The organism is Pseudomonas sp. Z18(2022), assembly GCF_036346535.1.
Lineage (GTDB): Bacteria > Pseudomonadota > Gammaproteobacteria > Pseudomonadales > Pseudomonadaceae > Aquipseudomonas > Aquipseudomonas yamanorum_A.
Genome location: NZ_JAOTOA010000030.1, coordinates 1 through 57,671 on the forward strand (window position 1 = coordinate 1; position 57,671 = coordinate 57,671).

Annotated in this window: 49 protein-coding genes (1 of these 49 running past the window's edge); 29 read left to right on the forward strand and 20 right to left on the reverse strand. The window is 62.9% G+C overall.

The genetic code is table 11. The features are described 5' to 3' along the window. Positions 1-157 precede the first annotated feature (157 nt). The 4 genes from V3W39_RS30935 to V3W39_RS30950 all read right to left on the reverse strand — a co-directional run bounded on the left by V3W39_RS30935 (position 158) and on the right by V3W39_RS30950 (position 5,092). Positions 158-1,669, reverse strand: a complete 1,512-nt coding sequence (locus tag V3W39_RS30935; protein WP_330213990.1) for an MDR family MFS transporter — start codon at positions 1,667-1,669, stop codon at positions 158-160. Then, complete coding sequence (locus V3W39_RS30940; RefSeq protein ID WP_330213991.1) at positions 1,659-2,789, reverse strand: HlyD family secretion protein; 1,131 nt, start codon at positions 2,787-2,789, stop codon at positions 1,659-1,661. Before V3W39_RS30940 ends, V3W39_RS30935 begins: the two co-directional genes overlap by 11 nt. Further along, positions 2,786-4,234: a TolC family protein gene (locus tag V3W39_RS30945; RefSeq protein ID WP_330213992.1), complete on the reverse strand. Its 1,449-nt coding sequence runs from the start codon at positions 4,232-4,234 to the stop codon at positions 2,786-2,788. The genes V3W39_RS30940 and V3W39_RS30945 overlap by 4 nt, the downstream gene beginning before the upstream one ends. A 114-nt stretch (positions 4,235-4,348) precedes the next feature. Further along, a complete protein-coding gene (locus V3W39_RS30950; protein ID WP_177115630.1) occupies positions 4,349-5,092 on the reverse strand; it encodes an AraC family transcriptional regulator in 744 nt (247 codons plus the stop codon). 161 nt (positions 5,093-5,253) lie between these two features. Between V3W39_RS30950 and V3W39_RS30955 the strand changes: the two genes are divergently transcribed. The 4 genes from V3W39_RS30955 to V3W39_RS30970 all read left to right on the forward strand — a co-directional run bounded on the left by V3W39_RS30955 (position 5,254) and on the right by V3W39_RS30970 (position 9,671). Next, entirely contained in the window at positions 5,254-6,054 is an 801-nt protein-coding gene (locus V3W39_RS30955; protein ID WP_177078190.1) for an SDR family oxidoreductase, read from the forward strand. Beyond that, a complete protein-coding gene (locus V3W39_RS30960) occupies positions 6,047-7,873 on the forward strand; it encodes a glycoside hydrolase family 15 protein (RefSeq protein WP_330213993.1) in 1,827 nt (608 codons plus the stop codon). Before V3W39_RS30955 ends, V3W39_RS30960 begins: the two co-directional genes overlap by 8 nt. A 198-nt stretch (positions 7,874-8,071) precedes the next feature. Then, on the forward strand, positions 8,072-8,533 hold the full coding sequence (locus V3W39_RS30965; protein ID WP_330213994.1) for a cysteine hydrolase family protein: 462 nt from the start codon (positions 8,072-8,074) through the stop codon (positions 8,531-8,533). Positions 8,534-8,750: 217 nt separating this feature from the next. Then, a complete protein-coding gene (locus V3W39_RS30970) occupies positions 8,751-9,671 on the forward strand; it encodes an alpha/beta fold hydrolase (protein ID WP_330213995.1) in 921 nt (306 codons plus the stop codon). Here the strand turns inward: V3W39_RS30970 and V3W39_RS30975 are convergent. The 3 genes from V3W39_RS30975 to V3W39_RS30985 all read right to left on the reverse strand — a co-directional run bounded on the left by V3W39_RS30975 (position 9,649) and on the right by V3W39_RS30985 (position 13,526). Then, positions 9,649-11,844 (reverse strand): ATP-binding protein, encoded by a 2,196-nt coding sequence (locus tag V3W39_RS30975; RefSeq protein ID WP_177048725.1) that lies wholly within the window; start codon positions 11,842-11,844, stop codon positions 9,649-9,651. The two genes, V3W39_RS30970 and V3W39_RS30975, sit on opposite strands and share 23 nt — an antisense overlap. After that, positions 11,841-12,428 (reverse strand): biliverdin-producing heme oxygenase, encoded by a 588-nt coding sequence (locus tag V3W39_RS30980; protein WP_177048726.1) that lies wholly within the window; start codon positions 12,426-12,428, stop codon positions 11,841-11,843. The genes V3W39_RS30975 and V3W39_RS30980 overlap by 4 nt, the downstream gene beginning before the upstream one ends. A gap of 114 nt (positions 12,429-12,542) precedes the next feature. Further along, the gene (locus V3W39_RS30985; RefSeq protein ID WP_177078180.1) at positions 12,543-13,526 is read right to left on the reverse strand and encodes a GlxA family transcriptional regulator; all 984 of its coding nucleotides are present in this window, start codon (positions 13,524-13,526) and stop codon (positions 12,543-12,545) included. A 91-nt stretch (positions 13,527-13,617) separates the two neighbouring features. Here V3W39_RS30985 and inhA point away from each other — a divergent pair, with 91 nt between their 5' ends. Beyond that, positions 13,618-14,298: an isonitrile hydratase gene (gene inhA, locus V3W39_RS30990; RefSeq protein ID WP_177048730.1), complete on the forward strand. Its 681-nt coding sequence runs from the start codon at positions 13,618-13,620 to the stop codon at positions 14,296-14,298. Here the strand turns inward: inhA and V3W39_RS30995 are convergent. Together V3W39_RS30995 and V3W39_RS31000 are read right to left on the reverse strand one after the other, a co-directional pair. Next, positions 14,295-14,636 carry an antibiotic biosynthesis monooxygenase family protein gene (locus V3W39_RS30995; RefSeq protein ID WP_177048732.1) on the reverse strand — a complete coding sequence of 114 codons (342 nt, stop codon included), beginning with the start codon at positions 14,634-14,636 and terminating at the stop codon, positions 14,295-14,297. The two genes, inhA and V3W39_RS30995, sit on opposite strands and share 4 nt — an antisense overlap. A 27-nt stretch (positions 14,637-14,663) precedes the next feature. Then, entirely contained in the window at positions 14,664-15,293 is a 630-nt protein-coding gene (locus tag V3W39_RS31000; RefSeq protein WP_330213996.1) for a LysE family translocator, read from the reverse strand. Positions 15,294-15,387: 94 nt separating this feature from the next. Here V3W39_RS31000 and V3W39_RS31005 point away from each other — a divergent pair, with 94 nt between their 5' ends. The 16 genes from V3W39_RS31005 to V3W39_RS31080 all read left to right on the forward strand — a co-directional run bounded on the left by V3W39_RS31005 (position 15,388) and on the right by V3W39_RS31080 (position 35,478). Next, entirely contained in the window at positions 15,388-16,713 is a 1,326-nt protein-coding gene (locus V3W39_RS31005) for an aminotransferase-like domain-containing protein (RefSeq protein ID WP_330213997.1), read from the forward strand. Positions 16,714-17,017: 304 nt separating this feature from the next. Further along, the gene (locus V3W39_RS31010; RefSeq protein ID WP_330213998.1) at positions 17,018-17,320 is read left to right on the forward strand and encodes a DUF6124 family protein; all 303 of its coding nucleotides are present in this window, start codon (positions 17,018-17,020) and stop codon (positions 17,318-17,320) included. A gap of 204 nt (positions 17,321-17,524) precedes the next feature. After that, positions 17,525-18,967, forward strand: a complete 1,443-nt coding sequence (locus V3W39_RS31015; protein ID WP_330213999.1) for a PAAR domain-containing protein — start codon at positions 17,525-17,527, stop codon at positions 18,965-18,967. Beyond that, a complete protein-coding gene (locus V3W39_RS31020; protein ID WP_330214000.1) occupies positions 18,964-19,575 on the forward strand; it encodes a hypothetical protein in 612 nt (203 codons plus the stop codon). Before V3W39_RS31015 ends, V3W39_RS31020 begins: the two co-directional genes overlap by 4 nt. A 536-nt stretch (positions 19,576-20,111) precedes the next feature. Continuing rightward, on the forward strand, positions 20,112-21,551 hold the full coding sequence (locus V3W39_RS31025) for an undecaprenyl-phosphate glucose phosphotransferase (protein WP_177048747.1): 1,440 nt from the start codon (positions 20,112-20,114) through the stop codon (positions 21,549-21,551). Beyond that, positions 21,551-23,011, forward strand: coding sequence for a mannose-1-phosphate guanylyltransferase/mannose-6-phosphate isomerase (locus V3W39_RS31030; RefSeq protein ID WP_330214001.1), 1,461 nt, complete (start codon positions 21,551-21,553; stop codon positions 23,009-23,011). Before V3W39_RS31025 ends, V3W39_RS31030 begins: the two co-directional genes overlap by 1 nt. Then, positions 23,011-23,922: a glycosyltransferase family 2 protein gene (locus tag V3W39_RS31035; protein ID WP_177048751.1), complete on the forward strand. Its 912-nt coding sequence runs from the start codon at positions 23,011-23,013 to the stop codon at positions 23,920-23,922. The genes V3W39_RS31030 and V3W39_RS31035 overlap by 1 nt, the downstream gene beginning before the upstream one ends. A 29-nt stretch (positions 23,923-23,951) precedes the next feature. Beyond that, entirely contained in the window at positions 23,952-24,716 is a 765-nt protein-coding gene (locus V3W39_RS31040; RefSeq protein ID WP_177078168.1) for a polysaccharide biosynthesis/export family protein, read from the forward strand. Positions 24,717-24,730: 14 nt separating this feature from the next. Next, positions 24,731-26,722, forward strand: a complete 1,992-nt coding sequence (locus tag V3W39_RS31045) for a GumC family protein (protein WP_177048755.1) — start codon at positions 24,731-24,733, stop codon at positions 26,720-26,722. Beyond that, entirely contained in the window at positions 26,722-27,912 is a 1,191-nt protein-coding gene (locus tag V3W39_RS31050) for a glycosyltransferase (RefSeq protein ID WP_177048756.1), read from the forward strand. Before V3W39_RS31045 ends, V3W39_RS31050 begins: the two co-directional genes overlap by 1 nt. Further along, complete coding sequence (locus tag V3W39_RS31055; protein WP_330214002.1) at positions 27,902-29,230, forward strand: GH39 family glycosyl hydrolase; 1,329 nt, start codon at positions 27,902-27,904, stop codon at positions 29,228-29,230. Before V3W39_RS31050 ends, V3W39_RS31055 begins: the two co-directional genes overlap by 11 nt. Positions 29,231-29,238: 8 nt before the next feature. Then, positions 29,239-30,456, forward strand: coding sequence for a glycosyltransferase family 4 protein (locus tag V3W39_RS31060; RefSeq protein ID WP_177048758.1), 1,218 nt, complete (start codon positions 29,239-29,241; stop codon positions 30,454-30,456). Next, complete coding sequence (locus V3W39_RS31065) at positions 30,447-31,550, forward strand: glycosyltransferase family 4 protein (RefSeq protein WP_330214003.1); 1,104 nt, start codon at positions 30,447-30,449, stop codon at positions 31,548-31,550. Before V3W39_RS31060 ends, V3W39_RS31065 begins: the two co-directional genes overlap by 10 nt. Positions 31,551-31,552: 2 nt before the next feature. After that, positions 31,553-32,980: an O-antigen ligase family protein gene (locus V3W39_RS31070; protein WP_177048793.1), complete on the forward strand. Its 1,428-nt coding sequence runs from the start codon at positions 31,553-31,555 to the stop codon at positions 32,978-32,980. A gap of 2 nt (positions 32,981-32,982) precedes the next feature. After that, positions 32,983-34,398 (forward strand): lipid II flippase MurJ, encoded by a 1,416-nt coding sequence (locus V3W39_RS31075; RefSeq protein WP_177048760.1) that lies wholly within the window; start codon positions 32,983-32,985, stop codon positions 34,396-34,398. A gap of 15 nt (positions 34,399-34,413) precedes the next feature. Continuing rightward, complete coding sequence (locus V3W39_RS31080; protein ID WP_371317234.1) at positions 34,414-35,478, forward strand: acyltransferase family protein; 1,065 nt, start codon at positions 34,414-34,416, stop codon at positions 35,476-35,478. An 18-nt stretch (positions 35,479-35,496) separates the two neighbouring features. Here V3W39_RS31080 and V3W39_RS31085 read toward each other — a convergent pair whose 3' ends face one another. From V3W39_RS31085 to V3W39_RS31100, 4 genes are all read right to left on the reverse strand, one after another. Continuing rightward, on the reverse strand, positions 35,497-37,917 hold the full coding sequence (locus V3W39_RS31085) for a TonB-dependent siderophore receptor (protein ID WP_330214004.1): 2,421 nt from the start codon (positions 37,915-37,917) through the stop codon (positions 35,497-35,499). Positions 37,918-38,000: 83 nt separating this feature from the next. After that, on the reverse strand, positions 38,001-38,960 hold the full coding sequence (locus V3W39_RS31090; RefSeq protein WP_177078165.1) for a FecR domain-containing protein: 960 nt from the start codon (positions 38,958-38,960) through the stop codon (positions 38,001-38,003). Continuing rightward, positions 38,960-39,472, reverse strand: a complete 513-nt coding sequence (locus V3W39_RS31095) for a sigma-70 family RNA polymerase sigma factor (RefSeq protein WP_177048763.1) — start codon at positions 39,470-39,472, stop codon at positions 38,960-38,962. The genes V3W39_RS31090 and V3W39_RS31095 overlap by 1 nt, the downstream gene beginning before the upstream one ends. Positions 39,473-39,574: 102 nt before the next feature. Continuing rightward, positions 39,575-40,156 carry a DUF4174 domain-containing protein gene (locus V3W39_RS31100; RefSeq protein ID WP_177048765.1) on the reverse strand — a complete coding sequence of 194 codons (582 nt, stop codon included), beginning with the start codon at positions 40,154-40,156 and terminating at the stop codon, positions 39,575-39,577. Between the two features lie 244 nt (positions 40,157-40,400). On the opposite strand from V3W39_RS31100, the gene V3W39_RS31105 reads away from it, so the two are divergent. Continuing rightward, positions 40,401-40,616, forward strand: a complete 216-nt coding sequence (locus tag V3W39_RS31105) for an AbrB/MazE/SpoVT family DNA-binding domain-containing protein (RefSeq protein ID WP_003208231.1) — start codon at positions 40,401-40,403, stop codon at positions 40,614-40,616. On the opposite strand, the gene V3W39_RS31110 is transcribed toward V3W39_RS31105, so the two are convergent. Beyond that, positions 40,613-41,191, reverse strand: coding sequence for a GNAT family N-acetyltransferase (locus V3W39_RS31110; protein ID WP_330214005.1), 579 nt, complete (start codon positions 41,189-41,191; stop codon positions 40,613-40,615). The two genes, V3W39_RS31105 and V3W39_RS31110, sit on opposite strands and share 4 nt — an antisense overlap. Positions 41,192-41,263: 72 nt before the next feature. Beyond that, complete coding sequence (locus V3W39_RS31115) at positions 41,264-43,621, reverse strand: DNA polymerase II (protein ID WP_330214006.1); 2,358 nt, start codon at positions 43,619-43,621, stop codon at positions 41,264-41,266. A gap of 230 nt (positions 43,622-43,851) precedes the next feature. Here V3W39_RS31115 and V3W39_RS31120 point away from each other — a divergent pair, with 230 nt between their 5' ends. From V3W39_RS31120 to V3W39_RS31145, 6 genes are all read left to right on the forward strand, one after another. Further along, on the forward strand, positions 43,852-46,086 hold the full coding sequence (locus V3W39_RS31120) for a TonB-dependent receptor (RefSeq protein ID WP_330214007.1): 2,235 nt from the start codon (positions 43,852-43,854) through the stop codon (positions 46,084-46,086). A 195-nt stretch (positions 46,087-46,281) separates the two neighbouring features. Beyond that, positions 46,282-47,166, forward strand: coding sequence for a LysR family transcriptional regulator (locus V3W39_RS31125; protein WP_177078155.1), 885 nt, complete (start codon positions 46,282-46,284; stop codon positions 47,164-47,166). Positions 47,167-47,286: 120 nt separating this feature from the next. Beyond that, positions 47,287-48,393: a tartrate dehydrogenase gene (locus tag V3W39_RS31130; protein ID WP_330214008.1), complete on the forward strand. Its 1,107-nt coding sequence runs from the start codon at positions 47,287-47,289 to the stop codon at positions 48,391-48,393. Between the two features lie 2 nt (positions 48,394-48,395). Then, on the forward strand, positions 48,396-49,844 hold the full coding sequence (locus tag V3W39_RS31135; protein WP_330214009.1) for an aldehyde dehydrogenase family protein: 1,449 nt from the start codon (positions 48,396-48,398) through the stop codon (positions 49,842-49,844). Between the two features lie 32 nt (positions 49,845-49,876). Continuing rightward, complete coding sequence (locus V3W39_RS31140) at positions 49,877-50,635, forward strand: SDR family oxidoreductase (protein WP_177048778.1); 759 nt, start codon at positions 49,877-49,879, stop codon at positions 50,633-50,635. 27 nt (positions 50,636-50,662) lie between these two features. Continuing rightward, positions 50,663-51,634, forward strand: a complete 972-nt coding sequence (locus tag V3W39_RS31145; protein ID WP_330214010.1) for a cyclase family protein — start codon at positions 50,663-50,665, stop codon at positions 51,632-51,634. A gap of 1 nt (position 51,635) precedes the next feature. Here V3W39_RS31145 and V3W39_RS31150 read toward each other — a convergent pair whose 3' ends face one another. The 3 genes from V3W39_RS31150 to V3W39_RS31160 all read right to left on the reverse strand — a co-directional run bounded on the left by V3W39_RS31150 (position 51,636) and on the right by V3W39_RS31160 (position 55,643). Beyond that, the gene (locus V3W39_RS31150) at positions 51,636-54,065 is read right to left on the reverse strand and encodes a TonB-dependent siderophore receptor (protein ID WP_330214011.1); all 2,430 of its coding nucleotides are present in this window, start codon (positions 54,063-54,065) and stop codon (positions 51,636-51,638) included. Positions 54,066-54,159: 94 nt separating this feature from the next. Beyond that, positions 54,160-55,134 (reverse strand): FecR family protein, encoded by a 975-nt coding sequence (locus V3W39_RS31155; RefSeq protein ID WP_330214012.1) that lies wholly within the window; start codon positions 55,132-55,134, stop codon positions 54,160-54,162. Next, the gene (locus V3W39_RS31160; protein ID WP_259198957.1) at positions 55,131-55,643 is read right to left on the reverse strand and encodes a sigma-70 family RNA polymerase sigma factor; all 513 of its coding nucleotides are present in this window, start codon (positions 55,641-55,643) and stop codon (positions 55,131-55,133) included. The genes V3W39_RS31155 and V3W39_RS31160 overlap by 4 nt, the downstream gene beginning before the upstream one ends. Before the next feature lie 157 nt (positions 55,644-55,800). On the opposite strand from V3W39_RS31160, the gene V3W39_RS31165 reads away from it, so the two are divergent. Next, complete coding sequence (locus V3W39_RS31165) at positions 55,801-56,388, forward strand: hypothetical protein (RefSeq protein ID WP_177116220.1); 588 nt, start codon at positions 55,801-55,803, stop codon at positions 56,386-56,388. Positions 56,389-56,409: 21 nt separating this feature from the next. Here V3W39_RS31165 and V3W39_RS31170 read toward each other — a convergent pair whose 3' ends face one another. Both V3W39_RS31170 and mrdA read right to left on the reverse strand, forming a co-directional pair. Continuing rightward, positions 56,410-56,877 (reverse strand): SRPBCC family protein, encoded by a 468-nt coding sequence (locus V3W39_RS31170; protein ID WP_330214013.1) that lies wholly within the window; start codon positions 56,875-56,877, stop codon positions 56,410-56,412. A gap of 92 nt (positions 56,878-56,969) precedes the next feature. Beyond that, positions 56,970-57,671: the 3' portion of a penicillin-binding protein 2 gene (gene mrdA / locus V3W39_RS31175; RefSeq protein WP_177048786.1), read on the reverse strand. The gene runs 1,191 nt beyond the window's last position; 702 of the gene's 1,893 nt are visible here — the last part of the coding sequence; its start codon lies beyond the right edge, outside the window; its stop codon occupies positions 56,970-56,972.

Genomic DNA, 57,671 nt, shown 5'->3' on the forward strand with positions numbered 1-57,671 from the left:
CTAGCGAGGGGCCGAGTGGTGGGGCAAGAGCGTTTTGCTTACTTTTGCGCTTTTCAAAAGTGAGCCGCTGTAAGAGCGGAACCCATATCAGCAACAACCCAAATAACGGATATGTACTCAACCCCTCAGACACCCAAAGTCAACCACAGAATTGACCCTAGGTACGCCGCAACATCAACGCCGCCACCGCACACGCCGCCAACCCCACACACGCCAGAAAGAACGCATCACTGTAGGCCATCAAAAACGCCTGGTGCCGAACACTCTGGTCCAACAGGCTCAACACCACTTGGTGACCCGGCAACTGCTCCTGCAGCACCCCACCATCGGGCAAACGCGCTTGCAGGGCCGGGTCAAACAGCGTCACCGACTCGCCAATGCGCGCCGAATGCACCTTCTCACGCACCACCACCAATTGCGCCAGCAGCGCTGTACCCACCGCCCCCCCCAGGTTACGCAGCATCGAAAACACCGCCGACGCCGACCCGGCCTGCGCCTTGGCCAGCCCGTGCACCGCCAGCACCGACAACGCCACCATGATCAGCGGCTGCCCCATGCCCCGTACCACGATCGAAGGCACGATCACATTGCTCGCGCTGTCCGCCGACAGGTGCGCCCCCATCCAGCACCCCAGGGCCATGATCGCAAACCCCGAGGCCACCAGCATCTTGGCACTGACCCACTTCATCAGGCGCGGCAGAAACGGCGCCATGATCAGTTGCACCATCCCATACGCGATCAGGCTCACGCCGATTTCGCTGGCGTTGTAGTGCTGCAACTGCGACAGGTAATTGGGCACCAAAAACACCAGGCCATAGGTGCTGGCGCCGAAGATAAACATCGCCACGCTGGCCACGCCAAAGTTGTAGTGCCCCAACAGCCGCAGGTTGATAAAGCTGTGGGCGCCCCACAACTGGCGCGCCACAAAACCGATCAAGCCAACCACCGCCAGCAGCGTCATCCATACGATAAAGTTCGAGCCGAACCAGTCCTTGCGCCCGCCCTCCTCCAGCACGATCTGCAACGCACCCAGGCCCAGCACCATGCAGCCGATACCCAGCCAGTCGCCCTGGCGCAACAGGCCCAGTTGCATCGGCTGGCGGTCGATGGACCAGGCCACCGCCGCCAGCAACGCGATCCCCGGGAACAGTTGCAGGTAGAAGATCCAGCGCCAGGAATACGCGTCGGTCAGCCAGCCGCCAATCGACGGCCCGGCGGCCTGGGCAACGCTGTTGGCCAGGCTGAACAAGGCCATGCCCAAGGGGATCTTGCTGGCCGGCAGTTCGGTGATGATCAGCTGGAATGACAGCGGAATCAGCACCGCCCCGGCCGCGCCTTGCACCACCCGGATCAGGATCATCACTTGCAGGTTCGGCGACAGTGAGCACGCCACCGAGGCCACCAGGAATATCCCCGAGCCCCACAGCATCACCCGGCGCAGGGAGAACACCTGCACCAGCCACGCCGTGAGGGGAATCATGATGATTTCGGCCACCAGGTAGGCGGTGGAAATCCACGAGCCTTCCTCGAAGGTCGCCCCCAGTGCGCCTTCGATTTCCGGCAGTGCGGCGCTGGTGACGTGCACGTTCATCCCGGCCATGAAGCAGCCGAACAGCCCGCCGATCACCGCGACCCAGGCGCGAAACGACACACGCCCTTCAGCCTCCATGAACGTGCTCCTGGCGGGCGGCCGGGCGGGTGTCCACTGTGGCAATCACCGACATGCCCGGCAGCACCCGCGCCTCGCCGGGCTCCAGGCGGATCTTCACCGGGAACCGCTGGACGACCTTGGTGAAGTTGCCGGTGGCGTTGTCCGGCGGCAACAGCGCGAACACCGCGCCGGAACCGGGGGCGATGCTTTCCACCTGGCCGTGCCAGTGCGCGCCGGAAAAGCTGTCGACGGCGATCTCCACCGGCTGCCCGGGCGCCATGTGCTGCAACTGGGTTTCCTTGTAGTTGGCAATCACATACGCCTGCTCCACCGGCACCACCGCCAACAGCGGCAGGCCGGGCATCACGTATTGCTGGCGCCGCACCTTGCGCTGGCCCACCACACCGTCAAACGGCGCGCGGATCTCGGTGTCCTTCAGCGCATTACGGGCCAGGGCCAGGTTGGACTCGGCTTCGCCAACGCGCGCCTGATACTCAAGGATCTGCGCCTGGGCCTGTTGCCGACGCGCCTGCAAGACCTGCAACTGCGCCTGCTGGCGCGCTACCTGGGCGTTCGCTTGCGCCATCGCCGCCTGGGCCTTCGCCTGGCTGGCGCTGACGGTTTCCAGGTGCTGGGCGCTGGCCACCTGTTGCGCGACCAATTCACGATAACGCTGGTAATCGAGCCTCGCGCGCCGGGCTTCGGCCTCGCCACTGCTCAAGGCGGCCCGCGCCTGGGTGATGCGTTGCTGCTGCTCGCTCATTTGCGCGTCGAGGGTTTTCACCGAGGCCTGTTGTGCAGTAGCGGCTGCCTGCGCCTGTTGCAGTTGCGCCTGGGCGCTGTTGAGGCGCTCGGTGAAATCTCGGTCGTCGATACGCACCAACACATCTCCCGCCTTGACCGGCTGGTTGTCTTCCACCAGCACCTGGGCCACATACCCGGCGATCCGTGGGCTGATGGCGACCCAATCGGCACGCACATAGGCGTCGTCGGTTTCTTCGAGAAAGCGCCCCCACTGCCACCAATACCCGGCAAAGGCGGCGAGCCCTACCAGCGTAGCGAGAGAGGCAGTGGTCACCAGGGCGCGACGATGACGTTGCATAACGGTCAGGCGAATAGGTTCAACAGCCTGGTTCATGGTGTGGCTCCATTGACAGCGACAGATAAGGGGGCGGTTGGATCGTCACGCTGCCAGCCGCCACCGAGGGCCTGGAACAGGTCGATCTGGCGGTTGATCAAACGCAGGTCGGACTCGGCCACGCGGGCTTCAAGGCCCACCAGGCTGCGTTCGCTGTCCAGCAGTTGCAGGGCATCCAGCGCGCCGGCGTGGTAGCCGCGGGACGCCAGGTCAAAGGCGCGACGGTTGTTGTCCAGGGCAGCGGCCAGCGCCTGGCGACGCTGCTGCTCGCCCTGGTACAAGGCCATGGCCTGCTCCACCTGCTTCAGCGCGTTGAGCACCGTACCGTCAAACTGTGCCAGGGCCTGGCGCGCTTCGGCCTGGCTTTGCTTGACCCGCGCCTTGGCGATCTGCCGATTGGGAAAGCGCCAGGACACCAACGGGCCGACGGAATAAACGGTCGCGTAATGGTCACCCAGTTTGCCCAGGCTGCTGGCAGACGAACCGAGCATCGCACCGAAGGTAATCCGCGGATAAAGCTCGGCACGGGACAAGCCCACCGTCGATGTGGCTGAGCGCAACTGGCCCTCGGCGCGGCGGATATCCGGCCGCCGTTGCACCAGCGCCCAGCCCTCGCCCACCGGCAACGGCGCCTGCAGTTGCGGGCTTTGGGCGCAGCTGTGAGGCGTGACCTGCTCCGGCGGCAACCCGCTGAGCACGGCCAACTCATACAAGGCACTGCTGCGCCGGGCCGTGAACATCGGCAACGGCGCGCGGGTTTCTTGCAGCAGGCCTTGCAGGCGACTCAAGTCCAGCTCCGTCGCCGCGCCGGCTTTTTGCAGCTTTTGCGTGACCGCGACGCTTTGCTCCAGCAACTGCACCGAGTGCGACTGCACCTGTTCCTGCAAGCCGTAGACGCAGGCCTGGGCATAGGCACGTGCGATCTGCGCGGCCACCGTCACCCGCAATTCGTCTTCCAGCGCCCGCGCCACTTGGGCATCCGCCCGGGCCGCGGCAATGCGGTAACGCACCTCGCCCCACAGGTCGAGGGTGTAGCTCAGGGAAAATTCGGGGGTGTGGCTCCATTCCGCACCGGCATGGCCGTGGGTGGCCTGGGCCAGGGTCTGGTCATCCCGACTGCGACCGTAGGCCAGGCCATAGTCCAGCGACGTGGACGGCAGGCGCTCGCCGTCCACCTGTTCCAGCCGCGCCAGCAACGCGTCGACGTGGGCGGCCGCGGCTTCCAGGTCTTTGTTCTGGCGCAGGGCGCGCGCCACCAGAGCGTCCAACTGCGGGTCGCGGTACAGCTGCCACCAACGGGCGGGCAGCGGCTCGGCCGATTCGGCGGAAAGCTGCGGCGCAGGCGTCGCCGTGACCGTCGACGGCTCGCCGGGCACGCCACTGCACCCGGCCAGCACGCTCAACAGCGCGATGGGTATCCATGGATGAAAGAAAGGGCTGTGCATCACAAGGCTCGCTCAAGAAGGAGCCTTGCAGGTTAGGCAGGTGGCTTATCCGATTCGCCCGCGTCAGGGCCATGTATCGTCGCTAAACGGACAACAACGTTACATGACGCAACACTACGCCCCCGGCCGAAAATGACTCGGTGGGTAGCCCAACGACTTGCGAAACATCGCACTGAACGCACTCGGGCTCTGATACCCATGCTCCAGTGCCACCTCCAGGATCGACACGCCCTGGGCCAGCAGCTTCAAACTCAAGGCCAAGCGGGCACGCTTGCGCCATTCGCCGAAGCTCATGCCCAACTCGCGCTGGAACACCCGGCTCAGGGTGCGGGCGCTCATGTTCAGGCTGTCGGCCCAGGATTCCAGGCTGCTGTCGTCGGAGGGGTTGCGGATGAAATGGGTGCACAGCCGGGCCAGCCGCGCCTCGCCGGGCACCGGCACGTGCATCGCCACCACCGGCGCGGCGAGCAGCTCCATGCGGATCAACTCGACCATGGCCTGCAGGCGCGGGCTGCTGTGCCCGGCGATCAGGGTCGCGGCGACGATCAGCTCCCGCAGCAACGCCGACACTTCGATCACCTGACAGGTGCGCCCCAATCCCGGCTCCGCCTCGGGCATCAGGAACAGCGTGCGCATATGCACTTCGCCGGCCATGCGGATTTCGTGCGGGGTGCCGGCGGGCACCCACAGCGCATGCCCGGACGGCACCAGCCAACTGCCCTGGGCGGTGCTGACCACCATCACCCCGGACACCCCGTGGATCAGTTGCGCCTGGGCGTGGCAATGGGGATGCACCACGTCATCGTTGCGGTAGTTGTCGGCATAGGCTTCAAGCCACGGGCGGGGTTGGCTGTTCATCGGCTCAGGTCTCGCGTCAATCAGGCATTGATTCTAGCGAAAAGCCCTGTGGCGAAAACGATAGATATAGACAGCCATCGTCGCATTTCAGACAGCCGGTGAACTTGTGGCCCACGCCATCAGTCAGCTGATTGGACACTCTGAAAAAGGTTGGGTGGGCGATGCGTATTTCGTTGGAGCAACAAGTGGCGCTGGTGACAGGCGCCAGTTCCGGAATCGGCGCGGGGGCCGCCAAGGCCCTGGCCGAGGCCGGAGCCGCGGTGGTGCTGAACTACAACGCCCAGGCGGCGCCGGCTGAAGCCTTGGCGGCGCAGATCAATGCCAACGGTGGCCGGGCGATTGCGATTGGTGCCGACGTGTCGAAAGAGGCCGATGTGGAACGGCTGTTTGCGCAAACCCTGGAAGCATTCGGGCACCTGGACATTCTGGTGGCCAACTCGGGCATGCAAAAAGACGCCGCCGCCGTCGACATGAGCCTCGACGACTGGAACGCGGTAATCGGCGTCAACCTCACCGGCCAGTTCCTCTGCGCCCGCGCGGCCCTGCGTATCTTCAATCGCCAGGGCATCCGCGAAGGGGTTTCCCGGGCCGCCGGAAAAATCATCCACATGAGTTCGGTGCACCAGGTGATTCCATGGGCCGGGCACGTGAATTACGCCGCGTCCAAGGGCGGCGTGGAAATGCTGATGCGCACCCTGGCCCAGGAAGTCAGCCAACAGCGCATCCGCATCAACGGCGTGGCGCCGGGGGCGATTCGCACGGCCATCAACCGCGCTGCCACCGAAGGCGCGGCCGAGGTGGAGCTGCTCAAACTGATTCCCTATGGCCGCGTGGGTGACGTCGAAGACGTGGCCAATGCGGTGGTGTGGCTGGCCAGTGATGCCTCCGACTACGTGGTGGGCAGCACCTTGTTTATTGATGGCGGCATGAGCCTTTATCCGGAGTTTCGTGGCAATGGTTGATCTGAAAAACGAACCACAAAGTGCTATCGATGCCCACGGCATCATTGGCGACATGCGCAGCGCGGCGCTGGTGAATGACAAGGGCAGCATCGATTTTTTCTGCTGGCCGGAGTTCGACAGCCCGTCGATCTTTTGCTCGCTGCTGGACTCCCCCGCCGCCGGGATTTTCCAGCTCACGCCGGACCTGCCCGACGCCCGCCGCGAGCAGATCTACCTGCCGGACACCAACGTGCTGCAAACCCGCTGGTTGAGCGATGAGGCGGTGGTGGAAGTCACCGATTTCCTGACCATCAGCGAAGACGTCGACGACCTGCCGATCCTGATCCGCCGCGTGCGGGTGGTCAGCGGCAAGGCGACCCTTCACCTGCGCTGCGCGGTGCGTCATGACTACGCACGCGCCCAGACCCGCGCCACCCTGGATGACGCAGACGTGCGCTTTGAAGCTGACGGCCAACCCGGCCTGCGCCTGGCCGGCAGCCACGCCATGCAGCTCGATGGCGACGCCGCCATCGCGACCTTTGACCTGGGCCAGGAAGAAGGCGCCGAATTTGTCCTCGGCGGCCTGGACGATGCGCGGGTGAAAAACGACTGCACCGACCTGTGCCTGGAACGCACCCTGAAATTCTGGCGTGGCTGGATAGCCCAGTCCAACTACCGTGGACGCTGGCGCGAGATGGTCAATCGCTCGGCCCTCGCCCTGAAGCTCCTGACCTCGCGCAAACACGGCGCCATCCTTGCCGCCGCCACCTTCGGCCTGCCGGAAACTCCCGGCGGCGAACGCAACTGGGACTACCGCTACACCTGGATCCGCGACGCCTCGTTTACCGTCTACGCCTTTATGCGCCTGGGGTTTATCGAGGAGGCCAACGGCTACATGCGCTGGTTGAAAGGCCGCGTGGGCGACTGCTGCGACCAGCCGATGAAAATCAACATCCTGTACGGCATCGACGGCCGCCAGGAACTGCCGGAAACCGAACTGAGCCACCTCAGCGGCCACGGCGGCGCGCAACCAGTGCGCATCGGCAACGAGGCCTACGACCAGGTGCAACTGGATATCTACGGCGAGCTGATGGACGCGGTGTACCTGGTCAACAAATACGGTGAAGCCATCTCCCACGAGGGCTGGAAACACACGGTGGAAGTGGCGGATCAGGTCTGCGAAACGTGGAACCACAAAGACGTTGGCATTTGGGAAATGCGCGGCGAGCAGCATCATTTTCTGCATTCACGACTGATGTGCTGGGTGGCCCTGGATCGGGCGATTCGCTTGGCGTCCAAGCGTTCGCTGCCGGCACCGTTTGCCCGCTGGGACCAGACCCGCCAGGCAATCTACGCAGACATCTGGAGCAATTTCTGGAACGAAGAACGCGGGCACTTTGTGCAGCATATCGGCAGCACCGCGCTGGATGGCTCGATGTTGTTGATGCCTTTGGTGCGCTTCGTTGCCGCAACGGACCCGCGCTGGTTATCGACGCTTGAAGCCATCCAGAAAAGCCTGGTGCGTGACGGCATGGTGTACCGCTACCGCAACGACGACAGCCAGATCGACGGCCTGCAAGGCACCGAAGGCGCGTTTGCCGCGTGTTCGTTCTGGTACGTGGAATGCCTGGCCCGGGCCGGGCAAGTGGAGAAGGCGCATCTGGAGTTTGAACAGCTGCTGCGCTATGCCAACCCGCTGGGGTTATATGCCGAAGAGTTTGATAACCAGGCACGGCATTTGGGGAACACGCCACAGGCGTTGAGCCATTTGGCGCTGATCAGCGCGGCGACCTTCCTGGACCGCAAGTTGAGCGGAGAGAAAACGGTTTGGCAGCCTTAAGGCCGTACCCCCTCTGACCACAAATGAGTAACCCTGTGGGAGCTGGCTTGCCTGCGATGGCGGTGTTTCAGTCATTGATGCATGAGCTGATCCACCGCCATCGCAGGCAAGCCAGCTCCCACAAAGACCGCGCCAGACTTGGAGACGAAGTGTTCCCGATGCACAATGCGTGGCCCTTCGATCCCAGCCAGGATTCCAATGCGCCAGGTTTTACTGATCATCGACGTACAACCCTCCTTCGCTCCGCCCGACTGGCTGGTGGACGGCATCAACGCCCTGCTGGGCCGGATGCCGTCAGTGGCCACCGTCGAGCGTCACGACGAAAGCATCACCCCGTTCGCCCGCCAACTCGGCTGGCAACCTGCGCCCGATGACAACAGCCTGATCGCCGCCGACCATATCTTCATCAAGCACGGCTACGCCCCCACGCCCGAGACCCTCAGCCACCTGAAAAGCCTCGCGCCAGAGCGGGTACTGGTGTGCGGCATCCAAACCGACACCTGTGTATTGGCGGCCGGGTTTGCGTTGTTTGATGCCGGCTTGCAACCCACACTGATCAGCGATTTGACCGTGGGTTCGTCGCTGGACCGTTCAGGAAAACTGGGGGCGGATTTGTGGCGGCATCACTTCAAGCACATCGTCACCCGCGCAGAAATTTAACCCTGCCCCCCAACTGTGGCGAGGGAGCTTGCTCCCGCTGGGGCGCGAAGCGGCCCCAAACGACTCACCGCCATCTCACAGCAAGAGTACAACCAACAAAACCTGGGGCTGCTGGGTGATCGTCTAGACAAGTAAAGCAATTGCAGCCTTTCGGATGACGTTTGGTCACTCGTTTGGTCTACAGTTCCACCACTTTCCCTCCATCCTCGGAGCCTCCATGTCTGCCCTCGCTCAGTTGCTGCACATCCGCACACCGATGCTCGATATCGCCTACGAGGCCCATGGCCCGGAAGGTGGCGAGGTGGTGATCCTGCTGCACGGTTTCCCCTACGACCCACGCGGCTACGACGCGATCGCCCCGGTAGTCGCCGGGCGTGGCTACCGGGTGCTGGTGCCGTACCTGCGGGGTTATGGCCCGACCCGCTTCATCGACGCCAATGTAATGCGCTCCGGCCAACAAGCGGCGCTGGCCAAGGATCTGCTGGATTTCATGGATGCCCTGTCCATCGAAAAAGCCACGCTGGTGGGCTATGACTGGGGCGGACGCGCCGCCTGTATCGTCGCGGCGTTGTGGCCTGAGCGGGTGCACGGGCTGGTGACCGGCGATGGCTACAACATTCAGGATATTGCCGCCTCGACCCGGCCCCGGGCGCCGGAAACAGAGCATCGGCTGTGGTATCAGTTTTACCTTCACACCCAACGCGGGGTCGATGGCTTGACCGCCAACCGGCGTGAGTTCTGCCAGTTGCTGTGGGCGCTCTGGTCGCCGTCCTGGGCCGAGGGGCCGAGCCTGTATGGCCAGACCGCTCCCTCGTTTGATAACCCGGATTTTGTCGAGGTGGTGGTCCACTCCTACCGCCACCGCTTCATGTACGCACCGGGTGACCCGGCGCTGGAAAGCATCGAGCAGGCGCTGGTGCAACCGCCGCCGATTTCGGTGCCGAGCATCTCGTTGTGCGGCGCCGATGACGGCGTGGGCCCGGCGCCGGTTGAAGATGACGACCTGGATAACTTCAGCGGGTTTTACCGGCGCGAGGTATTGGCCGGCGTGGGCCACAATATTCCCCAGGAAGCACCCCAGGTCACCCTTGAGGCGATCTTCGAATTGCTGAGCCTTAACCCCCAGCCAAAATCCTGAAGCTGAACACGCTGCCCTGCCCCGCCACGCTTTCGGCCCACAGGGTGCCGCCATGGGCTTCGATAATGCCGTGGGAAATGTACAACCCCAGCCCGCTGCCGGTGGGGTTGCCCTCGCGGGAGGTCCAGTAGCGATCGAAGATATACGGCAGTTGCGCCGGGTCGATGCCGATGCCGTTGTCGCACACCCGGAACAACACATCGTCACCGTCAGCCTCGGCAATCACCTCGATCACACCGCCCGCCGGGGTGAATTTCAGGGCGTTGCCCAACAGGTTGGAAAACACCTGGAACAACCGCTCCGGGTCGGCCTGCACACACAGCCCTGGCGCAGAACGCCATGTCAGGTCAACGCCCTTGGCTGCCGCCAGCGGCTGCCACATCGAGCAGATCTGTTCCTGGGTCGCCGCCACATCCAGCTGTTGCAGCGAAACACTGTAGCGCCCGGCCTCGATGCGCGAGATATCGATCAAGTCTTCCAGCAGCGTGTTCATGCGGGATGTAGCGTTTTGCATGGTCTCAATCGCGCTGGAGAGGCGCCGGCTGGTCTTGTTGTCTGCGGCGGGCAGCATGCTGCGCATCATGCCGCATTGCATCAGCAGGATGGTCAGCGGGCTGCGCAGGTCATGGGAGACTACGGCCACCAGCTCATCACGCGCCCGTACGGCCTCATGTTCACGCTGCACCTGGCGCGCGAGGTCGTGCTCCAGGGCATTGCGACGCAGGTTTTCCACCGCCTGCAATTGCGACAGTGTCCAATACAGCGCCTTGCCGTCAACCTGCTGCTTCCACAGTTCAAACGACAGGCGCGGGCTTAACGTCGTGCCGCCCGGTTCCTGGTGTTTGATCGGCTGGCCGCTCCACTCCACCGTCGACTGAACCTCCGGGCGAAACCACATCACTGCGTTGTCTACCGGCTTGGGCAGGCAGAACGCCAACAGGCCACTGGCATGGGCCTGATAGGCCGCCGCCGGGGGAAAGTCCGCAGACAGCTGATGGCTGTGCACCACGCCTTTGCCTTGCCCGCGCACCCACCGGTACAGCTCGTGGATCTCAGCCCGCGTGGGGCAAACGCCGAACACATGCAGGCGCTCTTCCACCAGAATCGCCAGGCCACCGGCGGCAGTCAGGTTCAGCAGCGATTGCGCATACGGCAGCAGGCTTTCCATTACATCGCACTGATCTGCCGTCATGGCCGCCACCAACTCTTCAACCATGGCGGCCTTTTCGCGTTGCTGGCCGCGCTCCTGCTTCTCCTGGAGCAAAGTGATCTGCATCGACAGCAGTTGGCCGACGCTGGTGCACGCCGTGCGCAGTTCATGGGGCACGCGCAACGGCTCACGGTGACCACAGGTGATCAGGCCCCAGAGCTGGTCATCCTTGAGCAGCGAAATGCTCATGGAGGACCGCACGCCCATGTTCTTCAAATAGTGGCAGTGCACCGGGGACACGCTGCGCAACACGGCAAAGCTGAGGTCCAGGGGCTGGCCGGTGTCGGGGCGCAGGGCCGGCAGGATCGGCACCGGCTGGTACTCGGCGTCGGGGATCGCGCGGATCCAGTTCAGCCGGTACAACTCGCGGGCCTGGGGCGGAATGTCCGAGGCGGGGAAACACAGCCCCAGGTAGGGTTGCATGCCGTCGCTGAGGGCTTCGCCGATGACCTTGCCGTGGCCTTCCTGCTCGAAGCGGTACAAGGTGACCCGGTCATAGCCGGTCAGGGCGCGAATTTCGGTGACGCAGACCTGGTACAGGCTTTCGAGGGTCTTGGCCGACTGTAGCCGGCGCAGCGTGCGGGCGAGCTGGCTCACGGCGCTGTGCTGAACCGTCAGGGCTCGCTCCAGCTCGAGAAACAGCAGGCCCTGATGGCGGTGCAAAAGGATGTCGTAGGCGTAGCCTTCAAGCGTCAGTTGGTGCAGTTCATCTGCGTCGGCGTCCAGGTCGGCCAAGGCGAGGACGACCTGCGCCGCCGCCTTGCTGCCCAGCACACTGGCCAGGGCCTGGCCCGAAATGCGCTCGGCGTCCAGGCCCAATGCCACGGTCAGGTTGCTGCTGGCTTGCAGCACCTCAAGCGCCGGCTCGCTCAATGTCAACAGCAGGCCGTGGGGCTGGATCGAACCGGGAATGTGGATGGGCTCACTGGCGCAATCGTCTATCAGCGTATCAAGCGTGGTCATCGCAGCACCCCGCAATGGTCCAGCCACTGCTCGAAACACAGGAAGGTCGACTCGGCGACGCTTACCGCCTCCAGGCGTTCGGCGGGGGATTGCAGTGGGTACAGGCAGTCGAGGAAGCGCTGCCACAGGGCGCTGGTCTCAGCACCGTACACATTCATGAACGCGCCACCGTTGGTGGAGCCAACACCAATCTTGATCTCGATCAGGTTGCGCAACACCTGGCCGCCGAGGGTGGCGCCTTCCAGCACGTAGAGGGCGCCCAAGGCTTGGGCCACGTTGGTAATGGCGGGCAGTTCGGGGCATATCGGCAAGGCGTCGATCTGCGGGTTTTCCAGGCCCAGCGCCAGCAAATCCGCCTGCAAATACGGGGTTTTGCTGCGCCGTCCCCATTCCAAGCCAGGGATGATTTCTCCCCAGGGCGCCAGGGCGCGCTCCAGCGGTTGATAGAAGCCGTAGTAGGCGCTCATCAGCTCGCGGTAAAGCGCCAGGTCCATGCGGGAAAAAGGCAGCCGGGTATCGAGGCGTCGATGCAGTGCAGCGGTTGCCGCGCGCAATTCAACAAGGACAGGAGGTAGTGAATTCATAAGCAGTGCGTACGCCGGAAGGGTCGAAACCGCGACGTAGAGGCCTGGGATCAAGTCACTGCGCAATGGACTGTGGGTAACATAGCACCTTGATACAAAAACATTCCTATTCGTTCAATTTCGATCAGTTCTAACAGGGGCGGAAAACCGTTCGCGGTAGACCTGGGGCGTGATCGACACCGCCCGCAGGAAGCTGCGGCGCATGGTTTCTTCGCAGCCAAACCCGCAATGCACGGCAATGCGCTTGATCGACGTGCTGCTGTCCGCCAATTGCCGGCGGGCGGTTTCCACGCGGATCAGCTCGACGGCCCGCGCAGGCGTCTGGCCGGTTTCGCTGCGGTAGTGGCGCACGAAGCTGCGTTCGCTCATGCCCGCCTGGGCGGCCAGTGTGGCGACGTTCAAATCCAGGGTCAGGTGTTCGGCGATCCAGGCGTGCAATTCTGCAAAACGGTTGCCGCCCTTTTGCAGTGACAACGTCACGCTGAACTGCGATTGCCCACCGGGGCGCTTGAGAAACACCACCAGGTGCCGCGCCACTTCCAGGGCCACGGCGCGGCCCAGGTCCTCTTCCACCAGGGCCAGGCACAAGTCGATGCCGGCAGTCACCCCGGCGGAAGTCCACAGGTTGCCCTGCTGGATGAAAATCGGGTTGGCTTCCACCGTCAGCTGTGGGTATTTGCGCGCAAGCTCTTCACAACGGGTCCAGTGAGTCGCCACGCGGCAGCCGTCGAGCAAACCGCTGGCGGCCAGCAAAAAGGCGCCGGTGCACACCGAAGTCATGCGCCGTGACAGCGTGGCTTTTTGGCGCACCCAGTCCACCAGGGCCGGGTCTTCGGCGGCACCGTACACGCCCCAGCCGCCGGCGATCACCAGGGTGTCGCACGGTGCGTCGGCGGCCGGCAGCGGCTCGGCCACCAGGGCCAGGCCCGCCGAAGTCATCACCGGCTCGGCCTGGGCGGCGATCACACTCACCGCATAGGGCAAGGGCAAACCTTGCTGGCGCGCCAGGTCATTGGCCGAGGCAAACACTTGCAAAGGCCCGGTGACGTCGAGCACCTGCACATTGGGGAACGCGAGTACGTTGATGATTCTGGGCATGATTGGCGTGATTCGTGGGTTGAATGGCGTATGCGCCAAAGCCTAGGTGACTAGAGTGAAGCCGTCCATCCCTTTATCAGGAGCAGTCCCCATGACCTTGCAGATCGGCTTTTTGTTGTTCCCCGGCATCCAGCAACTGGACCTCACCGGGCCCTACGACGTGTTGGGATCGCTGCCGGATGTGAAGCTGCATCTGGTGTGGAAGGACCTGGCGCCGGTCACCTCCAGCACCGGCCTGGTGTTTACCCCCAGCACCACCTATGAGGCGTGCCCGACGCTGGATGTGATCTGCGTGCCGGGCGGCTCGGGGGTTGGGGCGTTGATGGAAGATGAACCAACCCTGGCGTTTCTCAAGGCCCAAGCGCAAACCGCGCGTTATGTGACCTCGGTGTGCACCGGCTCCCTGGTGCTGGGGGCGGCGGGCTTGCTGCGCGGGCGCCGCGCGACCACCCACTGGGCCTACCACGACATGCTGGCCCCGCTCGGCGCGATCCCGGTGCAGGAGCGCGTGGTGCGTGACGGCAACCTGTTGACCGGTGGCGGGATCACCGCCGGGATCGATTTCGCCCTGACCCTGGCGGCCGAGCTGTACAGCGAAGCGGCGGCGCAACTGGTGCAGTTGCAGATTGAATATGCCCCGGCCCCGCCGTTCAACGCAGGCCGGCCGGAGACCGCACCGGCGCACGTGCTGGAAGAAGCCCGCAAACGCACCGCCGAGTCGCGCAAGACCCGGGGCGAAATCGTGGCCCGGGCGGCGGCGCGGCTGGGTTAAGCGTTCGCGTGCCCGTGGCGGTCGGCGGGCACCAGATGCCCGATCGTGCCGTCGCCATACGCCCGTTCCACCTTGGAAATCACCACGTGATAACCGCCGTACCAGCGGCGGTACAGGCGCTTGGCTTCCAAGTGGGTCGGGTGGCTGGCAAAGGCGCGGATCGACGCTTCATCGCGCCAGTAATAACTGGCGTTGATCAACCCGCCATCCGCCGAGCGCCACGACTCGGCCCCCACATATCCCGGCAGCCTTGCCGCCAGTGCGTCGATCAAATCAGTGAGGCGCTGGAACTCATCATCCCGTTCACCGGGCTTGTAGATAAAGGCTGCGATGTACATGGGTAACGTCCTTTTATAAGTGGTTTATCACGCTGGCCGAGACATCAGCGCCAACCGCACGGCCAGCACCATCAGCACGGTGGCCAGGCCCCATTTCTGTAAGCCTGCGCTACCCGGTTTGCCGGCAAAAAACCGGCTCACCGCCCCGCCAAAAATCCCCAGCACGGCATGAAATACGCCGCTGATCAGCGTCAGGATCACCCCAAGTTGCACCAGTTGCAGCGCGATCGGCCCCGCCTCGGGGCTGACGAATTGCGGCAGGAACACCATGAAAAACAGCAACGCCTTGGGGTTGAGCACACTGTTGAGCATCGCCCGCACAAACACCCGGCCCAGGGGTACGCGGGTGACGTGGGCGGTGTCCAGGGCCGGTGTTTTTTGCAGGGTCTTGAACGCCAGCCACAGCAGGTACACCACCCCGGCATAGCGGATCAGGTCGAAGGCCGGCGGCCAGCTCGCGACCAGTGCGGTGACGCCGGTCGCGGTCAGGGCCGTGAGCAGCAGGTCCGCCACGCTGATGCCCAGCCCCGACGCCACACCGCCACGCCAGCCATAGGTCACACCGTGGCTGATGACGAAGGCCATGTTCGGGCCCGGCGATAACAACAGCAGCAGGACTGCACCAGCGAAAACAGCCAGGGTTGCGAGGTCGATCATGCTCAAGCCATCCACCGGGAAAGCCTGTAGATTAATCAGCTCACCTGATACAAACAAAAAATTGATCTAGATACGCTTTGCACAGGAACGCGCCATGGCTCAGGTCCGCTACAAACTGATCGTCGATGAACTGGCCACGCGGATTCGTGCCGGAAAGTTACCGCCGGGCACCCAGTTACCGACCGTGCGCAACCTGATGAACAGCCATCGCATCGCCCTGGCCACCGCCTTGCGGGTGTACAGCGAACTGGAGGCCAGCGGCCTGGTGGTAGGTGAGCCGGGGCGCGGCACTTTTGTGCGCGACACCACGTTGCTGCGAGGCATGGGCCTGGTGCAACAGCCGCTGCAACCGGGCACCGTAGACCTGAGCCTCAACTACCCTTCGCTGCCCGGCCAGGCCGAGATGCTACGCGACGGTTTACGCGCCATCGCCGCCTCGGGCGACCTCGATGCGCTGCTGCATTCCGCCCCTCAGGGTGGCCGCGCCCATGAACGGCAGACGGCGGCACGGCACCTGCGTAATCGGCAGATTCGCGTAGGGGGCGAGCAGGTATTGATCGTCAATGGCGCACAACAAGGCCTGTCCGTGAGCCTGATGGCGCTGCTGCAACCGGGGGATGTGCTGGCGGTAGATGCGCTGACGTATCCCGGGTTGAAAACCTTGGCCCAGTCCCAACGCATCGACCTGGAGCCACTGCCACAACCGGCTGGCCATACGGACCTGGATGCGCTGGAGGCCTTGTGCAAACGGCGCCCGGTGCGAGCGTTTTATTGCATGCCCACGTTGCACAATCCGCTGGGCACGGTGATGGGCGAAGCTGACCGCGAGCGCCTTGCCGCGTTGGCTGAGCGCTACGATTTTCTACTGATCGAAGACGGCGCCTACGCCTTTCTCGCCGAGCCCGCACCCAAGCCGTTGTTCACCTATGCGCCGTTGCGCACGGTGTATGTGTCCGGCCTTTCGAAGAGCGTGGCATCGGGGTTGCGGGTGGGGTTTATCGTGGCGCCCAAGGCGTTGGTGCCGGCGCTGGAGCAAGCGATTCGCGTTGCAACCTGGAGCACGCCGACACTCACGGTCAACCTGGCGTGTCGCTGGATCGAATCCGGCGCGGTGGATGCGCTGGAAGAGCACAAGCGCCAGGATGCGCGCCAACGTCAGGTGTTGGCCCGGGAGGTATTGCGAGGGTGCGAGGTGATTGCGCACGCGGCGTCGTATTACCTGTGGCTGGTGTTGCCTGAGGGTTTGCGGGCGGATGCGGTGGTGGCCGCGCTTGAGGGCCAGGGTGTGCGGGTGACCAGTGCCGAGCCGTTTGCCTGTACGGCCCATGTACCCCATGCGTTGCGGGTGGCGTTGGGGTCGATTGATATGGCGACGCTACGGGTGGCTTTAGGGAAGATTCGCGAGGCCATTCGGATATGAATAAAGGGCCAGCAGGGTAAATCCCTTTAATTTGAGGGACGTTTCCGAGACAATCTTTCGGCCTTGTGCCTGTCGGAACCGCTGGCTAGTCTTCGCCCCTTCACTGCTCATCAGTGAACGGGTTTAGTCGCCCGGTTCTGAAAAGGCGCATGGTCCCATCATGAGGTTTTATGGTGGCTGTGCGCAGGGCACCTTCGGGTGCGCCGGGTTTTTCCTTTTCGGCCGGTCGACTAACCTGCGTACAGCCGCCACCCTACGTTTAGTCGCGAAGGGATCGGCTCCTTAACCGAAAAGGAGTTACACCATGAATAAACCCGTCCCCGACCCACCCATCGACCATTTCAAAAACCGCGCCGCGTTCAATCGCGCCCTCGAACACTACCTGCCCTCCCAGGGTTTCCACACCGTGAGCGAAGACCTGAGCTTCGAAGACTCCCTGCTCTACACCGCCAGCCTGCTCAGCAGCGCCTCGGCCACCGCGCTCGATTGCGGCGAACTGCTGCGAAGCCCCGAGCGGGCGAAGTTATTAGCGGTGTGGCACTTGTTGGAAATAGCCAAGACCACGGTTGACCGATCAATTGAGTGCCTGCACCTGCGCAAGGCTTAACAACAACGCGGTCAAAATTGTGGGAGCGGGCTTGCTCGCGAAAGCGGTGTATCAGTCAACGCATGCATTGACTTGAAAACCGCTTTCGCGAGCGACCTTGATCCAGAACCGACCTACACCAAAGCAGGAAGCGTCCGACTACTCACTTCTCCTCCTCTCCCCTAGCGTGCCCTGTCCTGAACATTACAAAAGGACACATCAGGGATGAAGCGTTATCACATCACCGTAGGCGCAAAGACCACCGCCGACGGCACCGTACGCACCGGCAATGCGCGTTGCAGCATCGATGGAATGGCCCAGTCTGTTGAAGGTGACGAGATCGATTGCCCGGCCTGCGAAAGCACCGGGGTAATCGTCTGCGACGGCCCACGCCGGGTGGACAGGATAGACGGGCGAAACGCCGCGTTGAACGACGATCTCTGCCACTGCAAATGTGACCCGCCGCCCCGATTAATTGCCAATCAGAGGCGCAGCTCACAAACCATTGAGGTCAACGCGTCATCCTATGCCAAGGCCGAAACACTGACCGCCACCGTGCCCAAGGGCACCGAGGTGCGATCGACGCAAAGTCATCCCAGACAATTCTTTACCCCGCAACCCGTACCCACCTGTGAAAACACCTGGCGCAGATACCAGGACCAGGCCGAAGCCATCGTGGCGCCGGGCGGCACGCTGATTGCCGATCCCAAGGCGCGTAACCGGGCAATCAACGCGGCTTATGCACAGTTGTGGCGGCTGGATAACCGCTTTCAGTGGGCGGGGCTCGCGGCGTTCGCGTCCAAGCAAGTGGGGTGTGGTTTGTTGCATGCGTCTGAGTCGATGGAAAAGATTCAGGCTGAACATGAAGCGGCACAAGCGCTGAGAAAAGGTGCCAGGGACGGGTTCTGGAGCTTGTTCAACCCTCTTGAAACACAGCGACAGGCGAAGTTGCTGGAGTACGAACAACGGCAGCTTGAGTATGAACGGGCCATTCGCAACAACCCCTTGCCCGGTATTGATTGGCGGCGCGACGGCGAGCCGTTTTCAGCAGTGCAGCAGCTTTACCGGCATGTGCACGAGATGATGGCGATGGGGAATACGACGTTGTTTTTGGATGTGTATCCGTTGCATGTTTTTTATATGGAACGGGGGTTGAGGTTGTTTGAGAGTTGTTTGTCTTCGCGCCAGAACATTTATGGGGGTGGCCGCCCTTCGGTGTTGTGGCCGGTAGGGCATGAGCAGTTGAGATTTGGCACTGATCACGAGGCAATCCTGCAAGCCTTCGAGGCCATCAACGCTGGCAATATCGCCAGAAGTGTTGAGCGTCTGGCATGGCACGAACAGCAAAATATCCTTCAGCCAACAATGTATACCGACCAAAAACTGGTAGCGCTGCTGCGTAGCAACCATCTCTCCTACGTTACGGGCATTCCCTCCGGTGCAGCTCAAGCCATTGAACTAACGCTGGCAAGCCAATGCCGCCCCGTTGATGATGGCCGAACCATCGAATTCAGCAAAAACCCCGTCGCCAACCTCGCCGATATCGACCAACGCATGAACTTCGTCCTGAGAGCTGCGGCGCAGTTTGATACGCTGCTGCGCAGCAATGAGCGACAGCGAATCGAACAGGCGCTAGAAGATATCGCTGAAGGCCGGGTTGTCCAATGAGCAGGATCACGCAGATCAATTGGCGACGTGCTGGGCTTGGGCTGGTTGCCGTACTTCTTGCGTGGGTTGCCATACGCCTAAGTGCAGAAGATCTAGAAATCGCGCTGATACTAGGCGAGCCTTGGGAAGAGATGCGTAAGCGTTCCAGCGCTGCTATCGGCCCTGCCATCCCCGGCCATTACTGGGGAAGGCTGCCAAAATCTGACGCCCGCCTTCGCTTCATAGACCCTCAATATGGGTTCGTGACCCCATTGGCACGTTTCTTCACGGTGACTTTCGAGGATGGGCGAGTTGACAGTATTCGCATGTCTCCCCAAATCGAGCCGCTGCTACTCGACGATACGCTAAAGGTCGTGCTGGATTTGCAGGAGCAATGGCGCAAGGCTGGTTGGGAACCCATTCGAGTCGCATCCAACCCTCCGTTCGCTGACACCCCTGAATGGCGTGCCCGATTAAGAAATGTGAAAGGGGGCGGAACATCCTATTGGCGAGCATGTGACAAGTATCAAGTAATGCTGGTGGTGGGACGGTTCAGGGACGATCGGCACCCGACAGAGGAGCGTTACCTCATGACGCTTGCACTGGCCTCTCCATGGGGACCGCCATGACGCGAAACTCAGTCTGGCAACCCGCCCGAGTGGGTTCGGTTAACCACTTCCCAACCTCCCAGCCCACCTAAGCATTAAAGGCAACCCCAAAGCCTAGTACCGCGCCGACGGGGTGAAGGATTCATCTCTTCACCACTCGTCGCTTGTCCCCAAAAACCCCCGCATCCCACCTCCGTCAAAAAAAGGTTTTCCTCCTCGGCAGGAAAATTCTCAAATTTGTTCCTACACTCCAAAACGCCAGCATTTTGTTCTCATAAAACCCGGGAACCCGACCAGGACAGTCAACAATCTGTCACGGCTAATAATACCTGGAGCGTCTAGGACAATACTCTTATAAGAAAGTCAAAACCTTGACGAATCGAAGAAACGGAACCATCATTTAGCCATTACCCCGCAAATTCCCTGCAGATAGATAGGTAATTGCGTTTTACCCAGCGAAGCGAGCCGTTCGTCTGGCGCCACTTATAAAGCAAGCCCTGCCTTTATGGATGAGCAGCCGAACAAGGAAGCCCTGGTGTGCAATGAGGGATGTTTTTATGCGCGAGAAGTCGTCAGTCGACAGCCTGTTTTTGACCCGGGCCGGTTTCATTGAGTTTTTTGTGGTTTTCGTAAAATTGATGCATGGCTTCACCGCCGTTTTACCAGCACTGATCCTGCTGTTTTATCCAGACCCCATGGCTCCTGAGCTGCGCGCCCACTTTCTCGGCCTGCTGCTGTTTTTCGCGATCCTGACGATTATTCTGTTCCAGGCCATGGGGGTTTACTCCGAGGAGCTCTTCAGCAACCGTCTGCGGTTTCGCACCATGCTGGTGGCCTGGTCTTCGGCCTTTTGCATCCTGCTGTTCATGTACCAGATTCTGCTGATGTTTCCGCAGCTGAGCCCCCGCAACCTGGCGTTCTGGTTTGTCACCAGCCTGGGGTTGTTCGGGCTGGAGCGCATGGTGATGCTGCGCCTGTTCCGCAACCTGATGGCCAGCGGCAAATACCTGCAACGCACGGTGATTCTCGGCTTCACCGACACCGCGGTGCACGTGGCCGACCACTTGCAGCGCAACGGTGATATTCGCTCCGGCCTGATCGGTTTTATCGATGACCGCACCGAACGCATCCCCAAGGAATTGAGCAACCTGCCACTGCTGGGCAACACCCGCGACCTGGAAAAACTGATCCGCTCCGAGCAGGTCAACCAGGTGATGATCACCCTGCCCTGGGCCGCCGAACAGCGGATCAACGGGCTGGTGAAGCGCCTGCGGCAGATGTCGGTCAACGTGATGCTGGTGCCCGACATGGCCGCCCTGCGTTATGGCCACAGCCGCATCACTGATGTGGGCGGCATCCTGATGTTCAATACCTCCCATGTGCCGCTGCGGGGCTGGTCGCCGTTTATCAAACGCTGCGAAGACTTGATTCTGGCGGCCCTGGGCCTGGTGGCGTTGTCGCCGATCATGCTGATCACCGCCATTGCCATCAAGCTCGACTCCAAGGGCCCGGTGCTGTTTCGCCAGAACCGGTTTGGCTACAACGACAATGTGATCCGGGTGTTCAAGTTCCGCTCGATGTACGCCGAGATGAGCGACTTCAACGCCGACCGCCAGACCACCCGCGGCGACCCGCGCATCACCCGCGTGGGCCGGATCATTCGTAAGACCAGCATCGATGAGCTGCCGCAGCTGTTCAACGTGCTGCTGGGCAACATGTCGATGGTCGGCCCGCGCCCCCACGCCACCGCGACCAAGGCCGCCGGGGTGCCCTACGAAGTGGCCGTCAGCGAGTACAGCTCGCGGCACCGGGTGAAACCGGGCATCACTGGCTGGGCGCAAATCAACGGCTATCGTGGTGAGACCGACACCCTGTTCAAGATTCAGAAACGCGTTGAGTACGACTTGGAGTACATCTCGAAGTGGTCGGTGTGGCTCGACTTGTACATCGTTTTCATGACGGTCCCGGCCGTCCTTTCGACCAAGGAAGTCTATTGATGAACACCCTCAACGGATTAATTCCCTGCATCATTTCCGGTGGTTCGGGCACCCGCCTGTGGCCGGTGTCGCGGCAGAACATGCCCAAGCCCTTCATGCGCATGCGTGACGACCAGAGCCTGTTGCAGAAGACGTTCCTGCGGGCCAGCCACTTGCCGGGCGTGGAAAGCGTGCTGACGGTGACCAACCGCGACCTGTTGTTTCGCACCCTCGATGATTACAGGGTGGTCAACAAGGCCCACCTGGCCCTCGACCTGTTGCTGGAGCCATTCGGGCGCAACACCGCTGCCGCCATTGCCGTGGCCGCCCTGCATGTGCATGAAAACTTCGGCGGCGAGGCGCAGTTGCTGGTGATGCCCGCCGACCACCTGATCCTTGATGAAAGTGCCTTCGCCGAGGCTGTCACTCAGGCCCGTGACCTGGCGGAAGCCGGTTACCTGGTGACCTTCGGCATCCAGCCCGACCGCCCGGAAACCGGCTTCGGCTATATCGAGCAAGGTGAGGCACTGGGCCAGGGCTTCCGGGTCAAGCGCTTCGTCGAGAAGCCTGACCTCGCCACCGCCCAGGGTTACCTGGACGGCGGCAAGCACCTGTGGAACGCCGGGATGTTCTGCTTCAAGGCCGCCACCCTGCTGGAGGAGCTGGCCCTGCACGCGCCCGCCGTACTGGACGCCGCGAAAGCCGCCCTCGACCACAGCCACAGCCTGAATAACAACAACTGCCGCCAGCGCGAATTGAACGCTGAAGGCTTCGGTGCTGCGCCGGATATCTCGATCGACGTGGCGCTGATGGAAAAATCCGCGCAAGTGGCCGTGGTGCCCTGCGACATCGGCTGGAGCGATATCGGTTCCTGGGACGCGGTGCGCCAACTCACGCCGAGCGACGCCAACGGCAACCAGGTCAACGGCGAAGCGATCCTGCATGACGTGCACAACTGCTACATCGACTCACCCAAGCGCGTACTGGGTGCGGTGGGCGTGAGCGACCTGATCATCGTCGACACTCCGGACGCGATCCTGATTGCCGACGCCCGCCGCAGCCAGGACGTGCGCTACATCGTCGCCGAGCTCAAGCGCCAGGACCATCCGGCGTTCAGCCTGCACCGCACCGTGACCCGGCCGTGGGGCACCTACACCGTGCTGGAAGAAAGCAGCCGCTTCAAGATCAAGCGCATCGTGGTCAAGCCACAGGCCTCGCTGTCGTTGCAGATGCACCATCACCGCAGCGAACACTGGGTAGTGGTCAGCGGCGCGGCGATGATTACCAACGGCGACCGGGAGTTCCTGATCAACGCCAACGAGTCCACCTACATTCCCGCCGGGCACAAACACCGCCTGACCAACCCCGGCATCATCGACCTGGTGATGATCGAGGTGCAGAGCGGGGAGTACCTGGGCGAAGACGACATCGTGCGTTTTGACGACATCTACGGCCGGGCTCCGGCCGAAGTGAAGAAGTGATGCGTACCGCCCTGATCATCCCGACCCGCAACGCGTCCAGCCACCTCGACCGGCTGCTGCCGGCGCTGCGCATGCAAACCCTGCAACCGGACGAAACCCTGGTGGTCGACAGTGCCTCCAGCGATGACACCGTGGCACGTTTTCGCGAGTTCGGCGTACGGGTCGAAGTGATCGATGCCAAGGATTTCAACCACGGCGGCACCCGCCGCTGGGCCAGCGAACAAGTCGACGGCGACGTGCTGATCGTGATGACCCAGGACGCGATTCCCGCCGAGCCCGAGACCTTCGCCAACCTGGTGGGCGAGCTGCAGCTGGACCCGCTCAATGGCGTCGCGTATGGCCGCCAGTTGCCGCACCCGGATGCCGGTGTGCTGGGCGCCCAGTCGCGCCACTTCAATTACCCGCCACAAAGCAGAAGCAAAAGCCTGGCGGATGCGCCGGAGCTCGGGATCAAGACCTGCTTCAGCTCGGATTCGTTTTCGGTGTACCGGCGCAGCGCCCTGCAAGCCGTCGGTGGCTTCCCCGCGGATGTGATCGGCAGCGAGGACGCCTACGTCGCCGCCCGCATGCTGCTGGAAGGCTACAAGGTGCGCTATGCCGCCACCGCCCTGGTCTATCACTCCCACGATTACCGTCTCATGGATGAGTTTCACCGCTACTTCGACATTGGCGTTTTCTACGGCCGCGAGCCGTGGATTCGCCAGGCTTTTGGCGATGCCGGCGGTGAAGGTAAACGCTATGTACTGGCCGAGCTTCGAGCATTACGCGAAGCCGGTGCATTGCACCGCGTACCCGAAGTACTGGTGCGCAGCGCGTTCAAATTGCTCGGCTACCGGCTGGGCCATCTGGAGCGCCAGCTCCCCCTCGCCCTTAAGCGGCGCATCAGCATGTTCCCCGGTTATTGGAGGTGAGCATCATGACCTACAGGAAGACCCCTTTGATGAAACGAACCTTGCTCGTCCTGGCCATGATGGCATTGGCCGCCTGCAATACCCCGGCGCGGATCGTCGCCCCCGACGGGAAAACGGTGGATGAGGGCAAGCAGGCCCTCGACCGCATGGCCCAGTTGCCGCCGGCGGTGGAACGTATCCGCATCGGCGACCAGCTGCGCATCGTGCGCGATGCCGGGGAAATGCCGACCCTGTCGGCGTTCAACGTCAGCACGATTTACGAGCTGACGCTGTACACCGTGCAGAACGACGGCAAGATCAACTACCCCTTCCTGGGGCCGATCCAGGTGGCGCGGCGAACGCCGGCGGAAGTGGCCGCCGAGCTGAGCCAGAAGCTCGCACCGGTGTATCGCGAGCCGCGGGTGACGGTGAACATCAACCAGGCACCGGGTAACACGGTGATTGTCGGCGGCGCGGTGTTAAACCCGTCGGCGATCTCCATCGCCACGGCCCCCACCATGGAGCAGGCGATTCTCGGTGCCGGCGGCGTGAGCTCGGTGGGCAACGCGAGCATGGTGGCCCTGTTGCGTGAAGATGGCCAAGGCATCTACCACGCCTACTTTCTCGATTTCAGCCAGTACCTGAAGAACGGCGCACTGGGCCGCAAGCCCGTGGCGCTGCAACGCGGTGACGTGGTGTTTGTACCCAAGTCCAACGTCGGCGAACGGATCCAGGGCGTGGACACTTACCTGAACCAGCTGATTCCCTTCACCAAATCCATTGGTGTGGGCTACAGCTACACCACGAACCACTAAAGGAGCGACATCCCATGATCGAGATCCGTTCTTTTCGTGATCTTCTGCGTCTGTTCTTCATCTTCAAGCACGAGTTCAAACTGGCGGCGCTTGCCGCGCTGGTGATTATTTTGCTGGGGGCGTTTTTGCTGCCGGCCAAGTATGAATCCACCGCGCGGCTGCTGGTAAAACCGGGGCGTGACTCGACGATGCCGATCGAGGTCGACAACCGTCAGCCGATCGTCATGCCGAGCACCCAGCGCGACCCGATTGTCGACGAGGAACGCCTGCTGACCGGGCGCCCCATCGTGCGCGCCGTGGCCGAGCATTACCTGGACGTGATGGACAAGATGCAACCGCCGGAAGGCGTGTGGAAGCGCACCAAGTGGTACGTCAAAAAAGGCATCAGTGCCGTGTTTGACGGGGTGCGAGTGGTGCTGGAAACCGTCGGTATCGTCGAAGAAACCACCCCGGTGGAACGCCTGGCGAAAAGCCTGGAGAAAAACTTCGAGGTAACCCACGCCGTCGGCTCTACGGTGATGGACATCAGCTTCCGCTGGGATGACCCGCAAATCGCCCAGGCGGTGGTCAAGGATTGGGTCGAAACCTACATCGACGAACGCACCCAGGCGTTGGGCCGCAAGAGCCTGTACGCGTTCTATGAAGGCCAGGTGTCTTCCAGCGCTGCCCAGATCAAGAGCTACAAGGACCAGATCCTCACGCACTTGAACGAGATCGGCGCGTCGAGCATCACCGATCGCCTGGAAGACTTGTCCGAGCGGATCAACGTGCTGCGTGGCGAAGTGTTCAACTCCACTCGCCTGATCGCTTCTTCCGACGTGGCGTTGCAGAGCACCCGTGACCAACTCAAGGGCCAGCCCAAAGAGGTGACCACGGTTCGCCAGATCGCGTTGAACCCGCAGCAACAAGACTTGCGTCGCCTGCTGAACCAGAAGCTCCTGGAAAAAGCCGACATGATGCGTACCTACACGGATAACGCGCCACCGGTCAAAGCCCTGGACGCTTCGATCCGCGCCATGCAGGCCCAGGTTGCCGGTGAAAGCGACACGGTGCAAAGCTCCGAGAACCGCGCGCCGAACACCCTGGAAATCCACTTGCAACGGGTACTGCTGGATGAGACCAGCCGCAACCAGTCGCTGCGTACACAGTTGGTGCAACAGCAAAAACAACTGACGGAACTGGAAGCCCAACGCAAGGACGCTCTGGCCATCGAGCCGGAACTGGCGCGCCTGGCCCGTGAGCTGAACGGCACCGAGAAAAACTACGCGCTGTATGTGGACAGCCTGGAAAAATCGCGCATCGACCGTGAACTGGACAAGAGCCAGATCAGTAACATCGCGGTGATCGAAGAAGCCACCCTGAACCCTGGGCGCGTCTTCCCGAAAACCCTGTTGATGCTGTTGCTGGCGATCCCGTTCTCGATCGTGGTGGGGCTGCTGGTGATCTACCTGTGCTACCTGCTGGATCAACGGATCCACGACGGCGGCCTGGTGGAAGGCAAATTCGGCCTGCCGCTGTGGACCACGCTGCCGGAGCTGGACACCAGCACCGCGCAAAGCACCAACGCCTTCAACGCGAGCATCTATCGCCTGTATGGCTTGCTGCCGCTGGAGCGGATTGCCGAACAGGGCCTGACCCTGGGCCTGACCTCGGCGCGACACGGTGAAGGCGTGAGCTTTATCGTCGAGCAGTTGCGCCAGTTGCTGGAAGAGAACGGCGTGCGGGTGCGGGTCGGCGGGATTGAGCCGGCGATTCCGGGCCAGGTGGTGTTGCTGGATGCCTCGGCGCTGCTGGACAACCGCGATGCGTTCATCAACCTGCGCCGCGCCGACCTGATTGCGCTGGTGGTGGAAGCGCAAAAAAGCACGGTGCCGGTGGTGGAACACGCGCTGTCGATCCTCACTACGGCGTTCGGCAAGGTCGATGGCATCATCATCAACCGCCGCAAGTTCGAGGTGCCGGTCAAGGTGCTGAAAACCATCGCCAAATACCGGGGTTCGTTCTGATGCGCATCGCCCTGCTCGCTCCCCTGCCGCCGGAAAAGAACGGGATCGCCGATTACGCGAACCATTTCAAGACGGCACTGGAGCAACTGGGCGTCGATGTGATCACGCCCTTGACGGGCGTGGTCGGCAGCACGGCGGCGATCCAGCAGGCCATTGCCGGTTTCGACTGGCAGGGGGTTGACCTGGTTCACGCCGAGCTGGGCGGTGGGCGGCTGGGGGAGTTTCTGGCCCTGCGCGAATTGCGCAAGGCCTACCCTGCCCTGCCGTTGACCGCCACGGTGCATGACCCGGAACGCATGGTCTGGCGGCGCGAGCAATTGCCCTTTCCGCTGAACCTGCTGGAATCCTTGCCCAGCCCATTGCCCCAGGCGGCAGTGGTGCTGGCCGATCCCTTGACCCTGCGCGAAGAACGTCACGTCGCACAGGGCCTGACCCGGCTGGTGACCCTCACCCGCCTGGGCGCCGACTGCCTGACGGCGCGCATGCAATTGCCCGCCGGCAAGGTGGCGGTGATCAACCACGCGAACCTGGACATCCCGCCCGTGGCCTTGCCGCCACTGGACACGCTGCACCTGCTGTATTTTGGTTTTATCTACCGTGGCAAAGGCATCGAAGACCTGTTGCAGGCACTGGCCGCCGTCTTCGAAAAAGCCCCCGAATTGCGTGACCGTGTGCGCCTGACCCTGGCCGGTGGCACTGCCGCCGAAATGGCGTTTGGCGCAGGCGGCAATTACCTGGAGCAGTTGAACAGCCAGATCGCCGAACTCGGCCTGGCAGGCTCCATCGACTGGCGGCTGAATTTGCCGGCCAGCGAGATTGCGCAGACGATCCAGGCGCACCATGTGATGGTGCTGCCGTATCGTGAATCGAAAAAACTCGGCCTGCTGGGCCGCCAGCGCGGCACCAGCGGCGCGTTGTCGTGGGCAGCGGCTTGCGGGCGCGGTGCGATTACGTCCGATGCCCGGGCGTTTGCCGAGGAAGTCGCCAGCGGCAACGGCGCCATCTACCCACAAGGCGATGTGGCTGCGCTCAGCGAGCAGTTGCTGTTGCTCGCCCGCAACCCGCAACGGGCCAGGGACTGGGCCGAACGCGCCGCCGCGATTGGCCGTGAACGGCTGTGGCCGTTGACCGCGCAGAAGTTCGCAAGCCTGTTTGAACACGCCATTGCAGGAGGCAACCATGGCACGTAAACGGACTTACCTGGCGACCCTCGTAGTCGTCGCAGCATTGGGCTTGACCGCCTTTCTCTGGGGCCGCCCGGCCGATGCCGAGAGCCATGTACTCAAGAGCAACAAAGAGATCGTGTGGAAGGATTTTCTGGGGGTGAACGCACAGTTCCTGTGGTTCAGCCCCGAGCGTTACCAGAAGCAGATCGACCGGCTCAAGGCCCTGGGCCTGGAATGGGTGCGCCTGGACCTGCACTGGGACCAACTGGAAACCGCCGAGAATCAGTACAACGTCGCGACCCTCGACGAGCTGGTGAACAAGCTGCAGCAGAACCAGATCAAGTCGGTGTTCTACCTGGTGGGCTCGGCGAAGTTCGCCACCACTGCGCCGGCCTCCTCGCCGTATCAGGACCAGTTCCCACCGAAAGACCCGGGCATCTTCGCCAACCGCATGGCGTTGCTGGCCCAGCGTTATCCCAGCGTGGAGGCCTGGCAGGTGTGGAACGAGCCGAACCTGCTGGGTTTCTGGCGCCCCGTGGCCGACCCGGCCGGCTACGCCAACCTGTTGCAAGTCACCGCCGCCGCGCTGCGGGTGGTGAACCCGAACACGCCGGTGGTGGCCGCCGGCATGGCGTTCTTCAGTGAAATGCCCAACGGCCAGAACATGCTCGACGGGCTGCTGCAACTGGGCGTGCCGAGCCTGAACACCGTGATGTCCTATCACCCCTACACCCAATTGCCCGAAGGCAACACGCCGTCGAACCTGGACTTTGTCGAAAAGACCAGCGCCCTCAACCAGAAACTGCGGGCGGCCGGGGTCAAGACCCTGTGGAGCACCGAGTGGGGCTGGTCGAACTATAAAGGCCCGAAAGAGGTGCAGGACTTCATCACCCCCCAAGGCCAGGCCGACTACATCGTGCGCCGCGTTGCGCTGATGAGCGCGCTGGATTTCGACAAGATCTTCCTGTTCACCCTGAGCGACCTGGACCAGCGCGCCAGCGTGCGCGACCAGAGTTACGGCTTGCTGGATATCGACACCAACCCGAAGCCGTCGTACACCGCCTTGCAGAATTTCCTCAAGGTGAGCGGGCCCAAATTGACCCCCGGCGACCCACCCACCGCCGACCAGTTGCCCGACGGCCTGTTCAGCATCGGCTGGACCCGTGCCGACGGGCGCAAGGTGTGGTTCTTCTGGTCGGCCCGTGGCGGCAGCGCGCATTTGCCGGGCATGACCACCGCCACCTTGTATGACCCGTTGCGCGGCACCGAAACACCCTTGAGTGGCACCAATGGACTGGACGTACCGGTCAAGCCGAACCTGCAAATTCTGTTATGGGATTGAAGCCACCCATGCGCATCCTCTGGATCCTGCCCTACTCGCCTTGGCCCGCTACCAGCGGTGGCAAGACGCGCCAGTTTCATTTGCTGCGCAGCCTGGCTGCGCGCGGGCACCGGATCACCTTGCTGTTGCATGACAAGCACGCGGTATCGCTCACCGATCGCCAGGTGCTGGAAGCCTTCCTGGAGCAGGTGATCATCCTGCCGCGCCGCCCGCTGCGCAGCCTGAAGACCCTGCTGGCCGGGCTGTTTGCACCGTACCCGTTGCTGGCCAGTGTGAATGGCCTGTCGGGTGCGATACAGGACACCTTCGAACGCTTGCTGGCCGAGCATTGGGACGTGGTGCAGATCGAGCACACCTATACCTTCCAGCCTTATGAAGATGCACTGGCCCGTCGCTCCCAGCCGTTTGTGCTGACCGAACACAACGTCGAATCGTCCCTTGGCGCGGCCACCTACGATCGCCTGCCGGGCTGGGCGCTGCCCTTTATTCGCTACGATCAATGGCGCTACGGCCGCTGGGAACGCCGGGTGATGCGCCAGGCCGCGCAAGTAGTCGCCGTGACTGAAGCCGACGCCCGGACCCTGGCGCAGATTGCCGGCAAGCCGGTGCCGGTGGTGGTCAATGGCGTGGATTGCGCGCACTTCGCCGCCGCCCGCCCGGACCCTGCGACCCGCCGCGTGCTGTTTCTCGGCAACTATGAATACGCGCCCAACGTCGATGCCATCGAGTGGGCGCTGGATGAAATCCTGCCGAAAGTGTGGGCCCGCTGCCCCGATGCGCGCATGAGCGTCTGCGGTTTTGGCATGCCCGAGAGCTGGCGCGAACGCTGGAAGGACGGGCGCATCGAGTGGCAAGGTTTTGTGCCCAACCTGCTGACACTGCAATCGAGCTGCTCGGTGTTTTTGGCACCGTTGCGCCATGGCGGCGGCTCCAAGCTCAAGGTGCTCGAGGCCCTGGCCGCCGGCCTGCCGCTGGCGAGTACCGACCAGGGCGTGTCCGGCCTGGACCTGGTGCAAGGCCTGGATTACCTCGGCGGCCAAACCGCTGAAAGCCTGGCTGACGCCGTGGTGCGCCTGCTGCAACAGCCTGAAGTCGCAGCCCCGATGGGCGAAGCCGGTCGCGCCTACGTGCGCCGTGCCCATGACTGGAGCGTCGCCGCCAGCCAGCTGGAGCAGGTGTACGCGCAACTGTCGCCCCTGAGCCAAAAGGAGCCGGCATGCGCATAGGCCTCGACTACCGCACCGTCGGCACCTCGCCGCAATCGGGCATCAGCCGCCAGGTGTACGCCCTGGAAGACGCCCTGCGCGCCATGCCCGGTATCGAGCTTGAACGCTTCAGCGTCGCGCCGCTGGGTGACGAGCTGCGCCTGAATGCCCATTGCCCGGAATGGGGCTGTGCCAAGACCGCCATGCACCAGCCCCACCAGCGCCTGCGTTTCGAGGCGGGGTTCTTGCCCAAGGCCCTGCGCGATGAGCGCATCGATCTGTACATCAGCACCTTCAATATGGGCCTGCCGCTGCCGCCCAAACCCAAAGGCCTGCGCACCGTGGTGTTGCTGCATGATCTGTTTCAGATCACCCTGGACAACTACCACGCCAACCGCCTGAAGGCGATGATCTACAAGGCCAGCGATCGCCTGTCGATCACTTATGCGGTGCACACGGCAGACCGGGTGTGGACGCCTTCGCAGTACAGTGCCGATGAAACGGCGCGCCTGTTTCCCAAGGCGGCGAGCAAGATTCGGGTGTTGCCCAATCAAGTGGTGGGCTTTGCCGGCGTGCCGGCGGACCTCACGGCCCGGCAACTGCCCGAGCACTACTGGCTGCTGGTGGGCACCCGGGAACTGCGCAAGAATGTGCCGTTCCTGGTGGACGCCTGGCAGCAAGCGCGCCGCCAATCGCCGAGCGTGCCGGAACTGGTGCTGGTAGGCAGCCTTGATCATTTGCCCGAAGCCCAACGCAGCTATCCCGGGATACGCGCGTTGAGCGGCGTATCCGACACCGAACTGCACGGCCTCTACCGCAAGGCCTCGCGCCTGTGGCAGCCTTCTTACGCGGAAGGGTTTGGCTTGCCGGTAATCGAAGCCCTGAGCGTCGGCACCCCGGTCGCGGTGGCCAGCGGTACCTCGCTGGATGAAATCACCCCGCCGTTGGCGCCGCGTTTTTCACCCACCGACGGTGCAGCCCTGGTGCAATTGATGCTGCACCTGGCCGACCAACCCATTGAACAGCCACCTGAACAGTTACGCAGCTGGGCCGAACGTTTCAACCACCAGGCCTACCGTCGGCGCCTGGCCGAACTGATCGAGGAATTGAATTGAGAATCTCACTGGGTAGCCTCGTCGCCATCGTCTTCGGCCTGCTGTTTGGTGGGTTGATCCTCTTTCTTTCCCCGGCCAAGGCCGTGCTGGCGGTGATCGGCCTGGCCGCTGCCGTGACGATTTTGCGGTTCCCGTTCTGGGGGCTGCTGCTGTTCGCCCTGGTGGCAACGTTCATGCCCTACTCTACCCTCAACCTGGGGATTCGCAGTACGGTCAGCGAAGCGCTGATCGCCCTGACGTGGGCGGCGGTGATCTGGCACGGTTTCCTCTCGCGCCTGCCGGCTGCGCCACCGCTGTCGCGGCGCCCCACCGACCGCATGTTGATGTGGCTGATGATCTTTACCGTGGTGCCGTTTATCGTCGGCCAGGTCAGCATCACCGCCGAGGCCAGCGGCCTGGCGAACTGGTTGCGCTGGTTGTTGAACCTGTCGGTGCTGTTCCTCGCCGCCAAGCTGCTGGTTGAGCAGAAAAACCGCGAAGCCCTGGTGATCGCGCTGTTGCTGGGCACCCTGGCGATGCTGGTGATGTCCATCGGCGTGTTTATCCGCTCGCGCTCGGCCTCGGGCATGCTGCCGATCCTGACCTTGATGAACTACGGCAGCCTCGACACCCTGTCCCTCGGCTTGGGGGCGATGGCCTCGCGGATGGGTTCGCCGTGGATGCACCCCAATGCCACCGGCGGGATCATGGCGTTGCTGCTGCCGTTGGCGTTCTGCTACGGGATCACCAACACCGGCTGGAAACGCGGCCTCGGCCTGGGCGTTGCCTGCCTGGGCGCGGCCGCCCTGCTGTTGGCCAGTAGCCGGGGCGCGATGGTCAGCCTCGCGCTGGTACTGATCTGGATGGCATCGCGGCGAGTGCCGTACACCGGGCGTTTGCTGATGATCGGCGTGGCGCTGGCCGTGGCGCTGGTGCTGTCGTATCCACCGTTGCAGGAACGTCTGGCGACGATCTTCTCGGCCCAGAACGCGAGTACCGAAGTGCGCTTCGACGAATACCGGATGTTCCCCCAGGCCGTGGCCAGTTACCCGCTGGGCATTGGCTTCAAGGTAGACCCGCCGGTGCCGGGCACGCACCTGCTGGGGATTTCCAACCTGTGGCTGAACTTCGTCTACAAGACCGGCGTGATCAGCATGCTGCTGTTTATCGCCGTGACCTGGCGCTGGTGGCGCGAGTCCCGGCCGGAGATCGGCCCGATCCGCCTGACCAAGGACAACGCGATCTGGCTGGGCAGCACGGCGGGGATTCTGTCGGCACTGGTCAGCGGCTTTTTTGACCACTATTTCAGCTTCGCGCTGGTGATGATTGCGCTGTTCTGGCTGATGGTGGGGATCAACGTGCTGGAGGCGCGGCGCCTGTTCCCGGCGCGCCTGCCAAAGGCCAAGACCGTGTCCTACCGCAAGCCCGTGCTCGATAGCGTCGGGCCCTAGGCATGCTCGGATCGGCGTTCTGGTTGACCCTGGCGACCCTGCTGGGGCTGTGCCTCGGGTTTGCCCGTGAGTGGTTGTTGGTAGCGGCCTGGGGTGCGGGCGAGCGCAGCGATGCGTTCCTGATCGCGCTGTTTTTGCCCGAAGCGTTGCGTATGTCCCTGGCCGGAGGCGTGCTGAGTGCCGCCGCCTTGCCGCTGTACCTGCAACGCAAGGACGGCGAGCGCCTGGACTGGCTGGCGGTGTTGTTCCCGGCGCTGCTGTTGATTGCGCTGGTCACCAGCCTGCTGTTGACGCTGCTGGCGCCATGGCTGGTGCAACTGCTCGGCCCGGGCCTTGCGGCGACGGCCACCAGCCTTGCCAGCAGCAACTTGCAGATCCTCGCCTGGAGCGTGCCGGGCTTGATGCTGCATGCGCTGTTCAGCATTCCGTTGCAGGCCAACGAGCGCTTTGTGGTCGCGGGGCTCGGCTCGTTGCTGTTCAACCTGCCGCCGGTGACCTACCTCGCCCTCGCCGGTACCGCCACGCAACCGCATTCGCTGGCGTTGGCCTGCCTCACCGGCAGCCTGCTGATGCCCCTGGCGCTGTTGCCATCGATGTTACGCCTGGGCTGGCGGCCGTGGCGGCTGCGAGCGTCGACCCTGGAATTGCGCGAGTTGGGCGGGCGCATCGGGCCGTTGCTGCTGAGCAACGGCGCCAGCCAGGGCTTGGCATTGATTGAACGATTGGTGGCGTCGTTGCTGGGTGAAGGCGCCGTGACCTGGGTCAACCTGGCCCGCAAGCTGATGAACCTGCCGCTGATTGCCCTGATGAGCCTCAACCAGGTGCTGCTGGGCATGATGAGCCGGCGCCAGGGCGATGAGCGCCTGGCCCTGCTCAAGCGCGGCCTGGAAACCGCCAGCCTGCTGACCCTGCCCGCCGGCGTCGGCCTGGTAGCGGCGGCGCCGAGCCTGGTGGCGTTGCTGCTGCCGAAGCAGTCGGTGGATTCGCCGTTGCCGCTGCTGCTGGCCTGGTTTGCCGTGCCGCTGGTATTTGGCGCCTGGAACGCCCTGCTGGCGCGCTATGCCTACGCTGCTGGCGACACTCGCCAGCCGCTGCGTTGCGAGCTGTTGGGCAGCCTGGTGAACGTGTTGCTGCTGGGCGTGCTGCCGTTTGTGTTTGGCCTGGCGGGCATTCCGCTGGCCGCCCTCGCCGGCGTGCTGTGCACCGCGTTGCTGTTGATGCAACGCCAGGACTTGCTCGGTGCCCTGCCCTGGAAGTGGCACTGGGTATTGAGTGGGCTGGTGATGGGTTTGGCCGCGTTGGTGTTGTTTCGGATTCAAGGTATCTGGCTGCAGCTGGGGTTGAGCACCCTGGCCGGAGCCGTGGTGTTGCTGGGCATGGGCCTGTGGCTCAAGCCGTGGCGCAAGGCAGGTTTATAGAGTGGGAGCAGTCAGGTGAAAAAACGCTGGATTCAAATGGATATTGCCAAGGGCATTGGCATCCTGATCATCGTGTTCGGGCACGGCTGGTTCGTGGAGCATTCCCCGAACTTGCTGTACCCGATACTCGCGGTCTTCATCCTGCCGCTGTTCTTCTTCCTGTCGGGGGTGTTCTTCAAGCCCGAGCAGCCGTTTGTTGAAATGGCCGTGCGCAAGGCCGATGCCCTGCTAAAACCGTTCTTCACCACGATGCTGGTGTACGTGCTGGTGCGCGACATCCTGCGCGGCCAACCGCTGCTGCCCGACATTGGCGGCGTGCTGTACGCCTCGGTGGACACCCTGCCCTGGCAGGCGTTGTGGTTCCTGCCACATTTCTGGGCGGCGATCCTGTTTGCCTGGGTGATGCTGCGGCTGATGCAACGCCTGGGCCTGTCCCTGGTGTGGAGCTGCGTGGTGGTGGGCGTGCAGTTGCTGCTGGGGGTCTGGACCCTGGACTGGTTCTGGCAGGTACCGATCACCGTCGGCGGCCAGACCTGGACGATGCCGGGGCTGCCCTTCAGCCTGGATGTGACGTTGATCAGCAGCACCTATTTCATCCTCGGCTATCTGCTGCGGGACGTGCTGCGCAGACACCAGAGTTCGCTGTTGAGCATGGTGGTGGCGCTGGTGGTGTACTTCGCGATTTTCATCCCGACCTGGGACACCATGGACCTGGCCCAGCGCCGCTATGACCATTGGCTTTGGACCAGTGCCCTGGCGGTGATCGGTGTGTACATCTGCTGGGCGCTGGCCGGGTTGATGATGACGTCGGCGGTATTGACCCGTGCCATGACCTACATCGGGCAGTCGACGCTGATCCTGTTGATTTTCCACGGCGAGATCCAGCACAAGACCATCGCCCTGCTGCAGCACCTGGGGTTGCCGGATGTGGCGGCGGCGTTTATCGGGCTGGTGGTGGCGGTGGTGGTGCCGTTGATGATCGGCGAGGTGATCAAGCGGGTGGCGTTCCTGCGGTTCTTCTACTTCCCGTTCCCGGTGCGCAAGGCGCCGGTGGTGGCCGGGGAGAAGCCTGGGGCATAAACCCCAGGCCTACGGCCGCTAGAAGTCGTACTTGAGGCTGGTCATCAGGTTACGCGGCGCACCATACATCCCATGGTTGCCCGCGTAGCTGAGGTACTCCCGGTCAAACAGGTTGTTGAGGTTGACCGAGGTGCTCAGCTTGGGCGTTATGTCATAGCGCACCAGCAGGTTGGCAATCGCATAGCTGCCCTGGCTGAAGGTGTGCAGGTCCTCGCCGACCTTGCTCTGCCAGTTCACCCCACCGCCCACGGTGACCTTGTTCAAGTCGCCCGGCAGGCGGTACGTGGTGAAGGTCTTCAAACTCTGGCGCGGCAAGGTGGTGACGATGCGCTTGTCGTCCGCATCGGTGCTCACCGCGTACGCGTAGCCGGCAGAGGCTTGCCAGCCTTCGGCGAGTTCACCGCTGAGTTCCAGCTCCACGCCTTCGGTGGTGGTGCCTTTCTCGTTGCGATAGGTGTTGCCGCCCGGGGTGTCGATCCAGATCGCCAGGTTGTCCTGCTCCAGCTTGAACAATGCCAGGCTGGTGTTGAGCTGTTCATCGAAGAAGCTGCCCTTGAGCCCCACCTCGTAGCCTTTGCCCTCCATCGGCTCCAGCGGTTTATTGTTGATGTCCCGCACCCAGGTCGCCTGAGGGTTGAAGATCTTGGTGTAGCTGGCATACGCCGACCAGTTATCGGTCAGGTCATACACCACCCCGGCGTAAGGAATGTAGACCCCGGTTTGTGATTCATCGGTACGCGTGGCGTCGCCCACATACGGACGGTCCTGGGTTTCACGCTTCCAGTCGATCACCCGGCTGCCGAGGATCACGCTGAGGTCATCGGTGACCCGCAACCGCGTGCTCAGGTAGGCCGCGTACTGGCTCTCATCCGCCGAGGACTTGCCGGTGACGTTGAAGTCGGGCTTCGCCGAATGCCCATCCCAGGTGAACAGGTTGTCGATCGCACCGGCCGGCGAACCGGAATAGTCGTAGTGCCAGCCTCCATAGCTGGGCACGCTTTCGCGGTATTTGGACAGGGTCACGCCGGCGATCAACTCATGCTCACGCCCCAGCAAGTCGAACGGCCCGGTGGCGTAGAGGTCGAGGTTGTCCTGGCGCGGTGTGCCGGAGAAACGCACCGGCAATTGAGTGGTGCCGCTGCCGTCACGATTGAGGGAGCCGTTGACGTAGTTGAAGACCTCGTCGAACTGGTTTTCGCTGTGGGTGAATTCGGCCTTGGCGCTCCAGCCGTTATCGAACGTCTGCTCGATGGAGGTGAAGAAACTGGTCTGTTCATGGTCGTTATAGGACCAGGCCGGCGCGGTGTTCAGCGAACGACTGAGGTTGGTTCGCGAGCCGTCGGTAAAACGTGTGGGCAAGCCGGAACGGGCCGGCGAGTCGACGTCGGTGCGCAGGTAACTGAAGCCCAGGGTCAGCAACGTGTCTTCGCTCAAGTCGAATTCGGTGATGCCATAGAGCAGTTGGGTTTCCTGTTTGTAGCGGTCGATCCAGGCGTGTTCGGTCTTGTAGTCCGCCACCAGCCGCCCGCGCACGTTGCCGGTCTCGGTCAGCGGGCCGGACACGTCGAAGCCGCTGCCATAACGGTCCCAGTTACCCGCCTCGGCCGTCACGCTGGCCCGGGCTTGCGCCGTCGGGCGTTTGCGAATCAGGTTGATGGTGGCCGCTGGGTTGCCCATGCCGCTGATCAGGCCGGTGGCGCCGCGCACGATTTCCACCCGGTCGTACATGGCCATGCTTTGGGTGTAATTGTCCATGCGGGTGACGGTGGGCACGCCGTCGATTTCGAAGTTCTGGACCTGGAAGCCCCGGGAGAAATAACTGTCGCTTTCCGAGCCCAGGCCGTCACGCAGCACGATGATGCCGGGGGTGGCGTCGAGGGTATCGCTGAGGGTGCTCAGGCGCTGGTCATCCAGGCGTTGGCGGGTCATGACTGTCAGCGATTGCGGGGTTTCCCTGGGCGTGAGGTTCAGGCGCGTCGAGCTGCTGGAGGACTGGGTGGTGTAGGAGCCGGTGCCCTCGGTGGTCGAGCCCGGGGCCTTGCCGGAGATCGACACCGTGCCCAGTTGCAAGGCTCCGCCGGTGGGGCGCGGTTCCAGGGAATAGCTGTCGGCACTGCCGTGCACAGCTTGCAGGTCGGTGTTGCCCAGCAGAATCGCCAGGCCGCTGTCCAAGTCATGCCGCCCTTGCAGGCCGGGGCTGGTTTTGCCCTCGGTGAGCACCGCCGGGTACGACAGCAGGATATGCGTGACCTGGCCAAACTGGTTCAGCGCACCCGCCAGGGAGCCCGGTTTGATATCAAACCTGTATTGCTCAGCCGCCTGCACCCACGCCGGCGCCAGCAGCACCGGTGCTGCCATGGTCAGGCCGGCAATGCCCCGGACCACCGCAACGGCCAGTGTCTTTTTCAATGTGGTACGTATCGGTTGTCGCGCTTGCATGCCCTGCTCCCCAGTAAAGTTGGCTTCTGGGGATACGAGTCTCGTGAGAAACGCAAACGGACCACCCTCGGGCAAAAATAAATTCAGGCCAGGTTACGACGCGGCTTGAGGGTGACCCAGAACCGTGTGAAATGCTCCACGTCCAGCTTGAGGGTTTGCCCCAGGGTGGTGAGGATGCGGTCGGTGTCGCCCAGCGGGAACGTGCCGGACACCCGCAGGTCACTCACGGCCGGATCACAGGCCAGATGGCCGCGCCGGTAGCGGCTCAGCTCGTGAAGGAAGTCTTCCAGGCGCCGCCCCTGTGCGACCAGCATGCCGCGACTCCAGGCCAGCTCGCCGTCGCGCTGGGGCCTGCGGGCCAGCAGTGTATTGGTGTCAAAGCTGATGATTTCCCCGGGTTGCAGGCTGATGGTGCCCATGGGGATTTGCGCCGACAGCACGCCCTGGTCGGCGCCCAGTTGGGTGAAGCCGCCACGCTGACGAATGCTGAAGCGGTTGGCGGTGGCACGGGTCAGGCCTTCGGCGGTTTTGACCCAGAGCGGGCGCGTGTCCGCCGGGTTGGGCAACACCAGGATTTCGCCCCGCAGCAGGCTGATCTGCCGAACATCCTCGGTGTATTTCACGTCGATGGCGGTGTCGGTATTGAGCTGGACTTCCGTGTTGTCCGCCAGGTCGATGCGCCATTGTTCGCCGACACCAGTGCTGTAGTCACTGGTCCAGTGCTGCACCAAGGGGGTATCCCGGGCGGTCCACGCCACACTGCCGGCTGCCAGCAGCAGCGCGAGGTTCTTGATCACCCGGCGCCGCGACAATGCCGGCAGCAGTGCCGCACTCACCAATGCCTGATGAGCCGGCGCGCGCACGTCGTGCATCCGCTGGAAAAACCGTTGGGAATGCTGCCACGCCAGTTCATGTGCCGGGTCTTGCTGGCGCCAGGCAAGCCAGTCGTTACGGGTCTGTTCACTGACATCCGGCGACTGCAACTCCAGTTGCCAATGCATGGCCTGCTCGGCCGCTTCCAGGGACAGTGGCGACGGCTTCATCAACGCTGGCTGTCCAGCAGGATGCACTGGGCGCCCGCCTTGACGATGTAGCGCTTGACCGTGGTGATGCTCGCGCCAAGGCGCTCGGCAATTTCGCCATGGCTGAGGCCGTCGAGCTGCGACCAGAGGAACGCCTGGCGCACCGGCAGTGCCAGGCGGCTGAGGACTTCGTCGAGGGCAGCCAGGGTTTCCAGGAGGATCCACTGGGTTTCGGCGCTGGGGGCCGACTCTTCCGGCAACAGGGCCAGAGCCTGCATATAGGCCCTTTCGAGCTTTTGCCGGCGGAAGTGATTGGACAGCACGCTCTGCGCGACCTTCGCCAGAAAGCTGCGGGGTGCCAGGACTTCAACGGGCTGGTTCTTGGCGAGCAAACGCAGGAAGGTATCCTGGGCCAGGTCGGCAGCGCTCTGCGAGCAGTTCAAACGACGCCACAGCCACTGCTGCAACCAGCGGTGTTGCTGCTGGTAAAGCGTGGCCAGGTCAGTGGGAGTTGCCGCAGAAGTCGGGGACATGAAAGGCGCGCAGAGTGCAAATGATAACGCTTATCATATGACTCATGACGCCAGTGCTGCAAGTTTCTACCGCAAGGCCGGCTGGCCAGCTCTTGCGGGGGTTCAATCATCCAGTGCAGGTTGGGGCGCTGCATGCTTGGTGTTCTTGCCAGCCTTGGCGCCAGGCTTGGCAGCCGCTGGAGCCGCGGGCTCAGGCTCGGCCGGTGCGGCAAGGTCCTTTTCAGCCTGGGGCATCTGGTCAATCGCGCTGAAGAAATCCGCCAGGTTGAGGGTATCCGGTGGCACGGTCTTCTCGAGTTTCTTCTCGCCGTCCTTGCCCACCAGAATCACTTTGGTGCCACTGCCGGCGCCCAGCTTGAGCGCGCGGATCAGTGCGTTGGTTTCAGGCGGTGCGAGCTTCTTGTTGTCCTTGGCATCCTTGGCGAACTTCTCGCCCTCGGCACCAATGCTGCCGAAAGATACGGTGTAGAGCACCATGTTGCGCTCTTCAAAGGACTGCTTGTTGGCAGGCTCGTCCAGCTGTTTCTTGAGAGTGGCCAACGTCGGGTTACCGGAGTCGAGTTCCACCACCACCAACGGGCGTGACTTGCCCAGGTCCTGCTTGAGCGGATTGAGATCATCCGCGGCCAGCAGCGGCCCCGTAAAAGCCATCAAGGTAGCCAGGGTCAGCGACCGGATGAGCATGCACACCTCCTTTGAATTCCATGCAGGGTTCTTGAGTTTCATGTCTGCGACAGTCAAATTCAAGGATGATTCCTACGACAGCTTCAGAAAGCGTAGGTCAGGACGCCCGCGAAGCAAGGCGTTTAGCCACCTGACGCCTCATTGTTTCTTTTGATTGCGGATGCCCATCGTGGCCATTGCCGGGGCTCCTGCAGTGGCTTGAGGTGTTAGGCTAGTCCGTTCATTCGTTCAACGGGAAGCCATCATGCACAGCAAACGCGTCACGATCGAAGACTGGGACGGCGACGGCGCCATTCGCCTGCCGGACGAAGCCTTGCAGGAACTGGGGCTGGATGTGGGCGACACGCTGTACATCGTCGAGACCTATGTGGGCACGCAGAAGGGCTTTGTGTTGTCGACCACGCCGAAGATCGCCGACCGGATGGATGAGTTGGTGGAAGAGCTGAGCCACAAGCCCTAGCGAGCCAGCCTGGCTTGCAAGCCTGCTTTAACCTGCGGCCATTCCGGATCAATGATGCTGAAGCGCACCGAGTTGCGCTTGCGGCCATCGGGCATGATGCGCTCGTGGCGCACAATGCCTTCCTGTACCGCACCGAGGCGCAGGATCGCGGCCCGGGATTTTTCATTCAGTTCATCGGTGGTGAACTGCACTCGCACACAGTCCATCACTTCAAACGCGTGGGTCAGCAGCAACAGCTTGGCCTCGGTGTTGATCCCCGATTTCTGCACCGACTGGCTGATAAACGTGTGGCCGATCTCCAGCTTGCGGTTGACCCGGTCGACCTTCCAGAACCGCGTACTGCCCACCACCTCGCCGGTGTCGCGGCGCACGATCACAAACGGCATCATGGTGCCCGCCTCACGCCCGGCCAGGGCAATGTCCACGTACTTTTCGACGGTGTCGGGGCCTGGCACGTTGGTCACTTTGAGGTTCCATAGTTGCCCGTCGGCGGCGGCCTGTACCAGGGCGGCCGAGTGTTCGCGTTGCAGGGGGCGGAGTTCGACCGTGGTGCCGGTCAGGGTGATTTCAGTCATGGGAATATTGCGCCGTCTGGTGGTCGTCAGTGGCCAAGATTGCAGGCTCTCGCCGCTGCAAGGCAAGCCGTTTTAGAACAGGCCCATCTGGCCACCCACCAGGGTGCCGAAGTCGTCGTTTACGAACGGCAGGATCGCATCCGCAACCGGTTGCAGCTGCCGGGTGACGTAGTGGTCGTAGTCGATCGGTGCCTGGCGCACTTCCAGCGGTTCGGGGCCGTTGACGGTGATCACGTAGCTGATCCAGCCACCGTTCTGGTACTGGCGCGGGCGGCCCTGGCGGTCGTTGTATTCGTCGGCCAGGCGCGCGGCGCGCACATGGGGCGGCACGTTGCGTTCGTAGTCGCCCAGTTGCCGGCGCAGGCGTTTGCGGTAGATCAGTAACTCGTCGAGCTCACCGCTCAAGGTGCGGCGCACGTAGTCGCGCACGTAATCCTGATGGGGCTGGCGGTGGAAGATCCGCTGGTAGAGCTCCTGCTGGAATTGCCGGGCCAGGGGCGACCAGTCGCTGCGTACGGTTTCCAGGCCTTTGTAGATCATGTCTTCGCTGCCATCGGCGCGGGTGACCAACCCGGCATAGCGCTTTTTGCTGCCCTCTTCCGCGCCGCGAATGGTCGGCATCAGGAAGCGGCTGAAGTGGGTTTCGTATTGCAGCTCCAGGGCACTCTGCAGGCCGAACTCATTCTGCAGGCGCTCGCGCCACCAGGTGTTGACGTGCTGCACCAGGTCCAGGCCGATGCGCGTGGCGTCTTCCTGGGAGTGGGCGCTGCCAAGCCAGACGAAGGTGGAATCGGTGTCGCCGTAGATCACTTCATAGCCGCGGGCTTCGACCAGTTCGCGGGTCTGGCGCATGATCTGGTGGCCGCGCAGGGTGATGGACGACGCCAGCCGGGTGTCGAAAAACCGGCAACCGCTGGAACCGAGTACGCCGTAGAAGGCGTTCATGATGATCTTCAGGGCCTGGGACAGAGGCGCATTGTGTTCGCGCTTGGCCACTTCGCGGCCTTCGGAAACCCGCGCGACAATCGATGGCAGGCAATGCCGGGTGCGGGAAAACCGCGCACCGCGAAAGCCTTCCACCGACTCACTGTCTTCGGGGTGACGCAGGCCTTCGATCAGGCCCACCGGGTCGATCAGAAAGCTGCGGATGATCGACGGGTAGAGGCTTTTGTAGTCGAGCACCAGCACCGATTCGTAGAGGCCGGGGCGCGAGTCCATGACAAACCCGCCGGGGCTGGCCTGGGGCGGTTTGTCGCCCAGGTTCGGCGCGACGAAACCCTGGCGGTGCATCAGCGGCATGTACAAATGGGTGAACGCGGCCACCGAACCACCGTTGCGGTCCGCCGGCAGGCCGGTGACGCTGGCCCGTTCCAGGAGGAATTTAAGCAGCTCGGTCTTCTCGAAAATCCGCGTCACCAACTCGCAGTCCTTGAGGTTGTAGCGCGCCAGCGCGGGCTTGTCCTCGGCGAACATGCGGTTGATTTCGTCCATGCGCTGGTACGGCGTGGAGATCGATTTGCCTTCGCCGAGCAAGGTCTGGGCGACGTTTTCCAGGCTGAAGGATTCGAAACTCCAGGTGGCCGAACGCAAGGCTTCGATGCCGTCGATGATCAGCCGCCCGGCCGCCGCAGCGAAGTAGTGATTGCGGCTGCCGTGTTCGCGCCAGCCCATGGCATCGCCGCCACGGCCGAGCAGCAGCGGTACATTCAGACGCTGGGCATGTTCGTGCAGGACGCGCAGGTCGAACTGCACCAGGTTCCAGCCGATGATCGCGTCGGGGTCATGGGTGGCGAGCCACTGGTTCAGGCGATCGAGCAGTTCGGCGCGGGTGTCGCAGTAGTCGAGTTTGAAGTCCACCGCGTCGGTTTTATTGGGCGGGCCGAGCATGTACACCTGGCGCTCGCCGCAGCCTTCGAGGGCGATGGAATACAGGTCGCCCTGGGCGGTGGTCTCGATGTCCAGCGACACCAGCTTGAGGGGCGGGCGGTAATCCGGCGCGGGTTTCATCTGCGCCTCCACCAGCATGCCGCCCTCGCCCGGCGTGCCGCCGAACCACACCGGCGCGGTGATGAAGCGTTCCATCATGTAGCGCTCGGGCGGGCGCACGTCGCCTTCGTAGACGTCGATGCCGGCTTTGCGCAGGCGCTTTTCCAGGTCCATCAATTGGCGATGCTGTTTGGTGTACAGGCCCAACACCGGGCGATGGTGGAAGTCGCAAAGCGCCAGGTCGCGCAACTCGATGCCGCGCTCACCCTTGAGCTGCAGTTCGGCCGGCTTGCGATGGGCCTGGGGGATAAACATCACGGAGGTCTGCACCGGCAGGCGCAGGAACCTTGGGCCTTGATCGGTGGCCAGCCAGAAACTGACCTCCGTGCCCGCCGGGGTGTCGCGCCAATGCCGGGTCAGGACAAACCCCTGCTGTAAATCCACCTTGCCACACCTCAAGAATCACTTTCAGGGCGTGATTCTACTCGGCCTGTGACAAGGCGCGGCGATTTAACGGAAATGACCTACGCACACGCAGCGAGCAGTCTCACAAAACTGTTGCAGAACATTAATGACAATCACTATCATTCGCACCGGAGTCGTATCCGCGCAGCGAGGACGCGCAACGTTGTTGCCCTTTTCCTCACAGTGACGGTTCGCCGTCAGGATCGACCATGCCCATTTCCACCCGCTTGGCTGTGCCGTTTCGCCCTACCCTGCTCGCCCTTTGCTGCTCCCTGAGCCTCGCCGCTCACGCCGCAACTCCAGAAACCCCGCAGGATGCGAACACCCGTCAGGATGGCAAGGCTCTGGAATTGGGCGCCACCACCATCAGCGCCGACGCAGCCACGCCCAGCGCCCTGCCCCCGGTGTACGCCGGCGGCCAGGTGGCTCGCGGCGGGCAGCTGGGGGTGCTGGGCAACCAGGACATCATGGACGTGCCGTTCAGCATGTCTTCCTACACCGAAAAACTGATCCGTGACCAGCAGGCCGAAAACGTCGGCGATGTGCTGCTCAACGATTCGTCCGTGCGCCAAGCGTCGGGTTATGCCAACCAGGCCCAGGCCTTTGTCATTCGCGGCCTGCCGCTGAATGGCGACGATATTTCGTTCAACGGTTTGTACGGCATCCTGCCGCGCCAGATCATGTCCACCGACGCCCTGGAACGGGTTGAAGTGTTCAAGGGCCCCAACGCCTTTATCAACGGCGTGACGCCGGGCGGCTCCGGGATTGGCGGCGGTGTGAACCTGCAACCCAAACGCGCCGATGATGTGCCGCTGCGCCGTTTCAGCACCGATATCAGCAGCGATGGCCGGGTCGGCGAGCATCTGGATATCGGGCAACGTTTTGGCGAGGACAATCGGTTTGGCGCACGGGTGAATCTCTCCCAGCGTGAGGGCGATACCGGGATTGATGATGAAAGCCAGCGCTCGAAGCTGTTTGCGGTCGGCCTGGATTATCGCGGTGATGCACTACGCCTGTCGGGGGACTTTGTCTACTCGAAACAGCAGATCAATGGCGGGCGCAACACCGTGCTGATTGGCCAGAACCTGACCCACATCCCCAACGCGCCTTCAGCCGACACCAACTACGCGCCGAGCTGGGGCACCAGCAGCCTGGAAGACACCTTCGGCATGTTGCGCGCCGAGTACGACCTCAACGACAACTGGACGGCGTACATCGCCGGCGGCGCCAAGCACACCAACGAGATCGGCCGTTACTCCTCGGTCACCCTGAATGACACCCTGGGCAACGCCACCGTCACCGGCTCGCGCATCGCCCACCAGGAAGACAACACCAGCCTGATGGCAGGCTTGAATGGCAAATTCCAGACCGGCGCTGTCAGCCACAAGCTGAACTTCGGGTTGACCGGGATCTGGGCCCAGACGCGCAACGCCTATGACTTCGATCTCACCGGCCACGCCAGCAATATCTATAACCCGGTGGACGTTGCCGGGCCAGCCAAGGGCGGCTTCGTGGGCGGCGACCTGAACGACCCGGGCATCACCGCCAAGACCTTCGCCCGCAGTGCAGCGATCTCCGACACTCTGGGCTTTATGGATGATCGTTTGCTGGTGACTGCCGGTTTGCGCCGCCAGGAACTGGTGGTTCAGGGCTTTGCCTACGGCACCGGCACTCGCACTGCCGACTACGACAAGTCGATCACCACACCGGTGTACGGCCTGGTGTTCAAGCCGTGGGACCATGTGTCGTTCTATGCCAACCATATTGAAGGTTTGGCACAGGGGCCGACCGCGCCTCAGACCGCCGGCACGAAAACACTCACCAACGCCGGCCAGGCCTACGCCCCCGCGCGCTCGAAACAGACCGAAGCCGGGGTCAAGGTCGACATGGGTACCTATGGCGCAACCCTGGGCGTGTATCGCATCGAGCAACCAACCGACGGTTACTCACAACTTAGTGCCGACGGGTTAAGCGCCACGTATGTTCGCCAGGGCGAGCAAGTCAACAAAGGCGTGGAGCTTAACGTGTTCGGCGAACCCATCGCCGGCCTGCGCCTGCTGGGCGGCGCCACCATCATCCACACCGAAGTCCACGGCACCCAGAACGGCACCAACGACGGCAACCGCGCCATCGGCGTACCGACCTTCCAGCTGAATGCCGGCGTGGATTGGGATGTACCGGGCCTGCAAGGCGTGACGGTTAACGGCCGCATGCTGCGCACCGGCGGCCAATATGCCGACGCGGCCAACAACCTCAGCCTGCCCGCCTGGAACCGCTTCGACGTGGGCGCACGCTACACCTTCAAGGTGGACCAGCGTGACGTCACCCTCGGCGCCACCGTGGAGAACGTCGCCAACACCAAGTACTGGGAATCGGCCCTCGGCGGTTACCTGACCCAAGGTGACCCGCGCGTGGCGAAGTTGTCGGCCAGCATCGACTTCTAACCCCAACCAATGTGGGAGCTGGCTTGCCTGCGATGCAGGCACCTCGGTGTGTCAGATGCACCTCGGTGACGCTATCGCAGGCAAGCCAGCGCCTACAGAAATGCAGATCTGCTTTCAGCCCTTTTGTTTGCCGGATATTGGACAGCCGCGTGCCAACTGCGTAGTTTTTCACCCACTGCGCACAAGGACCCCGGCATGTCCCCCGACCTCACTTCCATCGAGCTGTTCCTCAAGGCGGTCAAGCTGGGCAACCTGTCCCGGGCGGCCGAGCAATCCCACCTCTCCCTCTCTGCCGCCAGCCGGCGCCTGTCGCTGCTGGAGCAGCACTTCAAGGTGGCCCTGCTGACCCGCACCTCCACCGGCGTTTCGCCGACGGCGGCCGGGGACGTGTTGGCCCAGCATGCGCAGTCGATCCTGCGGGCGGTGGACGGCATGCACGCCGACCTCGCCGACTACGCCAAGGGCGCCACCGGCCGGGTGTGCCTGTACGCCAACAGTTCGGCGATGAGCCAGGAACTGCCGCGCCAACTGACCCAATGGAATACCTTGCACCCGGGCATCCGCCTGGATATTCGCGAAGAGCGCAGCCGGGAAATTCTCCAGGCCGTACGTGAAGGCGTGGCGGATGTGGGCATCGTCACCACCCGCTCCAGCGGCGAAGAGCTGCGCTTTGAGCCCTACTGCCAGGATCGCCTGTGCCTGATCGTACCCAATGATCATCCGTTGAAAATGCGCCATGCGCGTTTTGAGGATTTACTCGGCTATGACTTTGTCGGGCTGGAAGACAACGCCGCCATCACCCCGTTGATCAGCGAAGCCGCCGCCGCCATCGGCATGCCGTTGCGGCTGCGGATGCAGGTGCGCAGTTTCGAAGCGGTGTGCCGCTTGATCGCCGCCGGCCAGGGCGTGGGCGTGCTGCCACAAGGGGCGGTGCAGATTTTTCGCAAGGAGATGGCCTTGCGCTTTATCGAAATCGACGACAGCTGGGCCGACCGGCAGATGTACCTGTGCATGCGCAAGGAACAGCCTTCACTGACCAGCCTGGCGCTGTTCGACTACCTCAGCGCCAACCCGGCGTAAATCTTCGGCCTTCGAATTTTGCGAAGGCCGATTCCACAATTAGCAATTCCCCTGTTGTTGCAGCTGTGCCAAGAATGCCCTCGCCAGACCTTCCTATAAAAACAACACAGGAGACACGGCGTGTCCCATTCCAACACCCGCTCCACCCACCGCATCGCCGTGATTCCCGGCGACGGCATCGGCCGCGAAGTGGTGCCCGAAGGCCTGCGGGTACTGGAGGCCGTCAGCCGGCGCTTCGGTATTCACTTTCACTTCGACCACTTTGCCTGGTGCAGCGAGTACTACCTGGCCCACGGCACGATGATGCCCGACGACTGGGCCGAGCAGATCGGCAGCCATGACGCAATCTTCTTCGGCGCCGTCGGTGCGCCGGACATCATTGCCGACCACACCGCCGTGTGGGAGTCGCTGCTGAAGATCCGCCGTCAGTTCGATCAATACGTGAATATCCGCCCCGTACGCCTGATGCCCGGCGTGCCCTGCCCGCTGGTCGGCCGCGTGCCGGGAGACATCGACTTTATCGTGGTGCGGGAAAACACCGAAGGCGAATACTCCAGTGTCGGCGGGCGCATGTGGGAAGGCACTACGCGGGAAATTGCGGTGCAGGAGTCGATCTTCTCCCGCGAAGGCGTGGACCGCGTGGTGGACTACGCCTTCAAGCTCGCGCAACAGCGGCCCCGGAAAAACCTGGTGGCGGCGACCAAATCCAATGGTATTTCGATCACCATGCCGTTCTGGGACGAGCGGGTGAACGAGATTGCCCGGCGCTACCCGGACGTGAAAACGGCCAAGTTCCACATCGACATTCTGTGTGCGCACTTCGTGCAGCATCCCGACTGGTTCGATGTGGTGGTGGCCTCCAATCTGTTTGGCGACATCCTTTCCGACCTGGGCCCGGCGTGCACCGGCACCATCGGTATTGCACCGTCGGCCAACCTCAATCCGGAGCGGCGCTACCCGTCGTTGTTTGAACCGGTGCACGGCTCGGCGCCGGACATTGCCGGCCTCGGCGTGGCCAATCCCATCGGGCAGATCTGGTCGGCAGCGCTGATGATCGAGCACCTGGGCGACGGCAATCCGCTTTATCAGGAAGCCGCGGCGGCCATCGTGTCCGCCATCGAAACGGTGCTTGCCGAAGGCCCGCGCACCCGGGAAATGGGCGGCAGCGCCAGCACCGTCGAAGTGGGCCGCGCCATCGCCGAATGCGTCGCAGGGAACAGGAGCTGAACATGACCAACGCACATTACATCGCCAACCAATGGCAGGCGTCGACCTCGCGGGAAGACATTCCGGTGATCGACCCGAGCACCGGCGAAACCTATTCGAGCATCGCCCGTGGCACGGCCGCGGATATCGATGCGGCGATCAGTGCCGCACGGCAGGCGCTGGGGGAAACCTTCGATGGGCCGTGGGGAATGTTGTCTGCCGTGGAGCGCAGTCGCCTGCTGGCCAGGCTCGGCGTGGCGGTGCTGGAGCATCATGAGGAGCTGGCACAGATCGAAGCGCGGGACACCGGTAAGGCCTTGAAAGTCGCCCGCGCCGATGCCACCGCCCTCGCCCGTTATTTCGAGTACTACGCCGGTGCCGCCGACAAGTTGCACGGCGAAACCTTGCCGTACCAAGCGGGCTACACCGTGCTGACGGTACGCGAACCCCATGGCGTGACGGGGCATATCATCCCGTGGAATTATCCGATGCAGATTTTCGGGCGCAGTGTCGGCGCCTCGCTGGCGGCGGGCAATGCCTGCGTGGTCAAGCCGGCGGAAGATGCCAGTTTGTCGTTGCTGCGCCTGGCGCAGATTGCTGCCGAAGTGGGCTTTCCGGCCGGCGCGATCAATGTGGTGACCGGCTATGGCTACGAAGCCGGCGCGGCGTTGTGCGCGCACCCGGGCATCGATCACATATCCTTCACTGGCTCAACCGCCACCGGCACGGCGGTGTCGAAAGCTGCCGCCGAGCGCCACTGCCCGGTGACCCTGGAGCTGGGCGGCAAGTCGCCCCAACTGGTGTTCGCCGACGCCGACCTGGATGAAGCGCTGCCGGTGCTGGTCAATGCCATCGTGCAGAACTGCGGGCAAACCTGCTCCGCCGGCAGCCGCTTGCTGGTGGAGCGCAGCATTTACGAAAGCCTGATTGCGCGCCTCAGCCAGCGTTTTTCCGAGCTGCGTGCCGGGCCTTCGGCGCTGGACCTGGACATGGGCCCGCTGATCAACCAGAAGCAGCAACGCCAGGTGCGCGAGTTTATTCGCGAAGCCGAACAGGCCGGGATCACCGTCGCTGCCCGCGGCACGGTGGTGGCCGAGGCTGGCAGCGGTGGGTATTTCCAGGAGGCGGTGCTGTTTCGCGACGTGCCGCCAGACAGTCGCCTGGCGCAACAGGAAGTCTTTGGCCCGGTGCTGGCGGTGATGCCTTTCGACGACGAAGCCGAAGCGATTCGCCTGGCCAACGGCACCGAGTTCGGCCTGGTGGCCGGCGTGTGGACCCGCGACGGCGCCCGCCAAATGCGCCTGGCCCGCAAGCTGCGCTGCGGCCAGGTGTTCATCAATAACTACGGGGCCGGGGGCGGCGTCGAACTGCCATTCGGCGGCGTGAAGGCCAGCGGTTATGGCCGGGAAAAAGGCTTCGAGGCGCTGCTGGGCTTTACCACCTTGAAGACCATTGCGATCAAACACGGTTGATTCCTCACAACAACAAGAACGGAGAACACACCATGCGTTTAGCCAATAAAGTTGCGATCGTCACCGGCGCCGGCTCGGGTTTTGGCGAGGGCATCGCCAAGACTTTTGCCCGCCAGGGCGCCAAGGTCATCGTCGCCGACATGAATGCCGTCGGTGGCCAGCGGGTGGTCAATGAAATCGCCGAAAGCGGCGGCCATGCGCATTTCATCGAGGTCAACGTAGCCAACGATGAAAGCATGGGCGCCCTGCTGCGCGGCACCCTGGAGCAGTTCGGCGGCCTCGACATCGTCATCAACAACGCCGGCACCACCCACCGCAACCGGCCGATGCTGGAAGTCGACGAGGCCGAGTTCGACCGGGTGTTTGCGGTCAACGTCAAAAGCATCTTCCTCAGCGCCAAGCATTTTGTGCCGCACTTTCGAGGCCAGGGCGCCGGGGTGTTCGTCAACATTGCCTCGACGGCGGCGATCCGTCCGCGTCCGGGACTGGTCTGGTATAACGGCAGCAAGGGTGCAGTGGTGGTCATGAGCAAGACCATGGCGGCAGAGCTGGGACCGGACAATATCCGCGTCAACTGCGTGAATCCGGTAGTGGGTGCCACGGCCTTGCTCAGCGAATTCATGGGCGTGCCGGACACCCCGGAAAACCGCCAGAAGTTCATGGCGACCATTCCCCTGGGGCGCTTTTCCACCCCGCAAGATGTGGCCAACGCCTGCCTGTACCTGGCGTCGGACGAAGCGGCGTTCATCACCGGCACGTGCCTTGAAGTCGATGGCGGGCGCTGCGTGTAACTCACTCTCACAGGGACCGGAATTGCTATGTGTGATCTTCATAATAAGAACGAGCCGAACACCCGGGAATTGCTTGAAGGCCTGCCAAAGAACTGGGGTAAATGGGGACCGGACGACGAAGTCGGCGCCCTCAATTACCTGACCGAAGCCGAAGTACTGCGGGGCGTTGCTTCGGTACGCCAGGGCAAGACGTTTACCCTGCAAGTGCAGATCGGCCACCCGGACGGTGACCCGATGTGGCCCGCGCGCAACCCGTCGATGCGCTTCAATACCCTCGACCACAGCCATTACCACTTCGGCAAACAGCCGCACATGACCGGCGGCGCGGCGTATTCCGACGATGTGATCTTCATGCAGCTGCAAGGCTCGACCCAGTACGACGCCCTCGGCCACGCCTGGTACGACAATCAACTGTGGAACGGCTACGACGCCCAGACCACCGTCGGCGGCATGGCCAAGGCCAGCGTGCTGGCGATTGCCGAACGCGGCGTGGTGGGCCGCGCCGTACTGATCGACATGGCCCGCCATCGCGGCAAGAAGTGCCTGGGCCGCGGCGAAACCTTCAACCACCTGGACTTGCTTGAAGCCGCCGAGGCCCAGGGCGTGACCATTGAAAAGCGCGACATCCTGATCATCCGCACCGGCTCCATGGGGGCGTTTTATGAACTGGGCAAGACCGAGTTCTTCAAGGACCTGATGGAGCCGGGGCTGACCTACAGCCGGGAACTGGTGGAGTGGTTCCACGACATGGAAATCCCCAACCTGGTGACCGACACCATCGCCAACGAAGTGATCACCGACCCGGTGTCCGGGGTGCAGATTCCGCTGCATTGCGCGCTGATGCGCAACCTGGGGATCGCCTTCACCGAAATCGTGTTGCTGGAGGAACTGGCCGCCGACTGTGCGGACGACGGCCAGTGGAAATTCCTCTACACCGCCGCCCCGCTGAAGATTGTCGGAGGCAGTGGTGCGCCGGTGAATCCGGTGGTGATCAAGTAGCTCACCAGTCGTAGGTAACGGCCAGGGACGCGGTGCGCTCCTGGCCGTAGTAACAACCGAAGGCGTAGTTGCAGGACGAAACGTAATCGCGGTTGAACACGTTCTGCACGTTGAGGCTGGCTTCAGCGCCCTTGAAGGTGGGGCTGACGCGGCTCAGGTCGTAGCTGACCGTGGCGTCATACACCACGAAGGACGGGACCTTGAAGGTGTTGTCCGAGTCGCCGTATTTCTTGCCGGTATAACGCGCGCCACCGCCCAGGGTCAGGCCGGCCAGGGCCTCGCTGGCGAAGTGATAGTCGGCCCATACACTGCCGGTCCACGGCGCCTGGGCCTCGTTGCGGTTGCCTTCATTGCCGTAATTGCTCTTGGTGTAGAACGAGTCCAGGTAGGACAGCGCACCAATCAGCTCGACCTGACCGACCCGCGCCTTGCCCTCAAACTCGACGCCACGGGAACGCACTTCGCCTTCCTGAAGTTGATACTCGGGAAACACCAGGTCGCCGGTCAGCACGTTTTTCTGCTTGATCTGGAACACCGACAGCGTCAGCAACGAGCTGTCGTTGGGCTGGTACTTGAGCCCCGCTTCGTACTGCTCACCCTCCACCGGCTTGAATGCCTGGCTCCCCCGTTGCGGGGCCTGGCTGCCGGTGCTTGGGAAAAACGATTCGGCATAGCTGACGTAAGGCGCCAGGCCGAAATCGGTGAGGTAGGCCAGGCCGATACGGCGCGTGAGTTTCTTGTCTTTCTGGCTGACGTCGCTGTGGGCCAGCAGGTCGCGGTTCACCACTTCGGCCCAGTCTTCACGCAGGCCGATAGTGAGGATAAAGCGATCAAACTTGATCTGGTCCTGGGCATACAGGCCGGTTTGCTCCACCGTATTGTTCCACTTGGTGGTCAGCACGGGCTGGCCAAAGGTGTGGTAGTTGGTGGGTTTGTACAGGTCGATGATCTCCGCGTTGTAGAGGTTGTAACCCTGGTACTTGCGGGTGAACTGACGGTAGTCGACGCCCGTCAGCAGCGTATGTTCAAGGGTGCCGGTGGAGAACTTGGCCTGCAGGTTGTTATCGATGGTGTAGGCCGAGTTGTGTTGGCGCCAGTCCAGCTTGGTGCGGGTGGCGCGGGTATCGTCGGTGCTGCCGTCGGGGAGCGTGGCGAAGCGGTTCAGGTAGAAGCCTTTGTAGCGGTCGTTGACGTCGGTGAAACGTGCTGTCTGGCGGTATTCCAGGGTGTCGCTGAAGGCATGGGAGAAGTCATAGCCCAGCACGTATTGGTCACGGATGTAGTTGTTCCAGTCGGAGTCGCCGAGGAACGCGTCGCGGTCGATGTGCCGGCCCTGGGAGTTGCGGTACAGCGTGCCGATTGAAGGCAGCGCCTGGTAGTCGGCCAAGGCCTTGTCACGCTGGAGTTGCGCGTACACGGTCAGGGCGGTGTCGTCGTTCGGCGCCCAGGTCAGGCTGGGGGCAATCAAGGTGCGTGAGTCGGAGGTGTGGTCGACCATTTCGTTGCCGTCCTTGACCAGGCCGATCAGGCGATAGCTCAGGGTCTTTTCCTCGTCGATCGGGCCACTGACATCCACCGCACCGTTGACCCGGTCATAACTGCCGATGCCAAGCTTGACCTGATGCCGGGCGTCGGTGGTCGGTCGCTTGGACACCAGGTTGACCATGCCACCCGGTTGGTTCTGGCCGTACAAAACAGACGCCGGGCCCTTGAGCACTTCGATACGCTCCAGGGTGTAGGGGTCGATTTGCGGCGCGCCGCCGAGGCTGCCGGCGTAGGGCAGATAGGCGCCGTCGAGGTACAGCAAGGTCGGTGCGAAACCGCGGCTACCCACTTCGTCGGAGGTGGTGTTGCGGTCGGTGTAGCCGTTGGTGTCGATGCCCGGCGTATAGCGCAATGCCTGGGTGAGGTTACGCGCGCCCTGAACCTTGATCTGGTCGGCGGTCACCACGTTGACCGTCTGCGGGATCTCCATGATCGGCGTATCGGTCTTGGTGCCGGTGGCACTGCGGGTGGCGACATAACCGTCCACCGGGCCCCAGGCATTTTCGGCGGTTTGCCCGGTGACCGTGGTAGCGCCCAGGTTCAAGGCGCCGCCCTGGGGAAGCAGGTACAGGGTCCAGGTGCCGTTCTCGGTGACGCTCAGGCCCAGGCCGCTGCCCGCCAGCAGTTGCTGCGCGGCTTGCTCCGGGCTGAACGGCCCGCGCAAGGCAGGCGCGCGGCGCCCCTGGAGCAACGCCGGATTGGCCGAGAGTGTGCGTCCGCTTTCGCGGGACAAGCGGCTCAGGCTGTCGCCAAGGTCGGCAGCGGGCAGGTCGAAATACCGGACCACGCTGTTACCCGTGTCGGCCAGGGCCACGGCGGGTTGGCCAATCACGGCCAGGGTAACGGCGAGAGTCAGCAGGCAGGGGCGGATCATCAAAGATGTCATGGGTGAGAAGGCTCGTTGTCAGGTGGACGTTCCCTAACCTTGACCAGCGAGACGAGCGATCCCCTCATGCCAATTGAAAATAATTCCCATCGGCCTAACGCAGGTCAATCAGCGTGAGCCATGAACCATAACGGCTGATGTGCAGCGGGAAGGTTTGTGCGAGGGATTGCAGGGTCTGCTCCGGATCATCCAGGGGGAACACGCCGTAGATCCGCAGCTTCGCCGCTTGCGTGCTGAGGCGCAGTACACCCCGGCGATAGGGCCGCAGGGCGTCGATCAACAGGCCCAGCGGTTCATCCCGCATCTCAATACGGCCGTCGCGCCAGTCCACCCGGCTGCGCAGCGACATCGGCACCGCGCGCACCTCAACGTCACTGAACCATGCGGCCTCCCCCGCCGCTACCCGGCGCTGGCTGCCACCAAGGGTGGCGACTTGAACGCTGTGCAATTGCACCGATGTCAGGCTGCCGACCGCTTCCTGGCTGACCATGAACTGTGTGCCGAGGGCCTGCACTTCGCCTTGGGCGGTGGCGATCACAAACGGTCGGCGGGGGTCGCCTGCCACGTCGACAAACACCTGGCCTTCACGCAGGCGCACCAGGCGGCGTTGCTCGGTGAACTGGATATCCACCGAGCTGCGGGCGTTCAGGGTCAGGCTGCTGCCATCTGCCAGTTGAAAGGTACGGCGCTCGCCGGTCGCGGTGCGTCGATCGGCCCACAGCCCACTGATCGGCTGGGTTCGATCAAAGATCGCGGCGCCGCTCACACCAAACAGCACCAGGGCCAACCCGCTGCGCAAGACCTTGCGCCGTGATGCTGAATCCGGCGTTGACAGTGCCTGGGCGGCGGCGTGCATATGGCCCGGACTGTGGGCATCGATACGCTGCAAATCGGCAATCGGCTGCTGTAACAGGCTACCAACCCGCTCCCAGGCCACGCCGTGTTGCGGGCTTGCAACTATCCAGGCCTCGAAGGCCTGGCGCAGGTCCGGATCATCGCCGCCCGCTTCCAGGCGCAGCAGCCAATCGACAGCGGCGCGGGTGCTGTCATCGACCTTGGGCCCGCTCATGTGAACTCCGCCGATTCCGCCAGGCAATGCAGGAAGGCCCGGCGCAAATCACGCTCTACGGTGGCCAGCGAAACACCCAATTGCGCCGCGATCACTGGCTGGGACAACCCTTCCAGACGGCTGAGGACAAAGGTTTTACGTACCCGTGCGGGTAAGCCGTGAAGCAGGCGATCAATGCTTTCCAGCGCCTCGCGTACCAGCGCCAGGTCTTCCTCCGAGGGCGTGAAGCAGTCCGGCCATTGCGCCAGGCTGTCGAGATAGGTTTGCTCCAGCCGCTTGCGTCGCCAGAAGCTGAACAGCAGGCGCCGCGCCACCGTGCTGAGGAAGGCGCGGGGCTCGTCGAGTTGGGTCAGTTGCCGAGCATCCAAGAGCCGGATGAAGGTGTCCTGGGTCAGGTCGGCGGCGTCTTGCGGGCACTTCAATTGCCGATACAACCACGCACGCAACCAGCGATGGTTATCGTCATAGAGAGTTGCCAGCAGGACCTTGGGATCAGTAGGGGTGGACACGCAGAACTGCCGGACGCTAATGATAATTCATCTCATTATCTGCGCGACCTATGGCGCAATGCAACCACTCATGCGTAGCGGTCGACCAGCGCAGTGAATTTGCGAATGTCAGACTCGCCACTAGACTCAAGACTCCTCTCACATGGAAGTCCATTCAATGAACGTATTCCGCCCTCTTCGCCAGGCGATTGCCCTGGCAACCCTGCTGTCCGCTGGCGCCCTGACGGCACATGCCGCCGATATCCCGCTGTCCAAGTCCCTGGAGGCCGATGAGGTGACCACCAAGGTGCTTAAAGTGGATGCCGCCAATCATCAGGTGGTGCTCCAAGGCGCCGAAGGTCGTGAGGTGCATGTACAACTCAGCGACCAGGCCAAGGACTTGGGGAATCTGAAGGTCGGCGATCAGGTCAAGGTGCTGGTGACCCACTCGGTCGCCGCCGTACTGGACACCGACATCGACAAGAGCGCACCGGACGCCACCGAGAAAACCGGCGTGCTGCGCGCCACCGCAGATAACCCGAACCCGGGCGGTGCTGCCTTCCGCCAGGTGCAGGTACAGTTGAAGATCACCCATATCGACCTGGCGAAAAACCAGGTGACCCTGGAAAACCCGGCGGGCCAGAGCAAAGTGCTGACCGTGGAAAAACCGCAAATCCGCGCCGGCCTCAAAGACCTCAAGGTCGGCCAAAGCGTGTTGGTGACCTACACCGACACCCTGGAAATCAGCACCGCCCACGAAGGCTGACGGCTGTGGCGTCCCATCAGCTCAAGGCTGATGGGATTTCGCCAGGTACTCTTCGATATTGTTCATCTGATCGTCCCAGCCTCGGGAGTTCTTCTTGTAGGCTTTCTGGCGGCGAGCGTCGGGAATCCCGTCAAAACCTGACTCCACCACCCGCAACAGGATGCCTTCGGCGTGATCCTCAAGGGTGAATTCCACCAGGGTGGGGGTTTCCGTGTCGTAATCCACGTCGCTGTCTACGGCGTAGGGATGCCAGCTGAAAGAGAACCGCGCCTGGGGCTCAAGGTGCTCGATTTTCGCCTTCCACACCACGTGCTCGTAACCTGGATAAGTGATCGGGGCTTCAATGGCCCGCCCTGGGGAAAACTGCTTGCCCTTGAGGGCGATGCCAAACCAGTTGCCGAATTGCTCGGCGTCGGTCAGTGCTTCCCAGACGCGTTGACGTGGAGCGTTGAGCAGGACTTTGCGTTTGATTTCATTTGATTCGTGCATGAGACACCTCCTGTATTGACAGTAGGCGACATCGACCAATGCGCAACCTTTTAAAAGGGATGGGGCATGACCGGCATCATGCCCTCGTAGCGTCAGACGTGAGGATCACCCGGCGCCTTGCTGGGGGTCGCGTACTGCGGCTTCAGGTGGCCTTCCTGATCGAGCAGCCAGGCGTCCATGATCTGGCGCACCACCGGACCCGCCACCCGGCCACCGGCCTCGCCGTTTTCGATCATTACTGAAATCACGATGCGCGGGTGCTCCGCCGGAGCGAAGCCGACGAACAAGGCGTTGTCGCGGTTGCGCTCCAGGGTCTTGAGGCGGTTGTAGCGCTCGCCCTGCTTGATCGCCACCACCTGCGCGGTACCACTCTTGCCGGCAATCCGGTATTGCGCACCGGCCGCCGCCGCCCGGGCGATACCACGTGGGTCATGCATAACCAACTGCATGCCGTGGTTGACCTGCTCCCAATCGCGCGGGTCTTTGAGGACGACGTTGGGCATCGGGTTTTCATCCACCGGCGCCACGCCGTTGATGGTCTTGGCCAGGTGCGGTCGGTTCCACACGCCTTTGTTGGCGATCAGCGCAGTGGCCTGGGCCAGTTGCAACGGGGTGACCTGCATGTAGCCCTGGCCGATGCCGAGGATCACGGTTTCACCCGGGAACCACGGTTGGCGCCGGGTGGCGCGCTTCCAGGCCTGGGACGGCATCAAGCCGGCTGACTCTTCGAACATGTCCAGGGAGACTTTCTGGCCGAGGCCGAACTCGGCCAGGTAGTCGTGCAGGCGGTCGAT

Excerpts from the sequence above, each read along its gene's own strand:
- V3W39_RS30935 (WP_330213990.1), bottom strand. The coding sequence starts at position 1,669 with ATGGAGGCTGAAGGGCGTGTGTCGTTTCGCGCCTGGGTCGCGGTGATC.
- V3W39_RS30940 (WP_330213991.1), bottom strand. The coding sequence starts at position 2,789 with ATGAACCAGGCTGTTGAACCTATTCGCCTGACCGTTATGCAACGTCAT.
- V3W39_RS30945 (WP_330213992.1), bottom strand. The coding sequence starts at position 4,234 with ATGCACAGCCCTTTCTTTCATCCATGGATACCCATCGCGCTGTTGAGC.
- V3W39_RS30950 (WP_177115630.1), bottom strand. The coding sequence starts at position 5,092 with ATGAACAGCCAACCCCGCCCGTGGCTTGAAGCCTATGCCGACAACTAC.
- V3W39_RS30955 (WP_177078190.1), top strand. The coding sequence starts at position 5,254 with ATGCGTATTTCGTTGGAGCAACAAGTGGCGCTGGTGACAGGCGCCAGT.
- V3W39_RS30960 (WP_330213993.1), top strand. The coding sequence starts at position 6,047 with ATGGTTGATCTGAAAAACGAACCACAAAGTGCTATCGATGCCCACGGC.
- V3W39_RS30965 (WP_330213994.1), top strand. The coding sequence starts at position 8,072 with ATGCGCCAGGTTTTACTGATCATCGACGTACAACCCTCCTTCGCTCCG.
- V3W39_RS30970 (WP_330213995.1), top strand. The coding sequence starts at position 8,751 with ATGTCTGCCCTCGCTCAGTTGCTGCACATCCGCACACCGATGCTCGAT.
- V3W39_RS30975 (WP_177048725.1), bottom strand. The coding sequence starts at position 11,844 with ATGACCACGCTTGATACGCTGATAGACGATTGCGCCAGTGAGCCCATC.
- V3W39_RS30980 (WP_177048726.1), bottom strand. The coding sequence starts at position 12,428 with ATGAATTCACTACCTCCTGTCCTTGTTGAATTGCGCGCGGCAACCGCT.
- V3W39_RS30985 (WP_177078180.1), bottom strand. The coding sequence starts at position 13,526 with ATGCCCAGAATCATCAACGTACTCGCGTTCCCCAATGTGCAGGTGCTC.
- inhA (WP_177048730.1), top strand. The coding sequence starts at position 13,618 with ATGACCTTGCAGATCGGCTTTTTGTTGTTCCCCGGCATCCAGCAACTG.
- V3W39_RS30995 (WP_177048732.1), bottom strand. The coding sequence starts at position 14,636 with ATGTACATCGCAGCCTTTATCTACAAGCCCGGTGAACGGGATGATGAG.
- V3W39_RS31000 (WP_330213996.1), bottom strand. The coding sequence starts at position 15,293 with ATGATCGACCTCGCAACCCTGGCTGTTTTCGCTGGTGCAGTCCTGCTG.
- V3W39_RS31005 (WP_330213997.1), top strand. The coding sequence starts at position 15,388 with ATGGCTCAGGTCCGCTACAAACTGATCGTCGATGAACTGGCCACGCGG.
- V3W39_RS31010 (WP_330213998.1), top strand. The coding sequence starts at position 17,018 with ATGAATAAACCCGTCCCCGACCCACCCATCGACCATTTCAAAAACCGC.
- V3W39_RS31015 (WP_330213999.1), top strand. The coding sequence starts at position 17,525 with ATGAAGCGTTATCACATCACCGTAGGCGCAAAGACCACCGCCGACGGC.
- V3W39_RS31020 (WP_330214000.1), top strand. The coding sequence starts at position 18,964 with ATGAGCAGGATCACGCAGATCAATTGGCGACGTGCTGGGCTTGGGCTG.
- V3W39_RS31025 (WP_177048747.1), top strand. The coding sequence starts at position 20,112 with ATGCGCGAGAAGTCGTCAGTCGACAGCCTGTTTTTGACCCGGGCCGGT.
- V3W39_RS31030 (WP_330214001.1), top strand. The coding sequence starts at position 21,551 with ATGAACACCCTCAACGGATTAATTCCCTGCATCATTTCCGGTGGTTCG.
- V3W39_RS31035 (WP_177048751.1), top strand. The coding sequence starts at position 23,011 with ATGCGTACCGCCCTGATCATCCCGACCCGCAACGCGTCCAGCCACCTC.
- V3W39_RS31040 (WP_177078168.1), top strand. The coding sequence starts at position 23,952 with ATGAAACGAACCTTGCTCGTCCTGGCCATGATGGCATTGGCCGCCTGC.
- V3W39_RS31045 (WP_177048755.1), top strand. The coding sequence starts at position 24,731 with ATGATCGAGATCCGTTCTTTTCGTGATCTTCTGCGTCTGTTCTTCATC.
- V3W39_RS31050 (WP_177048756.1), top strand. The coding sequence starts at position 26,722 with ATGCGCATCGCCCTGCTCGCTCCCCTGCCGCCGGAAAAGAACGGGATC.
- V3W39_RS31055 (WP_330214002.1), top strand. The coding sequence starts at position 27,902 with ATGGCACGTAAACGGACTTACCTGGCGACCCTCGTAGTCGTCGCAGCA.
- V3W39_RS31060 (WP_177048758.1), top strand. The coding sequence starts at position 29,239 with ATGCGCATCCTCTGGATCCTGCCCTACTCGCCTTGGCCCGCTACCAGC.
- V3W39_RS31065 (WP_330214003.1), top strand. The coding sequence starts at position 30,447 with ATGCGCATAGGCCTCGACTACCGCACCGTCGGCACCTCGCCGCAATCG.
- V3W39_RS31075 (WP_177048760.1), top strand. The coding sequence starts at position 32,983 with ATGCTCGGATCGGCGTTCTGGTTGACCCTGGCGACCCTGCTGGGGCTG.
- V3W39_RS31085 (WP_330214004.1), bottom strand. The coding sequence starts at position 37,917 with ATGCAAGCGCGACAACCGATACGTACCACATTGAAAAAGACACTGGCC.
- V3W39_RS31090 (WP_177078165.1), bottom strand. The coding sequence starts at position 38,960 with ATGAAGCCGTCGCCACTGTCCCTGGAAGCGGCCGAGCAGGCCATGCAT.
- V3W39_RS31095 (WP_177048763.1), bottom strand. The coding sequence starts at position 39,472 with ATGTCCCCGACTTCTGCGGCAACTCCCACTGACCTGGCCACGCTTTAC.
- V3W39_RS31100 (WP_177048765.1), bottom strand. The coding sequence starts at position 40,156 with ATGCTCATCCGGTCGCTGACCCTGGCTACCTTGATGGCTTTTACGGGG.
- V3W39_RS31105 (WP_003208231.1), top strand. The coding sequence starts at position 40,401 with ATGCACAGCAAACGCGTCACGATCGAAGACTGGGACGGCGACGGCGCC.
- V3W39_RS31110 (WP_330214005.1), bottom strand. The coding sequence starts at position 41,191 with ATGACTGAAATCACCCTGACCGGCACCACGGTCGAACTCCGCCCCCTG.
- V3W39_RS31120 (WP_330214007.1), top strand. The coding sequence starts at position 43,852 with ATGCCCATTTCCACCCGCTTGGCTGTGCCGTTTCGCCCTACCCTGCTC.
- V3W39_RS31125 (WP_177078155.1), top strand. The coding sequence starts at position 46,282 with ATGTCCCCCGACCTCACTTCCATCGAGCTGTTCCTCAAGGCGGTCAAG.
- V3W39_RS31135 (WP_330214009.1), top strand. The coding sequence starts at position 48,396 with ATGACCAACGCACATTACATCGCCAACCAATGGCAGGCGTCGACCTCG.
- V3W39_RS31140 (WP_177048778.1), top strand. The coding sequence starts at position 49,877 with ATGCGTTTAGCCAATAAAGTTGCGATCGTCACCGGCGCCGGCTCGGGT.
- V3W39_RS31145 (WP_330214010.1), top strand. The coding sequence starts at position 50,663 with ATGTGTGATCTTCATAATAAGAACGAGCCGAACACCCGGGAATTGCTT.
- V3W39_RS31150 (WP_330214011.1), bottom strand. The coding sequence starts at position 54,065 with ATGACATCTTTGATGATCCGCCCCTGCCTGCTGACTCTCGCCGTTACC.
- V3W39_RS31155 (WP_330214012.1), bottom strand. The coding sequence starts at position 55,134 with ATGAGCGGGCCCAAGGTCGATGACAGCACCCGCGCCGCTGTCGATTGG.
- V3W39_RS31165 (WP_177116220.1), top strand. The coding sequence starts at position 55,801 with ATGAACGTATTCCGCCCTCTTCGCCAGGCGATTGCCCTGGCAACCCTG.
- V3W39_RS31170 (WP_330214013.1), bottom strand. The coding sequence starts at position 56,877 with ATGCACGAATCAAATGAAATCAAACGCAAAGTCCTGCTCAACGCTCCA.